The organism is Marinomonas sp. 63XJN7_9_ISO-PGPR-S23-217 (assembly GCF_056173515.1).
In genome coordinates this window covers 345,910-403,580 of sequence record NZ_CM149678.1, presented here as the reverse complement: position 1 = coordinate 403,580, position 57,671 = coordinate 345,910, and the positions used below count along the sequence as shown (strand labels likewise).

The 57,671-nt window shown below is 44.2% G+C and carries 53 protein-coding genes (2 of these 53 only partly in view); 15 read left to right on the top strand and 38 right to left on the bottom strand.

Going from position 1 to position 57,671, the window contains the following annotated elements:
• The 4 genes in view from AC0VYI_RS01855 to AC0VYI_RS01840 are tightly spaced (at most 43 nt apart) and all read right to left on the bottom strand, a layout consistent with a single transcriptional unit that may run on beyond the window.
• A protein-coding gene (locus AC0VYI_RS01855; RefSeq protein ID WP_475446942.1) for a succinylglutamate desuccinylase/aspartoacylase family protein crosses the window boundary here: on the bottom strand, nucleotides 1-179 show its 5' portion. Its footprint begins 937 nt before the window's first position; only the first 179 of its 1,116 coding nucleotides appear in the window; the start codon lies at nucleotides 177-179; the stop codon falls past the left edge of the window.
• On the bottom strand, nucleotides 176-946 hold the full coding sequence (gene hisM / locus AC0VYI_RS01850; protein ID WP_475446940.1) for a histidine ABC transporter permease HisM: 771 nt from the start codon (nucleotides 944-946) through the stop codon (nucleotides 176-178). The genes AC0VYI_RS01855 and hisM overlap by 4 nt, the downstream gene beginning before the upstream one ends.
• Complete coding sequence (locus AC0VYI_RS01845) at nucleotides 946-1,665, bottom strand: ABC transporter permease (RefSeq protein WP_475446938.1); 720 nt, start codon at nucleotides 1,663-1,665, stop codon at nucleotides 946-948. The genes hisM and AC0VYI_RS01845 overlap by 1 nt, the downstream gene beginning before the upstream one ends.
• Before the next feature lie 43 nt (nucleotides 1,666-1,708).
• Nucleotides 1,709-2,482 carry a transporter substrate-binding domain-containing protein gene (locus AC0VYI_RS01840; RefSeq protein ID WP_475446936.1) on the bottom strand — a complete coding sequence of 258 codons (774 nt, stop codon included), beginning with the start codon at nucleotides 2,480-2,482 and terminating at the stop codon, nucleotides 1,709-1,711.
• A 419-nt stretch (nucleotides 2,483-2,901) separates the two neighbouring features.
• Here AC0VYI_RS01840 and AC0VYI_RS01835 point away from each other — a divergent pair, with 419 nt between their 5' ends.
• Nucleotides 2,902-3,519 carry an FMN-binding negative transcriptional regulator gene (locus AC0VYI_RS01835; protein WP_475446934.1) on the top strand — a complete coding sequence of 206 codons (618 nt, stop codon included), beginning with the start codon at nucleotides 2,902-2,904 and terminating at the stop codon, nucleotides 3,517-3,519.
• A 125-nt stretch (nucleotides 3,520-3,644) separates the two neighbouring features.
• Here AC0VYI_RS01835 and ltrA read toward each other — a convergent pair whose 3' ends face one another.
• On the bottom strand, nucleotides 3,645-4,979 hold the full coding sequence (gene ltrA, locus AC0VYI_RS01830) for a group II intron reverse transcriptase/maturase (RefSeq protein WP_475446933.1): 1,335 nt from the start codon (nucleotides 4,977-4,979) through the stop codon (nucleotides 3,645-3,647).
• Between ltrA and AC0VYI_RS01825 the strand changes: the two genes are divergently transcribed.
• Both AC0VYI_RS01825 and AC0VYI_RS01820 read left to right on the top strand, forming a co-directional pair.
• On the top strand, nucleotides 4,965-5,750 hold the full coding sequence (locus AC0VYI_RS01825) for a methyl-accepting chemotaxis protein (protein ID WP_475446931.1): 786 nt from the start codon (nucleotides 4,965-4,967) through the stop codon (nucleotides 5,748-5,750). The genes ltrA and AC0VYI_RS01825 overlap by 15 nt on opposite strands.
• Nucleotides 5,728-5,970 (top strand): hypothetical protein, encoded by a 243-nt coding sequence (locus AC0VYI_RS01820; RefSeq protein WP_475446929.1) that lies wholly within the window; start codon nucleotides 5,728-5,730, stop codon nucleotides 5,968-5,970. The genes AC0VYI_RS01825 and AC0VYI_RS01820 overlap by 23 nt, the downstream gene beginning before the upstream one ends.
• Here AC0VYI_RS01820 and AC0VYI_RS01815 read toward each other — a convergent pair.
• Both AC0VYI_RS01815 and AC0VYI_RS01810 read right to left on the bottom strand, forming a co-directional pair.
• Nucleotides 5,945-7,252 carry a hypothetical protein gene (locus AC0VYI_RS01815; RefSeq protein WP_475446927.1) on the bottom strand — a complete coding sequence of 436 codons (1,308 nt, stop codon included), beginning with the start codon at nucleotides 7,250-7,252 and terminating at the stop codon, nucleotides 5,945-5,947. The two genes, AC0VYI_RS01820 and AC0VYI_RS01815, sit on opposite strands and share 26 nt — an antisense overlap.
• Before the next feature lie 31 nt (nucleotides 7,253-7,283).
• Nucleotides 7,284-8,522 (bottom strand): NAD(P)/FAD-dependent oxidoreductase, encoded by a 1,239-nt coding sequence (locus tag AC0VYI_RS01810; protein WP_475446925.1) that lies wholly within the window; start codon nucleotides 8,520-8,522, stop codon nucleotides 7,284-7,286.
• 50 nt (nucleotides 8,523-8,572) lie between these two features.
• On the opposite strand from AC0VYI_RS01810, the gene AC0VYI_RS01805 reads away from it, so the two are divergent.
• The gene (locus AC0VYI_RS01805) at nucleotides 8,573-9,268 is read left to right on the top strand and encodes an aspartate/glutamate racemase family protein (protein ID WP_475446924.1); all 696 of its coding nucleotides are present in this window, start codon (nucleotides 8,573-8,575) and stop codon (nucleotides 9,266-9,268) included.
• 33 nt (nucleotides 9,269-9,301) lie between these two features.
• Here AC0VYI_RS01805 and AC0VYI_RS01800 read toward each other — a convergent pair whose 3' ends face one another.
• From AC0VYI_RS01800 to AC0VYI_RS01785, 4 genes are all read right to left on the bottom strand, one after another.
• Nucleotides 9,302-10,597: a TRAP transporter large permease gene (locus tag AC0VYI_RS01800; protein WP_475446923.1), complete on the bottom strand. Its 1,296-nt coding sequence runs from the start codon at nucleotides 10,595-10,597 to the stop codon at nucleotides 9,302-9,304.
• Nucleotides 10,594-11,133: a TRAP transporter small permease gene (locus tag AC0VYI_RS01795; RefSeq protein WP_475446921.1), complete on the bottom strand. Its 540-nt coding sequence runs from the start codon at nucleotides 11,131-11,133 to the stop codon at nucleotides 10,594-10,596. The genes AC0VYI_RS01800 and AC0VYI_RS01795 overlap by 4 nt, the downstream gene beginning before the upstream one ends.
• 57 nt (nucleotides 11,134-11,190) lie before the next feature.
• Nucleotides 11,191-12,180, bottom strand: coding sequence for a TRAP transporter substrate-binding protein (locus AC0VYI_RS01790; RefSeq protein WP_475446920.1), 990 nt, complete (start codon nucleotides 12,178-12,180; stop codon nucleotides 11,191-11,193).
• A 248-nt stretch (nucleotides 12,181-12,428) separates the two neighbouring features.
• Nucleotides 12,429-12,926 (bottom strand): Lrp/AsnC family transcriptional regulator, encoded by a 498-nt coding sequence (locus AC0VYI_RS01785; RefSeq protein WP_475446918.1) that lies wholly within the window; start codon nucleotides 12,924-12,926, stop codon nucleotides 12,429-12,431.
• 221 nt (nucleotides 12,927-13,147) lie between these two features.
• Here AC0VYI_RS01785 and AC0VYI_RS01780 point away from each other — a divergent pair, with 221 nt between their 5' ends.
• Nucleotides 13,148-14,854, top strand: coding sequence for a thiamine pyrophosphate-binding protein (locus AC0VYI_RS01780; protein WP_475446916.1), 1,707 nt, complete (start codon nucleotides 13,148-13,150; stop codon nucleotides 14,852-14,854).
• A gap of 61 nt (nucleotides 14,855-14,915) precedes the next feature.
• Here the strand turns inward: AC0VYI_RS01780 and AC0VYI_RS01775 are convergent, their stop codons facing one another.
• From AC0VYI_RS01775 to AC0VYI_RS01720, 12 genes are all read right to left on the bottom strand, one after another.
• A complete protein-coding gene (locus AC0VYI_RS01775) occupies nucleotides 14,916-16,472 on the bottom strand; it encodes a hypothetical protein (protein WP_475446914.1) in 1,557 nt (518 codons plus the stop codon).
• Between the two features lie 23 nt (nucleotides 16,473-16,495).
• Nucleotides 16,496-16,969 (bottom strand): SWIM zinc finger family protein, encoded by a 474-nt coding sequence (locus AC0VYI_RS01770; protein WP_475446913.1) that lies wholly within the window; start codon nucleotides 16,967-16,969, stop codon nucleotides 16,496-16,498.
• Nucleotides 16,953-20,813, bottom strand: coding sequence for a type I restriction endonuclease subunit R, EcoR124 family (locus AC0VYI_RS01765; RefSeq protein ID WP_475446911.1), 3,861 nt, complete (start codon nucleotides 20,811-20,813; stop codon nucleotides 16,953-16,955). The genes AC0VYI_RS01770 and AC0VYI_RS01765 overlap by 17 nt, the downstream gene beginning before the upstream one ends.
• Before the next feature lie 2 nt (nucleotides 20,814-20,815).
• Nucleotides 20,816-21,232 carry a nucleotidyltransferase substrate binding protein gene (locus tag AC0VYI_RS01760; protein ID WP_475446909.1) on the bottom strand — a complete coding sequence of 139 codons (417 nt, stop codon included), beginning with the start codon at nucleotides 21,230-21,232 and terminating at the stop codon, nucleotides 20,816-20,818.
• Nucleotides 21,233-21,769: 537 nt separating this feature from the next.
• Nucleotides 21,770-22,126, bottom strand: a complete 357-nt coding sequence (locus AC0VYI_RS01755) for an endonuclease domain-containing protein (protein WP_475446908.1) — start codon at nucleotides 22,124-22,126, stop codon at nucleotides 21,770-21,772.
• A 335-nt stretch (nucleotides 22,127-22,461) separates the two neighbouring features.
• Nucleotides 22,462-23,916, bottom strand: coding sequence for a restriction endonuclease subunit S (locus tag AC0VYI_RS01750; protein ID WP_475446906.1), 1,455 nt, complete (start codon nucleotides 23,914-23,916; stop codon nucleotides 22,462-22,464).
• Nucleotides 23,913-24,329: an HI0074 family nucleotidyltransferase substrate-binding subunit gene (locus AC0VYI_RS01745; protein WP_475446905.1), complete on the bottom strand. Its 417-nt coding sequence runs from the start codon at nucleotides 24,327-24,329 to the stop codon at nucleotides 23,913-23,915. The genes AC0VYI_RS01750 and AC0VYI_RS01745 overlap by 4 nt, the downstream gene beginning before the upstream one ends.
• Before the next feature lie 4 nt (nucleotides 24,330-24,333).
• Nucleotides 24,334-25,965 (bottom strand): type I restriction-modification system subunit M, encoded by a 1,632-nt coding sequence (locus AC0VYI_RS01740; protein ID WP_475446903.1) that lies wholly within the window; start codon nucleotides 25,963-25,965, stop codon nucleotides 24,334-24,336.
• Between the two features lie 264 nt (nucleotides 25,966-26,229).
• Nucleotides 26,230-27,165, bottom strand: a complete 936-nt coding sequence (locus tag AC0VYI_RS01735; protein ID WP_475446901.1) for a GGDEF domain-containing response regulator — start codon at nucleotides 27,163-27,165, stop codon at nucleotides 26,230-26,232.
• 1 nt (nucleotide 27,166) lies between these two features.
• On the bottom strand, nucleotides 27,167-29,905 hold the full coding sequence (locus AC0VYI_RS01730; RefSeq protein ID WP_475446899.1) for a response regulator: 2,739 nt from the start codon (nucleotides 29,903-29,905) through the stop codon (nucleotides 27,167-27,169).
• A gap of 49 nt (nucleotides 29,906-29,954) precedes the next feature.
• The gene (locus tag AC0VYI_RS01725) at nucleotides 29,955-31,256 is read right to left on the bottom strand and encodes a DUF917 domain-containing protein (protein WP_475446898.1); all 1,302 of its coding nucleotides are present in this window, start codon (nucleotides 31,254-31,256) and stop codon (nucleotides 29,955-29,957) included.
• A 287-nt stretch (nucleotides 31,257-31,543) separates the two neighbouring features.
• On the bottom strand, nucleotides 31,544-32,719 hold the full coding sequence (locus tag AC0VYI_RS01720; protein ID WP_475446896.1) for an MFS transporter: 1,176 nt from the start codon (nucleotides 32,717-32,719) through the stop codon (nucleotides 31,544-31,546).
• Between the two features lie 99 nt (nucleotides 32,720-32,818).
• Between AC0VYI_RS01720 and AC0VYI_RS01715 the strand changes: the two genes are divergently transcribed.
• The gene (locus tag AC0VYI_RS01715; protein WP_475446895.1) at nucleotides 32,819-33,727 is read left to right on the top strand and encodes a LysR family transcriptional regulator; all 909 of its coding nucleotides are present in this window, start codon (nucleotides 32,819-32,821) and stop codon (nucleotides 33,725-33,727) included.
• 114 nt (nucleotides 33,728-33,841) lie between these two features.
• Nucleotides 33,842-34,318: a hypothetical protein gene (locus AC0VYI_RS01710; RefSeq protein WP_475446893.1), complete on the top strand. Its 477-nt coding sequence runs from the start codon at nucleotides 33,842-33,844 to the stop codon at nucleotides 34,316-34,318.
• Between the two features lie 16 nt (nucleotides 34,319-34,334).
• On the opposite strand, the gene AC0VYI_RS01705 is transcribed toward AC0VYI_RS01710, so the two are convergent.
• The 4 genes from AC0VYI_RS01705 to AC0VYI_RS01690 form a co-directional block, all read right to left on the bottom strand.
• Complete coding sequence (locus AC0VYI_RS01705; protein ID WP_475446892.1) at nucleotides 34,335-35,444, bottom strand: ABC transporter ATP-binding protein; 1,110 nt, start codon at nucleotides 35,442-35,444, stop codon at nucleotides 34,335-34,337.
• 90 nt (nucleotides 35,445-35,534) lie between these two features.
• Nucleotides 35,535-36,494: a carbohydrate ABC transporter permease gene (locus AC0VYI_RS01700; protein ID WP_475430595.1), complete on the bottom strand. Its 960-nt coding sequence runs from the start codon at nucleotides 36,492-36,494 to the stop codon at nucleotides 35,535-35,537.
• Between the two features lie 58 nt (nucleotides 36,495-36,552).
• Nucleotides 36,553-37,419 (bottom strand): carbohydrate ABC transporter permease, encoded by an 867-nt coding sequence (locus tag AC0VYI_RS01695; RefSeq protein ID WP_475446890.1) that lies wholly within the window; start codon nucleotides 37,417-37,419, stop codon nucleotides 36,553-36,555.
• 83 nt (nucleotides 37,420-37,502) lie between these two features.
• Nucleotides 37,503-38,858, bottom strand: a complete 1,356-nt coding sequence (locus tag AC0VYI_RS01690) for an ABC transporter substrate-binding protein (RefSeq protein ID WP_475446888.1) — start codon at nucleotides 38,856-38,858, stop codon at nucleotides 37,503-37,505.
• Nucleotides 38,859-39,427: 569 nt separating this feature from the next.
• Between AC0VYI_RS01690 and AC0VYI_RS01685 the strand changes: the two genes are divergently transcribed.
• Nucleotides 39,428-39,661 carry a hypothetical protein gene (locus AC0VYI_RS01685; protein ID WP_475446887.1) on the top strand — a complete coding sequence of 78 codons (234 nt, stop codon included), beginning with the start codon at nucleotides 39,428-39,430 and terminating at the stop codon, nucleotides 39,659-39,661.
• A gap of 63 nt (nucleotides 39,662-39,724) precedes the next feature.
• The gene (locus tag AC0VYI_RS01680; protein WP_475446884.1) at nucleotides 39,725-40,024 is read left to right on the top strand and encodes an addiction module antidote protein; all 300 of its coding nucleotides are present in this window, start codon (nucleotides 39,725-39,727) and stop codon (nucleotides 40,022-40,024) included.
• Between the two features lie 20 nt (nucleotides 40,025-40,044).
• Here AC0VYI_RS01680 and AC0VYI_RS01675 read toward each other — a convergent pair whose 3' ends face one another.
• The 4 genes from AC0VYI_RS01675 to dgt form a co-directional block, all read right to left on the bottom strand.
• Nucleotides 40,045-40,653, bottom strand: a complete 609-nt coding sequence (locus AC0VYI_RS01675; RefSeq protein ID WP_475446882.1) for a DNA-3-methyladenine glycosylase I — start codon at nucleotides 40,651-40,653, stop codon at nucleotides 40,045-40,047.
• A 69-nt stretch (nucleotides 40,654-40,722) separates the two neighbouring features.
• Entirely contained in the window at nucleotides 40,723-41,220 is a 498-nt protein-coding gene (locus tag AC0VYI_RS01670) for a hypothetical protein (RefSeq protein ID WP_475446880.1), read from the bottom strand.
• Between the two features lie 50 nt (nucleotides 41,221-41,270).
• Complete coding sequence (locus AC0VYI_RS01665; RefSeq protein WP_475446878.1) at nucleotides 41,271-41,675, bottom strand: GFA family protein; 405 nt, start codon at nucleotides 41,673-41,675, stop codon at nucleotides 41,271-41,273.
• Nucleotides 41,676-41,898: 223 nt separating this feature from the next.
• Complete coding sequence (gene dgt, locus AC0VYI_RS01660; RefSeq protein ID WP_475446877.1) at nucleotides 41,899-43,416, bottom strand: dGTPase; 1,518 nt, start codon at nucleotides 43,414-43,416, stop codon at nucleotides 41,899-41,901.
• Nucleotides 43,417-43,618: 202 nt separating this feature from the next.
• Between dgt and AC0VYI_RS01655 the strand changes: the two genes are divergently transcribed.
• The 5 genes from AC0VYI_RS01655 to AC0VYI_RS01635 all read left to right on the top strand — a co-directional run bounded on the left by AC0VYI_RS01655 (nucleotide 43,619) and on the right by AC0VYI_RS01635 (nucleotide 49,620).
• A complete protein-coding gene (locus AC0VYI_RS01655; RefSeq protein ID WP_475446875.1) occupies nucleotides 43,619-43,849 on the top strand; it encodes a type II toxin-antitoxin system Phd/YefM family antitoxin in 231 nt (76 codons plus the stop codon).
• 487 nt (nucleotides 43,850-44,336) lie between these two features.
• A complete protein-coding gene (locus AC0VYI_RS01650; RefSeq protein WP_475446873.1) occupies nucleotides 44,337-44,834 on the top strand; it encodes a formate dehydrogenase subunit gamma in 498 nt (165 codons plus the stop codon).
• On the top strand, nucleotides 44,834-46,402 hold the full coding sequence (locus AC0VYI_RS01645) for a formate dehydrogenase beta subunit (protein WP_475446871.1): 1,569 nt from the start codon (nucleotides 44,834-44,836) through the stop codon (nucleotides 46,400-46,402). Before AC0VYI_RS01650 ends, AC0VYI_RS01645 begins: the two co-directional genes overlap by 1 nt.
• A gap of 2 nt (nucleotides 46,403-46,404) precedes the next feature.
• A complete protein-coding gene (gene fdhF, locus AC0VYI_RS01640; RefSeq protein ID WP_475446869.1) occupies nucleotides 46,405-49,269 on the top strand; it encodes a formate dehydrogenase subunit alpha in 2,865 nt (954 codons plus the stop codon).
• A gap of 120 nt (nucleotides 49,270-49,389) precedes the next feature.
• On the top strand, nucleotides 49,390-49,620 hold the full coding sequence (locus tag AC0VYI_RS01635) for a formate dehydrogenase subunit delta (protein ID WP_067012291.1): 231 nt from the start codon (nucleotides 49,390-49,392) through the stop codon (nucleotides 49,618-49,620).
• 85 nt (nucleotides 49,621-49,705) lie between these two features.
• On the opposite strand, the gene AC0VYI_RS01630 is transcribed toward AC0VYI_RS01635, so the two are convergent.
• The 6 genes from AC0VYI_RS01630 to sstT form a co-directional block, all read right to left on the bottom strand.
• Nucleotides 49,706-50,344, bottom strand: coding sequence for a response regulator transcription factor (locus AC0VYI_RS01630; RefSeq protein WP_475446867.1), 639 nt, complete (start codon nucleotides 50,342-50,344; stop codon nucleotides 49,706-49,708).
• Between the two features lie 19 nt (nucleotides 50,345-50,363).
• Nucleotides 50,364-51,722 carry a cache domain-containing protein gene (locus tag AC0VYI_RS01625; RefSeq protein ID WP_475446866.1) on the bottom strand — a complete coding sequence of 453 codons (1,359 nt, stop codon included), beginning with the start codon at nucleotides 51,720-51,722 and terminating at the stop codon, nucleotides 50,364-50,366.
• A gap of 124 nt (nucleotides 51,723-51,846) precedes the next feature.
• A complete protein-coding gene (locus AC0VYI_RS01620) occupies nucleotides 51,847-53,136 on the bottom strand; it encodes a TRAP transporter large permease (RefSeq protein ID WP_475446864.1) in 1,290 nt (429 codons plus the stop codon).
• Nucleotides 53,137-53,209: 73 nt separating this feature from the next.
• Nucleotides 53,210-53,749 carry a TRAP transporter small permease subunit gene (locus tag AC0VYI_RS01615; protein ID WP_475446862.1) on the bottom strand — a complete coding sequence of 180 codons (540 nt, stop codon included), beginning with the start codon at nucleotides 53,747-53,749 and terminating at the stop codon, nucleotides 53,210-53,212.
• Nucleotides 53,750-53,873: 124 nt separating this feature from the next.
• Nucleotides 53,874-54,959: a TRAP transporter substrate-binding protein gene (locus AC0VYI_RS01610; protein ID WP_199478263.1), complete on the bottom strand. Its 1,086-nt coding sequence runs from the start codon at nucleotides 54,957-54,959 to the stop codon at nucleotides 53,874-53,876.
• A 228-nt stretch (nucleotides 54,960-55,187) separates the two neighbouring features.
• Nucleotides 55,188-56,399, bottom strand: coding sequence for a serine/threonine transporter SstT (sstT, locus tag AC0VYI_RS01605; protein WP_475446860.1), 1,212 nt, complete (start codon nucleotides 56,397-56,399; stop codon nucleotides 55,188-55,190).
• A 309-nt stretch (nucleotides 56,400-56,708) separates the two neighbouring features.
• Between sstT and AC0VYI_RS01600 the strand changes: the two genes are divergently transcribed.
• A complete protein-coding gene (locus tag AC0VYI_RS01600; protein ID WP_475446858.1) occupies nucleotides 56,709-57,347 on the top strand; it encodes an NAD(P)H-dependent oxidoreductase in 639 nt (212 codons plus the stop codon).
• 157 nt (nucleotides 57,348-57,504) lie between these two features.
• Here the strand turns inward: AC0VYI_RS01600 and AC0VYI_RS01595 are convergent, their stop codons facing one another.
• A protein-coding gene (locus tag AC0VYI_RS01595; RefSeq protein ID WP_475446856.1) for a hypothetical protein crosses the window boundary here: on the bottom strand, nucleotides 57,505-57,671 show its 3' portion. The gene runs 112 nt beyond the window's last position; 167 of the gene's 279 nt are visible here — the last part of the coding sequence; its start codon lies beyond the right edge, outside the window — the gene reads right to left on this strand; the stop codon is at nucleotides 57,505-57,507.

Below are 57,671 nucleotides of genomic sequence, written 5' to 3'. Positions count from 1 at the left end.
AACACAGCTAGCTGTTTTTTGAGCTTCCATGCGGCCAGCATGCCAGGGAGTTCATCCGCATGCAGTGACGCTTGAATATAGATTTTTTTACCTGTCTCAGGCTTGCCGAAATGAAAGCTATCAATAGCTCGCTGGGTGCCAATAGCCGGAGAGATTAATGGATGTTGATTGTGTTTCATTTGGTATTCGCTTCTTTTTTCTTTGCAGGGAAAAGCTCAGCAAACAGGCTTTTACCTCGCTGCGTTTGAGGTAGGTGTGCGGTGTAATAACACTCAAAGCGTCGGAATAAATAGAAAATAATAAACGACAATATAAGATACAAAATAGCCGCAATGCCGAACGATTGAAATGTCATATAGGTGGCTGAGTTCGCGTCTCTGGCGACCTTAAGAATATCCGGAACCGTCGCAGTAAAAGCAATCGTCGTGGAGTGCAGTACCAAAATCACTTCATTACTGTATTGCGGAAGTGACTGTTTGAACGCCGCCGGAAAAATAATATATCGATAGACTTTCCAGCGATTCATACCAAATGCTTTCGCGGCTTCAATTTCGCCTGAATTAACGTTTTTCAACGCACCAGCTAACATTTCACACATGTAGGCACAGGTATTAATCGTAAAAGCCAGCAAAGTACAATTTAGCCCGTTACGGAAGAAGTCATTCAAAAAGGTGTCATTTTGTACAAACGACAGACTGTAAATACCGGTGTAGCAAATTAATAACTGCAAATACAATGGCGTTCCACGAAACACGGTCGTAAAAGCGGCCACACTCCAGCTTAGCGCTCTGTATTGTGAATTTCTTGCCACGGCAAAAGGGATAGACAATAAAAACCCTACCACCACCGAAAAAATCACCAACCATAAAGTAACGACTACACCAGAATAGTTGTAGCCATCGGTGTACAAAAACGGCTTCCAATACATGCTAAGTAAGTCGAGCATCAGTTTGCCTCCTTAATACCAACATGAAAATGGCGCTTAAGAAATGCAAAAAAGACATTACTCAAAATGGAATAGACGAGAAAAATCACTGCAGACACCATCAAAAAGAAAAACACTTTGTTAGTGGATTTACCGGCTTGAACCGCAGCGCTAATCACATCGTTTAAACCAATAATGGAGATAAGAGCCGTCGACTTAATAATCACTTGCCACACATTGGATAACCCAGGAAGGGAAAGACGCATCATTTGAGGAAAGACAATATAACGAAAACTTTGCCCTTTCGATAAACCATAAGCCACTGCCGCTTCTTTTTGCCCTTCTGAAATAGACTGTAAGGCTCCCCGAAAGGTTTCAGAGAAATACGCCCCATAGATAAACCCAAGGGTAATCACACCCGCTGTAAAGGGGTCTATGTAGATAAATTTCCAGCCCAACAGAGTCGTTAATTCACCGACCCAATTTTGTACACCGTAGAAGATCAACAGCATTAGCACCAAATCAGGAATGCCACGAATCAAAGTGGTATAAAAGGTCGCTAAAAGGCGAGGTAAGACATGCTTGGCAGATTTGACCAGCGCAATGAACACGCCAATCACTATCGCGAGGCAGAATGACAGCAAAGAAAGCTTCACTGTCATCCATGTGCCTTGCCATAACAAATCACCGTACCCTTCTAAGTTCACAAAGGACTGTATGGTAGAGACAAGGTCTTGCATGGTTAATTCTCATCTATCATGGTTAGTAGTGCTCGATATACACTCATTTACTGTATAGATCTAAATCGCCAAAATATTTACGCTGAATAGTCACATACGTGTTATCGGCATGAATGGCTTTGATTCCTTTATTGATGAGATCCTTCATTTCAGTATTGCCTTTGCGAATCGCAATCGCTGTATCGGAAGGTAATAACTTATCTACGACTTTTTGATTAGAGAAATCGCTATGCTTTCCATCACGAATAAAACCGTTCTGAGCTTGAAACATATCCTGCATAGAGGCATCAATACGGCCATTTAGTAGATCCGCATAGACTTGGTCTTGGGTTTGATAAGATTGAACACGTACCCCTTGAGCGGCCAATTTTGTTTTGGCAAAGTTTTCTTGAATCGTACCTTGCTGAACACCTACCGTTTTTCCTTTTAAAGAGGCTACTGTTGGCTCTAAGTGCTTACTGGTTTTGCTCACCATAGAAGAAAAACCGGACCAAGTTCGATCTGAGAAATCGACTACTTTTTTACGCTTATCAGAAATACCGAGAGAAGAGAAAATCGCATCGATTTTGCCAACACGGAGACTTGGAATTAGGCCATCAAAACTGGTTGGAACCCAGACACACTTTTTATGAACCTTCTCACAAATCGCATTTCCCAAATCTATTTCAAAACCAGCCAGCGTTCCATCTGCTTGCTTGTATTCATAAGGAGGGTAAGTCGCATCCACACCAAAACGGATAGTGTCGCCTGAGGCAAATGCTGGTGCTTGCATAACAAGACCTGCTAACGCGAGCATAGAGTAAGCTATTTTTTTCATGTGCTGGGTTCCTTTGAGTATTTGTGTTTTATTACCGATTTATAGTTTTATATGTGACGGTTTTTTTACTCTACAGTAAGGGTGAAAAGTAAGTCTATGGTTGGCCTCCACATGACATAGCGCACCTAGCCGTCAACTAGCGTCTAGTCGCGTCAGACACTATTCTCTAATACTGTAGATTGCGATAAAAAAAGACCAAACCTTATACGAGGCGAAGGCAATACAGTCATTGCGAATCTGTTGATATTCCAGCTGGAAAAGAGAGAATTGATCCTATTAGAGCGGTGTACGAATTATGACGACAATCTAGTTGCAACGCTCAATTCGGCTCTTGTCAGCACAAAAATACAATCAACAAGAAAAAAAGGCATTTAAACTCAAGCTCTCTGTGACTCTTTAGCATTAGGTAAGGAAACATCATGTATTTACCAAAGCATTTCGAAGTAAACAATCAGGAAGAACAACTTGAATTTGTTAAAGCGTTTCCCTTCTCCACCTTAGTGACCAATAGCGAGGATGGTTTAAACGCTGAGCATATTCCGATGCTGGTTCACTTTGATGAAGAAAACAGAGTATTCCTGCGGGCTCACATCGCCAAGGCCAATCAGCTTTGGCAGAACGTAGCGAATCAAACGGATGTATTGGTTATTTTTCAAGGCGAAAACGCCTACATCACGCCCAACTGGTATCCATCGAAGAAACAAGATGGCAAGGCGGTTCCAACGTGGAATTATCGAGCCGTTCACATCAAAGGGTCGATTCAGTTTATTCACGAAGCAGAGTGGAAACTGTCTTTTTTAGAGCAACTAACAAATACTCACGAGCAAACCCAGACGTCACCTTGGGCCGTATCAGATGCACCACAAGATTATATAGAAAAGCGGCTTGCTGGCATTGTTGGTGTGGAAATCAAAGTCGACAACATACAAGGTAAGTTTAAACTCAGCCAAAACCAAACGACCGAGAACAAAAACGGCGTACGAGACGGCTTAGCCGAAAAACAAGATCCCATGGCTAAAATAATTAAACCCTCTTAGCTGAGTTTTTTAACGATGCTACTTTAGATTTCGAGCAAGCTAGGAGCGAATCAAACATCGAGTAGGGTGAGGCGTTGCCGCCTCATCCCTCTCACAGAACCGTACGTACGGATCTTGTATACGGCTCATGTAAACTTACATTCAGCATGCACACTGAACACATACCCCGTCTTCACTTCTTCAAGGTTTACCAATCCTAGTTCGTCGAACCATTTGTTTGGCATCGCGTGGCTGGCTAATGGACTCGCTGCATTTCTCCAACTGGTCATCGATATGTACTTAAACGGCGGCTTGTAGCCCAGTTGCTTGAGCCTTCGGTGCAGCCGTTTAGGCTTCTTCCATAATTTTAGTTGTATACTGCGCAGTCGTCTCCTTAACCATTGGGCAATTTTCTTGAATTCACCACTCGCATTGGCAATCCTGAAGTACTGACTAAACCCTCTTAATAGCAGGTTCAGCTGTTTGATAACCTCACTCAACGGTTTTCCACCATTGCGTTTGGTCAACTGCTTAAGCCTTTGTTTGAACAAGCACAGTTTCTTGGTTTGGATTCGGGTATATCGGTTTCCGATCTCCACGCCTAAAAACTTCACCCCCTCACGACTGTGCGTAAGGTGGGTCTTTTCTTCGTTCACTTTGAGCTTGAGCTGTTTCTCCAAGATTATCGCCGCCTGTACTCGTGCATTCTCTGCACCCGCTCGGCTACGACACAGAATCAGGATGTCATCCGCATAGCGTACGATTCGATGACCTCGTTGACGCATTTGTTGGTCAAATTCGTCCAAGTACACGTTCGCTATCAAGGGGCTGATCACCCCTCCTTGCGGACTGCCTTGCTCTGTTTCCTGCCAATCCGTACCAACCATTACGCCACTTTTTAGGAACTGTTCTATCAGCTTCAACACACTGCCGTCTGCGATTCGTTTTCTCAGGCTTTTTAAAATTAAGCCATGATCCAGACGATCAAAGCACTTTGATAGATCCATATCCACCACATGGTTTAAACCGTAACGGCGCATAAACATCGTGGCTTTGTTGATCGCATCATGACAGCTTCGTTTGGGTCGATAACCAAAACTCGAGGGATGGAACTGTTCTTCAAAGATGGGCGTAAGGACGTCGGTTAGGGTTTGTTGAACGACTCGATCCCGTATCGTCGGGATCCCTAGCAATCGCACTCCTCCGTCCGCTTTGGGGATCTCTACCCGTCTGACCGGTTGGGGGTGATATTGCTTGGTTTTCAGTTCAAGAAGAAGTTGATCCAGTTCATCACTCAACTTCGAGGCGAAGTCACTCAGGCTCTGCTTATCTATGCCTGCCGCGCCTTTTGCTTTCCACACCTTTTTGAAGCCTTTGTACAGTCTCTCCTTGCTCAGCAAGTGACCATACACGCTGTAATAAACTCGACGCTTCTTCTCTTGGGTTGTGCGCTGTGTGGGGGCTAAATGTTTCTTGTTCATGTCGGTTTATTTCGCTCCGCTCAATTCCAAGACACTCAAGTCGCTATAGACTCTATGAACCAACTCGTAGAAGGAGTTCATCATATCGCACGGGGCACGAATAAAGCTTCTGAAGCGTCCAATAAAATTGAAAATGAAACGGCTCAGGGCATTCAACAACTTAAAGAAATGACCGAAAAAATAAAAATTTTAGCGCAAATTATCAACAGCTCCTCCGATTCAATTCAGAAAGTGGCTAAAGAAACAACCGCTATCACACAAATACTTGACGTCATAAATGGCATTGCAGACAGAACGAATCTATTGGCACTTAACGCCGCTATTGAAGCCGCTAGAGCAGGCGAACAAGGAAGAGGGTTTGCCGTCGTTGCGGACGAAGTCAGAGGCCTAGCTAAAAAAGTCCAAGAATCAACGGAAAAAATTGAACAGAGCATTCACACCCTTCAGCATCAAGTAAATGACTCTGTCAGATTTATGAATAACACACAAAATCACATGGAACAAAGTACCCAAACCAATGCCAAACTTGAGGAGTCCTTTAGCCTCATTACTCTTTCGCTTCGACAGTTAGTCGATATTAACACCACCATTGCTTCTACCGCTGAGGAACAAGCCAACGAAGCGCAAACTGTCGAAGAGACCATCTCAAATATTGGCAAGTCTAGCAAAGAGACCAATGATTTAGCCCAACAAGCAGAAAACAATTGTAACGATTTAAACGACTACACTACGAGTCTAAAATCGGTTGTTGCGGCGTTTAAAGCGCCCTAAGCAAAAGACAGAGGTATTCATTACCAATAAAAAACGTAATAATGAGGAACCGCTACTTGCTGGCATCGTCGGTGTGGAAATCAAAGTCGATAGCATACTAGGTAAATTTACGCTCAGTCAAAACCAAACCACGGAGAACAAAAACGGCGTTCGAGATGGTTTAAGGAAAAAGCATCTCTTGGTTGGGATTCAAGTCAGCGTTGAAATTGCACCAAAGTAAACATGGCAATGCCAACCACCAAGATCATTGCCGCCCCATACCACCAATTTTCTCGGGCGAGTTGAAAATTATCCACACCATACTTTCCAGAGACAGACAGATTGATGCCTGATAATGGGCCTATCGCCGTACCGACGCCCCATGAACACAAGGAGACAAAAGCTAGCAGCGTGTTATTCACTGTATCAGCGGGTATAAAGGAGCTCATTAAAGAAATGCCTACAATAGGGTGAAGACCTAACAGTGCAATGCAACAAATTCCCAAGAAGCAACCAAAGGCTTCAACAAAGCCAAACTCATGAAATAAAGACCAATTCGTACCCAGCGTGCAGCTCAAGGCAAGACTGACCATCTTGGTCAGAAAGCCCGCCGATAAAAAAAGTGAGACTTCATTCGCCATATTGGGTAAACGAATTTGCGAATGCTCGGCTAAACGCTGCTTGGTGTAACTGGGCCCTTTTTTCACTAATAGCAAAGCAATCACAGAAACCGGACTGAGTAAGGTAACGATGGATAAAATCGGTACCCCTCTCATCACAAAATAGTGAAAAACAAGCACCAGTGCAGCCAAACACACGGGAAACACCAGCGATGCAACAGACAAGGGGTAACCGGAAAACGTCGCCAATTCTCCTTGAGCACGAAACTGCCAGAGTGTAATCAGCGCCGCACTGATCGCCATAGGTACCCCTAAAATGGCGAGTTGATGGAACTCGGCATTTGGCGCAATCGATAATGCCACCGCAACGGAGGCAAAAAAAGGTGACCATAAACCAGCACTGGTAAGCGCCCGTGTAAGAACGGAATATTGGGACTTGGTCAGTGTCTGAGATTGCTGTAATAGCTTGTCCGCGACAATAAAAATCGCAGACATATTGATCACGGCCCCCAACAGCTGAACACTGGCCCACGTACTAAGCAGCCCTTTCGTACCGACAATAGGCTTATGTTGTTTGGCATTATTAGGCAACAAACCTAACACTGACACACCCGACAACATGGCAACAATGCCTAAATTCCCTTCTATTAGGGAAAAAGACAACGTCATCTTTCCTGACGCCCAAGCAACCAGAAAGGCAATAACGCCGCCCCCCATCAGAAAACGAATTTGTCGTTTATTACGAGGGTTTAGACGCGGCCAAGCCGACACAAATACAACCCAGTAGGATAAAGCTGATAAAACTAATAGACCGCTTAGCGAAGGGATAAGTGACAACAAGAAAAATCCACAGCCGACTATCACACCATACCCAGAAAAACGGTTTTTATTGAGTCTCAGCACGCTTGTTTCATCCTTGTTTATCATATCAATCCTAGTTAAACCGAGCTGGAGAAAAGGGAGTAGGATCAATAAAGGTGTCTTTCCCTAGCATCATTTCCGCTAACAAACGCCCCGTTGCTGGTCCGGTACTAAAACCCACATGCTGATGCCCAAAGGCTAACCAAACCCCTTCCACATGAGGACAAGCCCCAATAGCGGGCAATGAGTCTGGTAAAGTTGGGCGGTTCCCTAGCCAAAGGCTATTAGGTACTAACTTTCCTAACTTAAGCATCTGTTGGGCGGCTTTCGCCACTTCATTCAGTTGATCCGGTGAGGCAGGTGCGTCTTTATCCTTTAATTCAGAACCACTGGTAAGACGATAGCCATGAGTCATGGGTGTCAACACAAAAGCACCATCGACATCATAGACAGGTCGCGTTAGCGTTGGCCCTTCAGGTATTTCATAATGCTCGTGATAGCCGCGTTCAAATCCCATCGGTAGCGGTTTCGCGATGGTTTTTAGTACATCGTTTGACCAAGGGCCCGCAGCGAGCACAACTTGATCCGCAAGATAATTTGCCCCTTTTGCCTGAATAGCAATTTGCGTATCTTGCTTGGCCAAAGACATCACTTCGTCTCGAACCAGCGTTCCTCCCAAAGAGAGAAAATGATCAAGGTAGCCTTGTGTGACGTTACTGGGACTGTCCACCGAGGCCGCAGATTTAATGAGCATCGCGCTGCCATAAATAGGCGCTATTGCAGGTTCTAACGCCTGTAACTGTTGAGCATTGAGTAATTCAAATTCAATACCCAATTGCTGGTAAATCGTTTGTTCATAATGAGCGGCTTGTGCCCCATCTGGCGAGCGATAAATTTTTAACCAACCGGTATCTCGTAAACGATGCATCTGACCAGATGCCGTCAACCACTTTGTATGTTCGGATAACGCTACTCGAATAATAGAGTCCAGACTTTTAATATTTTTTTCAGACGTTTCTTGCAGAGAATTATAAAGAAAACAAGATGCCCATTTAATGTTTTTTAATAAATAGGGATAGCTCATCCGAACGGCGGGATGTTTATTAAAGACATATTTCTTTAAACTTGGAACTAAGTTCTTATTATTTATCAAATACGCAGAACTACGCGCAATCACTCCCGCATTTCCAAAAGAGGTTTCTAAAACACTCTCATTTTTTTCAATTAAAGTAACATCAAATCCTTTTTCGATCAGGTTAAGTGCGCAACTGACACCAACAACACCCGCCCCAATCACATAAACATTGCCCATTTAAAAAACCTCTGATTAAATTGAGATATTCGTTTTAGGGAGTACATAAAATGGCACATAAAGAGAAAACCTTTTCTCTCGGCGTTATCATGCTTAATACCCATTTTCCTCGCGTCTTGGGTGACATCGGCAACCCCAATTCTTTCTCGTTTGATGTCATCTACGAGCGCGTCAATTCTGCCGCCGTCAGCGCTATTGTTACAGCAGAAGGTGTCAATAAAGAAGTCAAGAAAGACATCTTTAACAGTATAAAAACTCTAGAAGATAAAAACGTTGACTTGATCGTCACCACCTGTGGTTTTTTAGGTGAAATGCAAAGCGAATTAAAGGCCTTTGCACACACACCGATCATAACCAGCTCTCTCCTTACTTTGCCTTTTGTTCGAACGTTTCTAAATAAGCAAGAGGATAAAGTTGGAGTGCTCACATTTGACGCGAACAAACTTAACGAAAAACATTTCGGCGGTTTTTATTCCAACGATATTATTGTAAGCGACATTCCAAAAAATGGTGTTCTCTACCAAACAATAAAAGAGGACCTATTAACTCTGGATATAAATCAAGCGCAACAAGAAGTGGTTGCCGCTGCCAATAAGTTAATAGCGCTAAATCCATCCATTAAAGCCATTATTCTAGAATGTACAAATCTATCCCCTTATATTCAAGCCATTAGGGAAGCCACCAAACGACCTGTATTCGATATTATTCAAGCCATCAACTGGTTTAAGGAGACCAAATCGACTTAAACCAGCCGAAAACATATGAAGTAAGCAGATTGCTTACTTCATTGCACTTGGTAATATCGTGGCAATTTCGGGTTGCCATACTAAGATAAATACCGCCAAAATCATAATCAAAAACATGGGGAAGGCAGCACGCGCAATAAACGCCATATTGTGCCCAGTCATGGATTGTAAGACAAACAGGTTAAAGCCAACTGGTGGCGTTATCTGTGCCATCTCCACCACAATCATTAGGTAAATCCCAAACCAAATCATGTCAAAGCCAGCTTGGCGTACCAAAGGCTCAATCACCGCCATGGTGAGCACGATGGAAGAAAGACCGTCTAAAAAACACCCCAAAATAATATAAAATACAGTCAAAATGACAATCAGCATGAGCGGCGATAAATGCATCGCAGCAATACCTTGGGCCAAGTTGCTGGGTAGACCTGTAAAGCCCATCGCCAAGGATAAGAAATGTGCGCCCATTAAAATAAAGGCAATCATACTTGACGTTTTCATTGCCCCCATAAGGGATTCAATAAAGCACTTCCAGTTCAAACTTTTCTGCACGGCGGCAATAATCAAAGAGCCAATAACCCCCAAAACAGCCGCTTCAGTCGCAGTAGCAATGCCTGAATAGATGGAGCCAATAACACAGACTATTAGCGCCAAAACCGGCGTTAAACTCACCAAGGCTTTGAACTTATCACGCCAAGTAAAGGACAGATCATCTGTTTCGCCCGTCTTTTTAAATAAGGATGTGAGTGCGACATATCCCATAAACAATGCGGCTAGCATAATCCCCGGTAAAATCCCTGCGATAAAGAGCTTTACGATCGACTCATTCACCGTTACGCCGTAAATAATCAAGGATACAGAGGGTGGAATTAATAAGCCTAATGTTCCTGCACCAGCCAATGTCCCAACAATCATTCGTTCGGGATACTTACGCTTTTGCAACTCAGGGATCGACATTTTACCAACGGTGGCTACAGTGGCTGCAGAAGAGCCCGATATGGCGGCAAATACTGCTGATCCAGTAATATTGACATGCAGTAAACCACCAGGCAGCCGATACATCCACGGGGTTAGCCCCCGGAATAGGGTTTCCGATATTTTCGTTCGAAAGAGAATTTCCCCCATCCAAATAAAGAGGGGCAAAGAAGTCAGTGTCCAAGATGAAATAGAACTCCATATTGTGATGGCCATGGAATCGCCCACCGGACGACTAGTAAATAATTCCATCGCGACCACAGCACAACCAATTAGACTGGCACCAACCCAAACACCTGAGCCTAAAAAGAAAAATAAGACGATTAGTAAGACGCCTATTAACCACATATCACTCATACTACTTCCTCTGTTTCTTGTCTCATAAGAGGACTGACTTCGCGTCCTGTCACAGTGAACCAGAGACACTCAAAAAAGGAGTGCACCACGCTCACTGCGAAAAAAATACAACCTAAAGAAACAACGGACTGTGGAATCCACATGAGAATGGCAACAGAGCCACCACTAACATCACCATATTGCCAAGAAAAATACACCAAACGACACATGTAGTAGGCCAAATAAACGCTAACAACAGAGGTCACTAGCAGAGCAAACAGCGCCCACCACTGCTGCTTTCTTACGCCCATTTTTTCGATAAAAAGCGTCACTTGAATATGTGCTTTACCACGAAAGGTGTAAGCAAGTGCAAGACAATTTGCTGCCGCCATCAAGAAACCCGCAATTTCCGTTAACCCTGGTACATACACGCCTACCAAACGGCTAACAATGCTGGTCACGACACACAGCGCCATAGAAACAAGGCATAATGCAGCCAACGCTCCAGATAACTTATATAAGTAATCCAGACCTTTACCAATATTACATAGAAACATATACGTGGTCCGTAGAGGTAAAAAAACACGGAGAGTTTTTGCTCTCCGTGTTAGCGATCATTTGCTTTGCTGATAAGTATTGATGATATGTTGACCTTCTGGGCCTGCTTTTTTCAACCATTCCATTGTCATTTTCACACCAATTGCTTGTAGCTGCTCTGTCAATTTATCACTAGGGTATTGAACAATCATACCGTGTTTCGCTAACTGAGTTTTATACCAGCCCGCCAACTCTTCGGATTTTGCCCAACCTTTCTTTTCAGCATCTGCTGCGGCTTTCAAGACGATTTTTTGCGTCGCTGGAGACAATGCATTCCAAGCACGTAAATTTACAAATACCATATTTTTAGGTAGCCAAGCTCTGATGTCATACCAGTATTTTACGTTTTCCCACAATTTCTGGTCATAACCAGTAGAACCCGAAGAGATCATACTGTCAGCCACGCCAGTCGCAAACGCTTGAGCCACACCAGCGGCTTCGATCTTAGTTGGAATCGCCCCCATTAACTCTGCTACTTCTGACGTTGCTGGATTATAGGCGCGAAATTTAAGACCTTTCATGTCGGCAATCGAATTGATCGGCTTGTTGGCGTAAAGACCTTGTGGCGGCCATGGAATGGAATACAGTAACTTCATACCATTTTTCTTAAGCTCTTTTTCAAGAGCAGGTTTTGATGCTTGGTATAGCTTCCAAGCCGATGGGTAATCCGTTGCCAAAAATGGAATGGCATCCACTGTATAAATTGGACTTTCATTGCCTAAAGCAGAAATTAAGCGCTCACCGATGGGGGCTAGACCACGACGTACCGCATTGTAAATTTCACCCCCTGGAAATAAAGACCCACCCGGATGGGTAACGATTTTAATTTCATTCTGCGCGGCTGACACTTGGTCAGCAAACTGTTTATCGATGACAGAATTGTAATTCGAGGCAGAATACGCCAACGGCATATCCCAAGTGTCTGCAGCAAAAGTAAAGCCTGATAAGCCCAAAGCTAACCCGGCAATCAGAGCCTTTGCACCCTGTTTAATCGTGTTTTTTTTCATTTAGGTTTCCTTGTTTGTGACGTTTTTTTAATATTGTTTATAAATATAACCATCTAATTATGCCTATTGCACTATGCAAAACGCCTAATTTTTCCATTTTTCAGGCAAAATGACGATAAAATCTATCACTTTGATCATGACACATTCTAATTTGCTTTAACCATCCGCTCAAAAGCTCTGGTGATAAACCAGACAAAAAACTGGCTAAACAAGAAAGCAAAGTCATCGATTCAGGCACGAAAAAACAGCTACTCATTGGCTATTTCACTCATCTGTGTTTTCACCATATCAAGCACTTCTTTATAGCGTCTATCAAATTTACGAGACAAAACAATCCATGAAGTGGAGCGTTCGACTCCGGGGATATCACCAATCGCATCCAACAATTCATCCAACTCTTCCAGAGTCGGCTGCTCAACGCTTAGAAAATAATCAAAACTCCCGTTAATCGCAAAGCACACCTTCACTGCAGGGAAGCTATTTAGTCTAGCGACTACCTGCTTACCACGCTTTTGCTCAACCGCTAGCATCACCATCGCTTGCACATTACCCTCGGATGGATTGCGACTCAGCACAGCCGAATACCCAGTAATCACACCAGACTTTTCTAAACGGGAAATCCGTTCATGAACCGTAGAACGCGCCACCCCTAATTTTTTCGCAAGGCTGCTCGTTGACTCACGCGCATTCACTTGCAGCAAAGCCACTAATTTGCGATCCAGTTCGTTCTTAAACCACTTAGACATAATTACACCCTCAAAATACCGGAATTTCATAAAAATCCGGTATTTTGTCTGCTTATATTCGACTTCATTGCATAGGAGACTGAAGTAAAGACGATCAACAAACATGCCAACTTGAGTCAAGAAAGTACGCTAGAGCGATCAAGCCAAGAACTCTAACCGTTTTCAAATTCGTCTTTTTTTGAATCAAAGTCAACTTTATCTACGAATATGAAGGAAATGCCATGTCAGAACAGTCAAAGAAGATTACCGGTGCCGACGCGTTGGTCATGATGCTAGATAAAATGGGCGTAAAGCATATTTTCGGAGTATGCGGCGACACAAGCTTGCCCTTCTACGATAGCTTAACGAAATTGAACCATGATATTACGCATATCCTGACACGAGACGAGCGCTCTGCGGCTTACATGGCGGATGTTTATGCTCGCCTCACCAATAAGGTAGGTGTGGTTGAAGGACCAAGTGGTGCGGGCGCTACCTATATGGTGCCCGGTATTGCCGAAGCAAACGGCACCACGATTCCTGTATTAGCCATTACCTCCGATATCCCTGTCGCAGGCCGTGACCGTTTTGTTTTAACGGAGTGTGATCAAGAAGCTTTGTTTAAGCCGTTTACAAAATACACTCGTGTTGCCGAGACTCCCGAAGTGGTGCCCACTGCCGTACGAGCAGCATTTAATGCTATGACATCTGGCGCACCGGGTGCAGCCCACATTGGCTTACCTTACGATGTTCTCAAAGGCCAACTTGATATCAATGAAGTTTGGGGAGATAACTCATTTGGCCAATATCCATGTCGACGAACGATTCCAGCAAAAGAGGATTTTACAAAAGCCGCATACCTTCTTCTCGAAGCAGAAAAAGTGGCCATCATCTGTGGTGGTGGCGTAATGCACTCTGGAGCCGTTGAGGAATTTATTGCGTTTGCAGAATGTCTTGGCGCGCCAATTGGCACCACGATTTCAGCCAAAGGAACAGTAGCAGAAAGTCATCCTCTTGCCATGGGGACAATCGGCACCAATGGCTCAACAGCGGGTGCTCGTGAGGTATTACGTGAAGCAGATACTCTCGTTTATGTTGGCTGTCGTATCGGTTCCGTCACCAGTGAGAAACGTACAAATCCATATAATGGCGAGAAAAAAATTCTGCATATTGATATCGATCCAAAATCAATTGGTGCCAACTATCTAACGGATGTTTCTCTGGTCGGTGATGCGAAAGCTATCCTGACAGAGGTGCTGCTCCTGATAAAATCCAGTGCATCAAAATGCCGAGAATCTGAATGGGGGCCGAAGGCAGTTACCGCCTCAAGAGAGCAAAAGAAAGAACGTTTTGATCGATACTCTCACTCAGATGCGATGCCGATCTATGGAGAACGCTTTGTCACTGAGTTACAAAAATCCTTACCAGACGACGCAATTGTGGTTTCTGACCCAGGCACGCCGACCCCTTTTTTGTGCGCTTTCTTTGAGCCCAAGCGTTCTGGTCGTTCATTTATTTTTCACCGGTTCCACGGTGGATTAGGCTTCGCCTTGCCTGGCGTCGTGGGAGCACATTTTGCCAATACAGGGCGCAAAGTCGTTGGCATTATGGGCGATGGTAGCTTTGGCTTTTCTTCTGGAGAACTTGAGACTATTGTGCGCTACAACCTACCTGTGACACTTATTGTACTCAATAACTCCAGCTTTGGCTGGATTCGTGCAGGGCAAGACCGCTCATTTGGTAAGCGCTATTTTTCAACACAATTCTCAACAACAGATCATAAAAAAGTGGCCGAAGCATATGGTCTTAAAGCATGGAGCGTTAGGGACCCTAACGACTTAGCAGCCACCTTAGCGAAAGCCTTTGCCACCGAAGGCCCAACTTTAGTGGATGTTTATACACGACCGCTTGAAGACAGTGAAGTCCCTGTCACCGCATTCTTAGGATAACCCCTATAGAAATGTCCACTTAGGCAGCTTCGGCTGCCTTTAAAACTTAACAAATATCAGTCTAATCAACTAATTTTTTACTGGGTATTAGAAGATGCTCCAGTACTTCCATCAAACGGATTTTTCGTTTGTGTTCTTTTTGCAGTTTAGCAATACATTGTCGCCACTCAGGAAGTCGGCCATGACTTTCAAGCACAGTACGCATTTTACGTAGCTGTTTACCCGCCGCTTGGTAGGCCTTTTGATTAGCTTTGTTAATCTCTTGCTCTGTCCATTCTAGGTAAAGCTTAGCGGCAATATCTGGGTAGTCTGGCGCGACTTTACGAGCAAACTCTTCATCCACATAAAGACTATCTGAGTAGCGCTGATAAAGCGCTACGGCCTCGCTAACACGCTCTTCGTATAACGCTATCTCTAGCATTAGGGTCTTTTTACTCATACGAGCATAGTTAGACAGTCTATCTGAAACGGGCTTTTTCTTTATATTGCTGTTGTAATTAAGCTGGGTAAGACGCGGCACAGGCAAAGGCCACAGATCAGTATCAAAATCAGGGTCTGGTAACTTATCAGACTCAAGAAAAACCAGTAGCGCTAAGCGAACCTGTGGCCAAATATCCAGTGGCTGACAGGCTTGTTCAACCTTTTTGTAGTCATCAAGCCTTGGTGTTGCAAAGAAGTCATCTGCGATTAAAGCAGCAACCGCAAGGTAATCTCCATCCGCCATCAACATATCGCAAAGTCGATCCTTTAGCGCGCTTGCCGTTCCTCGCTCCTGACCTACTACTTGCTGGTAGCCCATCACTAACCATTGCTCCGCTTCCTCTCGTCGACCTAGTTTGAGCAAGCTATCCACTAGCTTGGTGTAGTCGCGCGTTTGGGCAATATATGCCATTTGCACTCGAATCATCGCGTCCACATCACCCTGTTTTTCTAGGGCAAGCATCAATTGGCTTACCTCGCGGTTATAAGCGAAGCGTTCGCTCCAATCAAGGGAAGCCTTGCCAAGATACTGATTCTTCAGGCGATTTTCTAACACGGTACTAACATCACGCCAAACCGATGCAACATAGCATGCATCGTTATAGACAAGGTCAGTACCTTGCAATATGTGATAATCGTCTTCTAACGCCAGATCCATCAACCAAAGTATCTGGATTGCGGGTTTCATCGAGCTTTTTGGTAAGGCCGCCATCACAGGTATCATGGCTTGGCTTACCTCAAAAATCAGCTCTCCTTCATCATCACTGTGGCTAATTTGCTCTAAAGCAAGCGGCCACATTTCTTTAGACAACTCAATGACTTCATCAAACTGCCCATGTTCGATTAACTGATTAAAACCGCGCACAATAGGGCTGTAATCCGGAGTATGACCTGTACGGCGCCAATGGTCTTGCCAACTTTCTTCTGCGGTGATTTTCTTGATCCGACGACGCAATGCGCTGATTTGGCTTTTGGAGGCAGGTGTCTTGCGAGACAACAAACTCGCCCTTTCCAATAGGTCATAGAGCAGAGTCTCTGGATTGTCCCTAGCTAATTCCATTAACAGCTGTACCAATTTCGCTTTTGATAAAGCATTAAAGGCGGTCGAAAGTCGTTTGTTGAGCTCGGCTTCCGTCATGTCACCAAGGTACTCGTCAGGGTCTACTCAATGGGTTGTTCTGTTTTAGCGCTGGTAAGTGCGTCAACCTGCTCTAGGCTTAATCCTGCTTCAGCCATTTTTTGCTGAATCTGCTCAAGCATCTGCCTTTTGGTCTTATCCAGACTGGAAAACTCCGCCAATGGCTCAGTAGACGACGTATTATTAGGCTCCGCAAGCGGAATACCTTGCTCCGCTTTAATGGCTTTTGCCGTCGCTAACACAACCGCAACCACATGCTTACAACGGTCGTAATAGGGGCAGGTGCAATCAGACTCTAATTCCCCATCCTCCAGCACAACTGAACAGTCATACAGCTCTGTACCTTTCACTTGAGCGATTAACTCATTCTCACCTCGGCGTTCCAGCTGCCGCACTTTATTGACGAGGTTTTTACCTCGGGTGAAGATTTTACCCCCGGCCCAATCTTCAAGCTCGTTATAGGTGAGAGTGCTTATATAGCTAATGATGTTGGTCACGTTCTTCTCGCAGTTTTCTGAGCTCTTGTTCAACTTCATCGACGATGATCATTGGCATCAAATTGCCTGGCTGCTTCTCTGGTAGCCAGCTTTTAACATCTTCTTTCAGACGTTTGAAGCCGTCAGACATTTTCGGGTACGCCGCTAAGAAGGCGCCAATACCACCACCAGTCAGCATGGCATTATCCCAATATTGCAAAACAAACTCTAAAATCGTACTGCCTTCTCGCGCTTCCGAAAGGCTCCAAAATAAACCGTTTTCGTCAGTCTCTGACTGAATTAAAGGCAGCTCATATTCATCTAACAAAGCCTCTAAACGACTGACAATATTAAGATATTCGCTCAATATGTCATCACTCACCACCCCATGAGCCAGTAACGGATTGCCTAACGCATAAGCTTTTAGAGAGGACAGTTCTTTTGAGTATGGCAAATCAAGAGACAGATTAAACGTAGCAAGACGGCAGGCTTTTTGACTGCGTTGCGTCTCATCGGTAAAGAAAATAAGTCGATCTTTTATCGAATGGGAAAGGGACGTCAGCGTGGAAACATCATAGTCGGCTTCGGTACTGCTTACGCCGACGATTAAACCTGTGTGATCTTCAAAAGTTTCGATCAAGTCTTGGAATTTAGCCAATAAACGCTCAAAGACCTTTTTCCGCTCCAGTAATTTAGGCTTGTACTGTAAAGCATCAAAAAATTGTTCCCGTAGCGGCGGCTTAGCGGTAAAGGCGTATTCATCCACCAGTCGATAAAACTTAGCCTTATCAAGTTGTTCTTCTTGACACAACTGATGGATAGCGAGGCGTCTTTGTTGTTGCCAATAGGCGGCAAAGGTTTGCTCGATACTTTGTTCAGGGGACAGACTGGGCATATAGTCATTGATAAAACGCTCGATAAGTTCCCGTTTACCCCGCAGTTGTATTTCACTGCCTAGTAACTTCATCACCTCACCAAGACGTTTGTCAGTAGAGGGGCTGCGTCCATAGGTGGCTTCTGCATCTTTTATCTCACCCAATAAACGTAAGATATAGGCCACATTAATTTCATCGTGCTGAATCAACTCTAACTCGAAATCTATGGTATTAAGCTCATCCTGAGCGTCTTCTTTCGGTTGGCGATGGCGGTCATAAAGATCCTTGTAAGCCCCAGCAAAATCCGCAAAGGTCTGGGCGTTAAGGTCTAGATCTTCCCAATCAAATTCGGTAAAGGATTTGAGCTTGTTGGCATCACGCATGAGTTCACGGAAGGCTTTAACAAAAGCGAGTTGCGCGTCTTCGCTGATCAACTTGCTAACATCGTCCGGCGTTGCCACCAGCTTGAGTAACTTGGCCACATTGTCATTAAACTCATCCACATAAAAGCCATAAGGTTCCAACAAGACCCGTTCGCTGGCATCCCCATCGCAATACATGGCGATGGCTTCATCCACATTGGCTTTTAGGTTGCGAAAGCAAACAATATTGCCCTGTGCTTTTTGCTCACCGAAGGTACGATTGGTACGAGAAAACGCCTGAATCAAGCCGTGGTGTTTGAGGTTTTTGTCTACATACAGAGTGTTGAGCTTCTTGGCATCAAAACCTGTTAAGAACATATTCACCACCAACAAAATATCCACGCGGTCTTTGTCTTCAAAGTCGTCCCTTTCGCGCTCTTTCATACGCTTAGCGATGTCTTTGTAGTAGGTATAGAACTTCACGCTGTCGCTAATACTGTGGGCGGTTTTATAACGTGTGTTGTAGTCTTTTACGTATTGCTCTAGCTTGTCGCGGCTGACTTCATGCTTGCCATTGCTGTCGGCAACTTCAAAGCTTGGATTACCCGCATCCCCATTTTGCTCTTCTTCCGCTTCGTTATCGGCAAAGGAGAAAATGGTAGCGATGCGCAAATCATGTTTACCTGCTTGGCGTTTCGCTTCAAAGGTATCGTAGTACTTTATCAGCGCCTCTTTACTACCCACACACATCATCGCCGAGTAAGCTCGACTGTAGGTCTTACGATCATGATGTTTGATGATCCAGTCGGTGACCCGGTCAATACGCTGGTCACTTTCCCAGTCTTCTTTTCTTAGCTCACTTTCGTCAATGGGATTGCCATTTACATCTTTGATCCCAGACCAGTATTCCACCGAGAACTTCAGCACGTTGTCATCATGAATCGCATTAGTAATCAGATACTTATGTAGATGCTTACCGAATAGATCCTCTGTTATACGGAAATAATTATGGTTTTTATTTTTGATCGGTGTCCCCGTAAAACCAAACAACTGGGTTTTATTGCCAAAGAAACGTTTGATATTGGCGTGAGACTCACCAAACTGGGAGCGATGGCATTCATCAAAAATCAGCACCACGCGCTTACCTTTTAGGCTTTCCAGCGCAGCTTCATGTTTGATCTTAGTCACAGCCACATTGAGCTTTTGAATAGTCGTGACAATCAGCTTGTTTTTGCCAGATAATTGACTAACCAACTCTTTGGTGCTGTCGGTACTGTCCACACAACCATCACTAAAGTGGTTAAACTCTTTGGAGGTTTGGTAATCCAGATCGGCACGATCCACCACAAACAAGACTTTGTCCACATGGCCTTTACCACCGAGTTCACAAATAAGCTGAGCGGCTTTAAAACTGGTTAGCGTCTTACCTGACCCCGTAGTGTGCCAAATATAACCATTGTTGGCATCGCCTTTTTCCGGCGTGAAATGACGGACTTTTTTCATCAAGTTTTCAACGGCATACACCTGGTAAGGCCGCATCACCATCAGTAATTTATTGGACTGATGCAGCACCAGATATTTGCTGATCATCTTAGACACATGACATTTTTCTAAAAACGCATCGGCGAAAGGCTCTAAGCGGGTAATCAGATTATTGTCTTCGTCTGCCCAAAAGAAGGTCTGCTTAAAATCCAGCTTACGATTATTGGCAAAGTATTTTGTGTGCACACCATTGGAGATAACAAACAGCTGCACATAGTTAAACAAGCCATCTTCCGACCAAAAGCTATCGCGCTGGTAACGGTTGATCTGGTGAAACGCTTCTTTTAACTCGACGCCTCGGCGCTTTAGCTCGATTTGTACCAAGGGTAAACCATTCACCAATAACGTCACATCGTAGCGATTGACGCGGCCACCTTCTTGGCGCACTTGGCTCGTCACTTGGTATTGGTTTTGGCACCAAAAATCCGTGTTGAAAAATTGTAGATAAAGATCTTGCTGACCATCCCGTGGAACATGGCAGCGTTTACGCAGGGTTTCCGCCCGCTGGAAAATATTGCCCTTATTTAAATGATTAATTACAAAGTAAAATTCGCTCTCCGTTAAGGTCACCTTGTTTTGAATCTCTAACTGGCGTTTTAGATTGGCCTTTAACTCCGTGCCATTACGGATGGTGACCCGCTCATAGCCCAGTTGCGTTAAACGCGAGATAAGCGACTCTTCCATCTGCGCTTCGGATTGCACTTGCGCGGGGTCATCGACAATGCCATCAAACTCTTGATTCAGTTGCTCGACTAATTTGGCTTGCTGCGCACTGTAGATTTCAACGCCGACCCGCTGGATATGATCAATTAGAGATGGATTATCAATATGCTGATGCAGGGAGACATCAAAGCCATAAATCAGATCCAGATCATCCAGTCTATCCATGACTTGAAACAAGAGATTTTTAGGCGGGTTGTCCGTGGTAAAGAGGGTAATATCAATATCTGAGCCTGAATGATAATTGCCCTTGGCCCGAGAGCCATAGAGCACAACGGAAGTGATAGAGGGAAAGTGTTGGAACACCGCTATAATCCGACTTAGGTCTTCCTTTTTCAAACCATACATCACATCCGTACTCGTCATGTTTATTTCTCTTCTAATTGTCTTGCTAACGCTGCTTTTAACGCCTCAAAAGCGTGGTAATAGTCATCAATAATAGCGTTTAAGATTGCTTCGCTGGTTTCACGATTGTAGGTATGAACCGTCAACTGACGCTTTTTAATCATATCCATCCACACCTCACCATTGTCGATCAAACCGCGCTTAGCCGCTAGGCGAAACGCATCGCGGCTGCCTTGAATATCCGCCACACCTTGATACTGGTAGAAATCTTTAATCGTATTCCACGCCAACTCGTAGTTGTATTCAAAGGCCTGAATCACGCCTTGCTGTTCCAACTCATTCAACTCACGCTCCTCCATCAAAGCAAACGCCATCTCAAGCTGCTTAAAGGAGCGTTTAAAATTATCAAAGCGCTGTACCCAGCGGATATCTTGTGTCATATCAAATTCTCATCTACTCAAATTTTTTGCACCTCCCCCTTGCCAAGGGGGAGGTTGGGAGGGGGTTGTAATACTCGCATTAACCCCTCCCTAACCCTCCCCTTAAATAAGGGGAGGGAACGCGATATTCCTCAGCCCAGCCCTTTTCTACTAAAGGAGGTGGGAGGGAGCTTTTTTCCCCTCCCCCTTGCCAAGGGGGAGGCTGGGAGGGGGTTGCAAACCTTGTGTCTACCCAACCAACTTAACCCCACCCTAACCCTCCCCTTAAATAAGGGGAGGGAACACGATATTCCTCAGCCCAGCCCTTTTCTACTAAAAGAGGTGGGAGGGAGCTTTTTTCCCCTCCCCCTTGCCAAGGGGGAGGATGGGAGGGGGTTGCAAACCTTGTGTCTACCCAACCAACTTAACCCCTCCCTAACCCTCCCCTTAAATAAGGGGAGGGAACACGATATTCCTCAGCCCAGCCCTTTTCTACTAAAAGAGGTGGGAGGGAGCTTTTTTCCCCTCCCCCTTGCCAAGGGGGAGGCTGGGAGGGGGTTACTTCGCTAACTCATATCGAATACTATCAACAACTGCGTCCATCTCTTGCATCACTTGAAGATTCGTAAAACGTAATACGCGTATCCCAAGCGATGCCATATATTGATCTCGCATTTGATCGTACGACAGCCCTTCCTCAGTGTAGTGACTGTCACCATCTAATTCGATAACCAGCCGTTTTGCAGGACAATAAAAATCAACAATATAGCGGCCAATACCAAACTGCCGCCTAAATTTAAGTCCCAATTGCCCTTTACGCAGACATTGCCATAAACGCCTTTCGGGTTCTGTCATATTCGTTCTTAACTTCGCACGTAAATCCTTTGTCGTGCTGACATTAAATACCTTCGTCATTCCATGACTCCTTTTTATTAACCCCACCCCTCCCCTTAAATAAAGGGAGGGAACTGTCGGCTCCTCCCCCTTGCCAAGGGGGAGGCTGGGAGGGGGTTGCAGAACTTGCCGCTACCCAACCAATTTAACCCCTCCCTAACCCTCCCCTTAAATAAGGGGAGGGGACTGTCGGCTCCTCCCCCTTATCAAGGGGGAGGCTGGGAGGGGGTTGCAAACCTTGCGTCTACCCAACCAACTTAACCCCACCCTAACCCTCCCCTTAAATAAGGGGAGGGAACTGTCGGCTCCTCCCCCTTGCCAAGGGGGAGGCTGGGAGGGGGTTACAATACTCGCAGCTACACAAACAGCTTCTGTAACAGCCCTTTTTTAAAGACCTCTAACTGCTTAATCTGCTTTGCCACAAAATCAATTTTTTGGTCAATAGAAGAAAGAAAATCGGCGATTTTTTGTTGTTCTATTTCACAAGGTACGCTAACAGGGAATCTAGTAAATGACTCTATCCTCAAAGAAGGCATTGTAGAACCGACTGAGAACTTCAAAAAGTGACTTCTGTGGAAATGTAGCCAGCGATAAATATACTCAGGTATACATCCCTTAAATTTCATTATGGCATATGCTCTTTGATGTAAATCGAATTTCCCAGAGAAAATTCTCGGTACAAAATCTTTTCCTTCACCGGCAACAATAATAGCAGTACAGTCATATAGATATTTGTCACTTCTTCGTACATCTACTGAACGATCAAAGAATGTATATTGTGCAAAGTCAGAGGAGTCTTCTCTATTTGAGCTTCCTGTAGTTATTTTAGCTAGATTTCCTAACACCGTTTCATCCCACTCAGGAAACGCACTTCCATCGTCCTGTTTAAAACGCAGTTTCTGGCTAAAAATCTGCTGCATCAGGCCGCGTTTATAGTCTTCCAACAACGTTTTTTTACGGCTTAGCTTGGCAAGCTTCGCATCCACTGAGGATAGAAAATCCGCGATTTTTTGTTGTTCGCTCTTAGATTTAGGGTATGAAAAAGCACATTCCTTTATATCTCCCAAGTTTATCTTTTTTGGAAAGGCTACATGAATGATACGTTTATATAATTCATGTTTAAAAAAACCAGTATTAATTCTGAAATCCATAAAAGGAGCGAATAAAAGTTTGGGACGTACTAAGGCAAGACTTACATAATAAGCTAGAGGAGTATCACTTTTAATTAAAGCAGTACTACCTATGATACCAGCAGTTATCCTAGTCATCAGAATGTCATTTTTTCTTGGCTTAACTTTAAATCCGTTTTCATAGTCTTTGATGGATATAAACTTTTTTGTGGTTTCTATATCTTCAATATTCTCTACACTAACAAAAGGTACTCCATCATCTGTATATTTAGGCGTTTGGTGTGTTCCATCGTATATTTCTGCCACTGCCGACAGTTTTTCATAACACCACTCGCCCTCAAACTCCGGAAACCGTAGCTCTGGCACGTTCCCCCATCCAGGCAGTGGTTTCTTTTGTTGGTCAATAATCTCCTTAAAGTAAGGTTCGACGGTTTGCATATCCACGGTGTCTACTGTGTAGGGTAAGTGAGCCTCTTCAAAGCCCATTTGTAGGGCCATGCGGGCGGTATTATCCAGTGGCTGACCAGCATCTATGGCAAGGTCTAGATCGGAGTTGTGGCGGGCGCTGTGTTTGGCTCGGCTACCAAAGGCCCACACTTTGCTGTCTTTCGGCAAAGCGGGTTTGAGCACTTGAAGCACAATGCTCAGTTCGTGTGGTGTAATGTCGATGGTCTGGCTCATAGCTCGGTGTCGTTTTGATGTTGTAACGCGTTAAGTAGGTAAACTAGCTCAAGGTAAAAGTCATCGAGACTTTGCATAATGTCGAGCACCACATTGAGGTTGTAGCTGTGGGAGGTTTTATTACGATTATCCCGATAGACCCACCAAGAATCCCAGCTGCTTTGAACCAGTTTGCGGTTATAGGCTTCACGAATTTTATCTTGGAAGCTCATTTCTTTAATCGCGCTAGGATTATCGGCGACCATGCTGAGGTAGCGAGAAATCATCTTTGTGGCTAAGTCGTAGCAATATTCGAAACGTTGGACACAGGCATCCCGCACAAACTCGTTGCTGGTGTCTTTTTGGTATTCATCTAAGGCAACTTTAAAGGTATGTATCGCTTTAGTTATAGCAGTAAGATCCAGTTTTTCCATGACGTTAAACCTCCCCTACGGATGGGGTTTTAGGTAATGGCGCTTCGATACCTAGCTCTTGGCAGTAGCGGCGAATCTGTTCGTCAATCGGTGCCATCTCTTGTTCAATCGCTTGTAACTCAGTGACTACCGCGCTTAGGTCAACAAGTTCTTCTTCCTCAAAGGTATCCACATAGCGCGGGATGTTGAGGTTGTAGTCGTTGTCTGCAATCTCGGCGAGGCAGGCAACGTGGGCGTATTTGTCGATGTCTAAGCGGTTATCGTAGGCGGCGATAATGTCTTCAATATGTTCCGCTTTTAGCTCGTTTTGGTTTTTGGCTTTGTCGAAGCTTTGGCTGGCATCGATAAAGAGTATGTTGTCTGGGTTCTCGCGGCATTTTTTAAACACCAAGATGCAGGTCGGAATGCTAGTGCCGTAGAAAATATTCGCTGGCAGGCCGATCACGGCATCGAGCCAATTACATTCTTCAATCAGATAACGGCGAATATGGCCTTCGGCGGCGCCACGGAAGAGCACACCATGAGGCAAGACGACCGCTAAGGTGCCGTTATCATTAAGGTGATGTAACATATGTTGCACAAAAGCAAAGTCCGCTTTGGAGCTAGGAGCCAGTTTGCCATAGGACGCAAAACGATCATCGGTTTCAAAGTGTTTTTTCGCGCTCCATTTGGCAGAAAATGGCGGATTGGCGACGATGGCATCGAACTTTTTATGCAGGTGCTGCGGGCTTTCTAAGGTGTCGTCTTGCTTGAGGTCAAAGTTACGATAGCTCACTCCGTGCAAGATCATGTTCATGCGCGCCAAGTTGAAAGTGGTACGGTTCATTTCTTGGCCGTAGAAGTGGTTTACATAGTCCACTTCTTTTTGAACGCGCAATAATAAAGAGCCTGAGCCACAAGTTGGATCATAGACAGACTGCAAGCGCTGTTTATTGTGTGTGACCAGTTTGGCCAAAATGGTTGAAACACTTTGTGGCGTATAAAATTCACCGGCTTTTTTGCCCGCTCCTGCAGCGAACTGGCCGATCAGATATTCGTAAGCATCTCCCAATACATCGCTTTCGCTATCGGACAATTTAAAGTCGATGCTGTTGAGGTGAAACATGATTTTAGCGATCAGGGCATTACGGGCATCGGGATCACGACCAAGGCGGGAGGCATTGAGGTCCAACTCTTCAAACAGGTGATCGAAATCGTCCTCGCTTTCCGTGCCCATGGTGGAGCGCTCGATATTATTCAGCACTTCTTGTAAATCACCAATGATGAAGGAATCAATCACCACGTCATCTTGGTTGTTCTCCTCGTCCTTTTGCTGGTGAGCACCACGATGGGCAAGAGTGCTAAAGAGTTCAGAAGGCTTTAAAAAATAGCCTAAACTTTCGGTGATCTCCTCTTTGAGGTATTCCACCATTTCAAGATGCGACCCATTGGATTCGTCCAAGTCTTCGTAGCGTGGTGCGTCTTCTTCGTCTTTTAAAATATCGTTACAGGTATTCACCAAACGTTCAGACAGGTATTTGTAGAAAATAAAACCCAAACAGTAGTCGCGAAATTCGTCCGCGTTCATCTTACCACGCAGTTCATCGGCAATGTTCCACAGCTTCTGTTTTAGCTGACGTTTATGGTCTTCGGTCATTGTTAGCCCTTACTTCTAAGCCTAAATTGGCTCGTTTATTAATAGCATTATTAATCATTAAATAATGAGATTAATTGAATAAAATACATTAAGGCTATTGTAGGGCTTTTGGGAGGCAAAAGGCCATGCCTGTTGGCCTCTATAGATGATTCCTTATCTTGGCATTGTTTGATCAATCTAACACCAAGACGATGGGACCGAATCAAGCCTTTATGAAAAGGCACTGCGCCGGAGAGTTGGCTCAAATTGCCCAATAAGAAGCACTTAATCGCCGCTTCCTTGAGGCGTCTCACTGATAGTCACATGTTCCCATTTCACTTGGTTTTTTCCGCTTGTTTTTGCCATATATAAGGCCTTATCTGCGGCAGCAAATAAGTCTTCAAATTTAGCATGTCGCGTAGGGGCTATGGAGGCTACCCCTGCACTGATGGTCACCACATTTTTATCTTTTATATTGCATGCAATGGCCATAGCCTGAACCTCAGCGATACATTTATTAATACGCTGTAGCGCTTCTTCTTTTAAGGTATTTGGCATAATTGCGACAAACTCTTCTCCGCCATACCGTGCCACTAGATCTCTATTTTTAATAAAATTATCAGCTAAAACAGTGGCTACTCTTTGTAACACGACGTCACCAGCAGCATGACCATAAAAGTCGTTATATTGTTTAAAATTATCAATATCGATAACCACTAAGGATAAAGTTTGATTAAGCTCTTCCATTAATGTCCATTCGGATCGAATCGTTTCTTCATACTTACGACGATTTGCCAAAGAAGTTAATGGGTCTATAGTACTTAAACGCTCTAATATACGGTGCTGGTTTATTAATTTAAGATGTAAAGCAACTCTGGCTTTTATTATCGAAGCATGTATTGGCTTTTGAATATAGTCACTTGCCCCAAGTAATAGCCCTTTTTCTTCATTATCTATGTCATTCAGTGCCGTTATAAAAATGACTGGGATATCGCATGTGCGAGCATCCTGTCTAAGCTTTTTCATTGTCTCAAAGCCATCCATATCAGGCATAATAACATCGAGCAAAATTAAGTCTGGTGAAAACTCTAATGCTTTACGAACTCCCTGCTCACCGCTTTTTGCCATTATAATGTCTACTTCGTCACATAAAATATCGCTGATAATTTGTAAGTTTATCACTTCATCATCGATAACAAGAACACTAAATGAATGGGACATTCTAGCTGCCTGATAATTCAATTAAAAGTTGGCGAACAAGATTAGAAGCTTGCTCATATTCAAGGTCGGTTATACTCTGAATAATTTTATTTATATCATCTCTATATTCAGTATTTTTAAATCTCTGATGTAACGTATAAAAATAACTCTCTACTTTAAAATCGTTTTTCTTCAGTAATGCCAACACTTTTTCAAGTATGACATTAAGGGGAAGAGCTAAATCATTATCATCTTGCTCAATTAAACCAAATACAGGATTAAGCTCGGTTAAAAGGCTTCGCATTTTAATGATAATACCGTCTAACTGAGAGCTATCAATGGCTTCATGATTGAGAAGTTTTCGCTCTATCACTTCGCAATCTTGAGAAATCGCTTCAGCGCCAATATACGATGCATTGGATTTTAAAGAGTGTATGTCATTTAGTAGACTATGATTATCTAGGGTTAGAGATAGGGCTTTAGAGTTTGACAACATTGCTTTATATTGCGACCAAAAAGAATGAACTATTTTCAAATAAAGAGATGTATCACTTTTTAGAGAGTAAATCGCCTTTTTCGCTCTTAAACTACTTATTTTGTAAAGCATAGATAACCGATCATTTAAAGTTAACTCTTCAGACAATGAATCAGAGATTTCATTTTTATCTGTTCTGCTCTGTATTAAGTATTTATTCAGTATTCGATAAAGCAAGTCCGATGGAATAGGTTTAGGGATATGGTCATTCATTCCCACAGCAAGACTCTTTTCTATGTCTTCAGAAGATGTGTGCGCGGTCATGGCAATAATAGGAAGCTCATAATCAAGCCTCATATCACGAATGAATGAGGTGGTGGTTAATCCATCCATAACAGGCATTTGAATATCCATCAGGACAAGGTCATACTTCGTCTCTTGAATCTTCTCAATGGCAACTTGTCCATTTTCAGCGCAATCTACTTGAACACCAGTGCCTTTTAAATAACCCAATGCGACTTGCTGATTAATAAGGTTATCTTCCACCAGTAAAATATGAAACTTCGATAGTTGAGGTATAAATTCTATTTCTTCATTCGCCACCGCCATTTTTTCAATACTAAAAAACTGATTAATAGCATCAAACAAGGTGGATTTTCGAATAGGTTTTTCTATAAATTGTCGAATGATACCTGTATCTAGGTAAGACTGAATATAATGCTTTTCATAGGCGGATATCATCAGAATAGGTGGTGCTAACTCCTTGAATAACTCTTTTATTTTTTTCGATGCTTCGATTCCATTCATATCTGGCATCTGCCAATCCATAAAAACCACATCGAACGCCATACCGGATTGATCTGATTGCCGAATAGTATCTATAGCTTCCCAACCACTCCCTACACAGGTACTTTCTATACCAAAACCACCTAATAATTTGGCTAGAATCTCTCGAGATAGAGCATGGTCATCGACGACAAGTACTTTGAGCGCATTCTCAGAATCAATGACCTCAAACTTGGGTTGCTCGGTAGGGGTTTTTAACGGTAATAAGACAGTGAAGGTTGAACCTTTGCCCAGTTCACTTTCGACTTTGATTTCCCCATTCATTAGCTCACATAACTGACGACTTATCGTTAACCCTAAGCCCGTGCCGCCATAAACACGAGTGACACTGTTATCTGCCTGAGTGAAGGGAGAGAATAGTTGTTCGAGTTGTGCGGGTGACATACCGATCCCTGAATCAACAACGTCGAACTGTAATAGAGTCCTATCTGCATCCAATTTAGTACAACTTAAGCGAATAATAATGGTTCCACTCTCGGTGAACTTAATCGCATTACTCACTAAGTTGACTAATATTTGTTGAATACGCAGAGGATCCCCTAACAAATACTCGGGGATGTCATCAGAGATATCCGTTACCAATTCTAGTTTTTTCGCATGCGCGCCAAACGCATTCATATTAACAGTGGTTCGGATCAATTTTTCAGTTGAAAACCGTACGGATTCTGCCGTTAACTTACCGGCTTCTATTTTTGAAAAATCCAGTACATTATTGACCAAACTAAGCAGGATTTCGCCAGAATCTCGTATCTTTTGTAAGTAGTCTTGCTGTTCATTATTATTCGGTGAGTTATTAAGAGCGAGATCGCTTAAACCGATAACCGCGTTAATAGGTGTACGAATTTCATGGCTCATTCTAGCGACGAACGACGACTTCGCTTCTAGTGCTTCCTCAAGCTCTGTTTTCGCAAGTTCCAACGCTGCGGTTCGCTCTCTTACTTTCGCATCTAGACTCTCATTGATCTGCTTTAGGCCAACGTTGTATTCCTTTAGCTTTACACTTGCTTCAACGGCCATTTTTTCGGCGGCCCTGATTTTGGTCGTTTCATGGCTGATACCGCAAATAAATATCGGATTACCTTGCTTATCAAAAATAGGTACTAACAATGTATTGTAAAATATATTTTCTCCATTTTTTACGTTATATTGCTCCATTGAGATAGGTTTTCTGCTGGTGATAGGAGTACGATAAGTACGATAAAAACCTTCAACAAGTTCCTCGGGAAACATATCACGAAGACTATTACGATGATAAATTTGATTCAGTTCAATTCCCATTGCCTCTCGAGAGGCTGCATTATTATCATAAAGCGAAAATTCACCATCCTCTTCCACAGCAACGATAAACATAGGATCATTGGAGTGATTCCATAACTGAAAAAGACACTCTTTAATGATAAAGTTATGTTCTTCTTGGTCAAAATGTTCGCTAAGCTTCATGCAACCTCTCTATTAATGGGAAAAACTAACCGTAATCAGTTATTGAACTTTAGATTTTTTCTTTCGTCAGTAGCTTATCTAGAGGCTCATACGATCCGAAGTAACCAAACTGCTTGGCCAAAGCAGAAAACACTTCTTTATTATCATTTTTTAACGCCTCAGGGGATGGTAGACTAAACAAATACATTTCTTGCCCAACAACAACATCTTCTACCGAAAGACCATGCCATCCCCCAAGGGACTTCTCAGCCTCTCGTCTTTCTTTATAGTTAAGTGATTTTAATTCAGATAAAATACTATCTTTTATCATTTTGTCTAATTTGCCCAACATACAAATTGAATCAGGGCATATCGTCAGAGGGTGATCTTTAGCACTATCCCAAAGAAGTAAATTTTCATTTTGATTGATAACAATAAGCTCTTTTTCATCTTCATTAATACTTTGCGTAAACACCAGCATATTAAAATCAAAACCGCCTCGGGAAATACTCTCTTTACTTTTAAGGATAAAAGGAGTGTTGTTATCAGATAAACTGTAGAGCGATATGTTTAATGTTTCTAAAAATCTGGCAAACCGAGGGATGATATTTTTATCTTCAGCATTGTATTCACTCAGTTGCTCTCCAATGCGCTGAGACATAGAAATCGTCCCTGGCACCAACGCGGACTTTGCTTGTTTACCATCCATCAGCCAGCCGGAAATGGCACCTATCCCATCAAAACTGTCTTTAGAAGATAAGATGGGCCTAACCATGTTTTCAATAATACTGGCTTGCGCTTTTTTCTTCGCAGACTCGTCTGGGTCTTCGTCACTAATGAGGGGTAAATTTAAAACAATATCACCTTCCACTGGATCTTTGTCTTTACTATGCGGGGCATTGAGAACAGCAAAAGGCGTAATGTTTATTTTTGAGCTATAACTTAAGCAAGATAAGGTCGGAACAGAACGCCCCGCCCCATCTGCATCCACCACAATAGCAGAGTCTAGCGTTTTGGCTGCGGCGAGCATTGCGACAAAAATATTTGAGCCCGTTTCAACGGAAATGGTAAAGTTGATTTTCTTCGGCTTGCAGAGATCCTGCATAACCTTAACAGCTCTTTCCTCTGCTCCTTTTAAACCTATTTTTTCAAAGCTTTCAGGCGATCCCATCGCCCCTACCACCACACCATAATAATTGCTATTCATATCATCTAGTGATAGCAAATTAATCGTTTTACCCGTGCCAGCAATCTGGTCAACAAATGAATAGGCCGTTTTAATCGAGCCACCACCGCCACTGGCTAACAAGGTTGAACCGTTGACGATATTGAAAAGCGCTTGTGTTGTTAAAGGGGTCTTTGAATCTATCATGCAGGCACATCCTAAAAAGTAAACTGACGTAATGAATAGTTGACTTATTTTTTTTATTGCGGTTAGAAAAGTTATTACAAATTGCTACTCAACTTATACAGTAAAGACAATCGTATGTTCTACAGACGACTTGTTAGCTTCTCACGCTTTAAAGTTATTTTTTGTATGTGTTTCATAAAAAAACTAAAAAAAAGAACACAACTTAGCCTCATATCGAAGAACTAAGTAATGCAAAGATTGGCGCGGGGATGCTTTGGTGAACGCCTAAAACAGTCCCCACTTGTTGGTTAGGAAGAGGCAACTTGTTCATTACCTTGGTTTGAAGGGCTTCGTTTTAACACCAGTACCATAAGTAACCCAAGCGCTGCGGTTCCCGCACCGGCTAACGCGACTGCAGGCAAACCCAACCCCATGCTTATGACACCGCCACCTAAGGCAGCCCCAATCGCATTGCCGAGATTAAAGGCACCAATGTTCATGGCAGATGCCAAGTTCGGTGCTTCGTTGGCTTCGTGAACCACCAAGGATTGCAAGGGTGGAACCACCGCAAAGCTGGCTATTCCCCAGAGAAAGATAAGGGGTACCACCATAACCGGAGAAGACATCACCATTGCAAAAATAACCAATAGCAAAATCGCCGCGATTAACGACGCAATCAAGGTCCCATAGAGAGAATGATCCGCATAACGTCCACCAAGGATATTCCCCACGGCAAGCCCAGCACCATAAAGCACTAACATAGCGGTCACAAAGGCTGTGGACTCATGGGTTTCTTGTTGCAAGATAGGCACAATGTAAGTGAATACAGTAAACATCGAACTGGCTCCCACCACCGTTAGCAGTAGCGCGGCCAAAACAGGCCCTTTGCTTAACACCGTTAACTCATTGCGAATGTTCGCCTTCTCTTGATTGACTAATGGCGGCAAGCTGACTCGTAACGCTATCATCACCATTACACCAATCGCGGCGATTCCCCAAAACGCACTGCGCCAACCGAATGTGGTGCCAATAAAACTGGCGAATGGCACCCCACCAATGGTGGCAATGGTAAGACCCGAAAACATCGCGGCAACGGCGCCCGCCCGTTTATTCGGCGGTACTATATTCGTGGCAACGACAGCACCAATGCCAAAAAACATACCGTGATTCAACGATGTGATAATACGCCCAACCATCAACGCACTGTAGCTGTCAGCCATGGCGCTGATGGCATTCCCCACGGTAAAAATTCCCATGGACAACACCAACAAACGACGTCGTGACATATTTGCACACAGTAAAGTCATAACAGGTGCCCCAATTAATACACCAAACGCGTAAGCGCTAATAAGCATGCCAGCTGTCGGAATAGAAACACCTAAATCCCCGGCAATCACTGGCAACATCCCCATGGGAGAAAATTCCGTGACGCCAATTCCAAAAGCGCCCATGGCCAACGCCATTAATGGAAAGTTAATCTTCATATTAATCCCCGTTTATTTATGATATTAGGGAATATAACGAGACGACCCAAACCTGAATAGTGGGTAAAAAAGCGATTCTGTTTTGCATTGGATTCACAAATGAAGCAAGTAAAAGTTGATAAAACTACCGAGATGGAAACATTCTTAGCCGTTGCCATGACGGGAAGTTTAAGTGGCGCCGCAAGAGCACAGGGGCTCACACCCTCGGCAGTGAGCCGCATGATGACAAGAATAGAGAAACGTTTAGGGGTTCGTCTGCTTGTTCGCTCTACCCGCAAGCTTTACTTAACCAGTGAGGGCGAATCCTATGCCCTTGCTGCTCGGCGTATTTTAAAAGATCTAGAAGAAACTGAGCGCACAATCGCTGATAGAGCAAATCCAAGCGGATTAATCAAAGTCAGCACCCCAACAGCTTATAGCCGTTTGACCATGATTCCCTTATATAAAGAGTTTTTGCAGCGTTATCCCAATATTAAAATCGAAGTCGAAGTGAGCGATAAGATTAGCAATGTGGCAGATGGTCATATTGACGTCGCAATTCGTTTTGGTCCGCTACCCGACAGCAATTTAACCGCAAGACGCCTTGGGGAAACCGGTAGAACGGTTATTGCCACACCAAACTATTTAGCACAAGCAGGAATCCCTAAAACGCCAGCGGATTTGCAACATTTTAATTGTCTGGATTTTAGTTTTCAGCGGCTAGAACCCGGCTGGCCATTTCGTGAAAACGGCGAAGACTATATTTTACCCATCAAAGGCAATATGACCTCCAACAATGGGGAAACGCTGGTCGAGCTGGTGATGGAGGACATTGGCATTACCCGAGTGGGGAACTTTCATATTGAAAAAGCCCTCGCATCGGGTCAACTCGTCCCTTTATTGGAAGACTTCAACCCGCAGGACAAGGAAGTTATCCATGCAGTGTTTATTGGCGGACAACATATGCCAGCACGAGTCAGAGTCTTTGTGGATTATCTGGTGGAGAAAATGCATTCCCGAACAGAATGACACAGAAATTTGTTACTAATTTAGTAGAATTGTGGTACAGGAAATCAGTGGGGGAAGCAACACCACTAATCTATGCTAGTTACTTATTAATAATAGCAAAGGGAGGTCATCGAAATGACAGAAACTTTAAAATTGTCAGAAGATAAGCAAAGTCATATAGAAACCAAAAGGTTTATTATTAGCTTGTTAAAGCACCAAATCGCATCCAATTTTGGCCAAGAAAAAGTCCTATTTTTTATGTCACCAGAGCCTGCTCGTAATATTGATCTTCTCTGCAATGAAATCAATAATTTAAGCTCTATTAACATTAATACAAAAAATAAAATAGAGGCAATTCGTTTTGGTTACAAAGATCGAGCTTGGGGAATCATTTTTCAAGATGCCGATTTACTAGACGCTCTGATACCCTTGCTATTCAACCATGGTTCGGAACTACTCGCAATTGCAGCGATAAAAGAATCAGAGAAAACACTGCCAGAGACACTACCACTTATTCTCAATAGCATCATGTTTAATGAAAATACGGATCAGTTTCAATCCGAATACACAGGGTTATATTTTGAATGTGGCCAGCTAGTTGAAAAACTTTAGAATGGAATGGGCTTCATCAAACTTCCCCTTTGTTAATTAACCCCCCTTCTTTACTTGTTTCAAACAAGAGCACGCGGTTTAAATCCACCGACAATGAAATGCTTTCTTGGCGTTTGACATGGGAGCGTAGATCGAGCCTCGCTTTGGCATCTTCACCGCCGAGTTTGAACATGATTTCTTTGTCAAAGCCGAGGTTTTCCACCAGCTCAACATTAATATCATTAAATTCAAATAGGTTATCACTGGGGGATGATAAAGCACTGTCTTCAAAAAAGTCTGGACGAATACCAATCAACACCGAGTCGTGAGATTTGAGAGCGTGTAAATCCACATTCGCGATTTTCGACGCTGGAAGTCGATACTGATCGATTAACAGATCGTCACCGTCCCGTTTCGCTTCGATCAAGTTCATCGCAGGAGAGCCAATAAAGGTGGCAACAAAGGTATTTGTCGGTTGCAGATAGATGTCCATTGGCGAGCCAACCTGCTCGACAATGCCATCACGCATCACCACCACGCGCTCCCCCAACGTCATGGCTTCGATCTGATCATGCGTGACATAAATGGCCGTCATGCTGTATTGGTGTTGTATGCGCGCAATTTCCGTACGCATATGATGGCGCAGCTTGGCATCTAGATTCGATAACGGTTCATCGAACAAATACACATCCGCATCCCGTGCCAGGGCTCGCCCCATGGCAACCCGTTGTCGCTGGCCACCGGATAGATCCGCCGGTTTGCGATCCAAATAGTCGTCCAGCTTGAGCATAGTCGATACATCGGCAAGTTTTTGTTGAATGGTCTCGGCATCTGCCCCTGATTTTTTCAAACCAAAAACGATGTTTTCTCGCACTGACATATGCGGATACAATGCGTAATTTTGAAACACCATGGCGATGTTGCGTTTGTTTGGAGGTAAATCATTGATGGTTCGAGTACCGATTTGAATGTCCCCTGCGGTAATGTCCTCAAGACCCGCCACCATGCGTAGAGTGGTACTTTTGCCGCAGCCACTTGGCCCAACTAAAACAACGAACTCGCCGTCTTTCACCTCAAGATTGAGGTTCTTCACAATAGGCATGTCGCCGTAGGACTTATTGACATTCCTTAATATCACTGAGCTCATAAATGTCTTCCTTTTATTGAATAGAACGTAATGAGCTAAACAAAGACAAATCCATTTTTAACAAAGTATTTGCCAGCCCAATCGTCATCTTTAGCCTTTTACTCCCCCTTCCGTTAACCCGCCAGAAAGCTGACGATTAGCGAGCATAAAACAGATCACGACGGGCAATAAGGTCAATATGGACGCCGCCATAATACGATCCCATATGGCATTTTTTGAGGTAAATAAGGTTTGCAGCGCTAAGGGTAAGGTTTGGAAATCTTGGTATTGCTTAAGAAACACAGAGGCGAATAAGTATTCATTCCAAGCGATAACAAAACAGTAAATGAAGACGGTGAATAACATGGGTTTCGACAGAGGGAGAACGATTCGCCAAAAGGCTTCCACTCTTGAGCAACCATCCATCATCGCGGCCTCTTCAAGGGAAAAAGGAATACCACGGAAATAGTTACCCAGCATGTACATGGCAACGGGTAAAGTTTGAATTAAATAGATCAAAAACAGACTAAGAATCGTGCCCCATATACTACCCGCTAACCCAAGGTTCACACTCATTTGATACAATGGCACCATGAGCAACACGCCACCGACCATATAGACAAACAAGACACCGTTCGCCATGGCGGATTGACCCGGAAAGCGTAAACGAGCGATGGCATAAGCCGCAAGTGAGGCCAGTAAAGTCGAACAAATCCCTGTCACAAAAGAGATAACAAAAGTATTAAGCATGTAACGACCAAAGTTAAATACATCCCCACCGGAACTGAACTTTTCTAGCAACATCTGACGCTTGGCTTCCGATAACGCTGGGTTACTCAGTAAACGTTGGATACTTGCGGGGACTTCGACGGTTTTAGGAGGCATAAGACCAAGCAGTTCTTTGTAAGCCTCCAAATGAAGCACTCGAGGAATCAAGGAGGGGTTCCCCCAATCAATGGGATCTTTTAACGATGTGGATAAAATCTGTACAAACGGAAACACGCAAAAGATCACTAGGGCAAGTACCATAGAATACAAAATGATGGACTGAATCAATGTACGTTTATTCATCTTCTCACCTGCTTCTCTGCATGTGTTTATAATAATTTATTGATACTTATATAACTCTTTACCATTTCAACACCTTACGAACATACAGCCAGATTAAGCCGACCAGCACGAGCAATTGAATCACCGAGATGGTCGCAGCAATACCTTGATCAACAATCCCAGCAAAGGCTTGGTAATAGGTAAAAATGGGCAAGGTTTCCACGTTCGGAGCAAGTAAATAAACATCTTCAAAACGGTTAAGGTTCCATATAACACGCAATAAAATAACAGTGGCAATAACAAACCTGAGTTCCGGTAAGGTCACATGCCAAAATCGTCCCCAAGCATTTTGTCCATCGATTGCAGCGGCTTCATACAAATCTTTGGGAACGCTTTGCAATTTAGCGAGAAACAAAAGATAGGCAATGGGAAAATGCTTCCAAATATCAAACACAATCACCACAAAAAGGGCTGTATCAGGGTTGCCAATCAGGTTGCGGCGCGTATCCGTTAGATGTAGAACATCCACCACCACATGGTTATAAATGCCATTCACTGGGTCGAAAATAAACTGCCAGCCAAACACCACGCTGATCACAGGCGCAAAATACGGTAATAAGATCAAACCTCGGGCTAGGTTGCGAAAATGAAACGTTTGATTCATTAACACTGCGGCCGCTAAACCAAGAAGGGTCGTGCCTGCAACGGTACCAAGCAGATATATCACCGACACACCGACGGAATGGTAATAACGAGGATTGCTCAGCAAATCGCTATAGTTTGTTAGCCCCACAAAGTGTTTATCACCATTGAGCTGAACGTCAAAAAAACTCAGATAGATATTAAACCCAATGGGATAAACAACCAGTAACGCAATAATCCCTACTGCGGGAGCCACCAGTTTAAGGCCAAGCTGTGCTTCTTTTCTGACTAATACAGAAGACATATCGACTTCCCTTCTTTACATTAAGCCCACCCTAATCCTCCCCTTGCCCTCTATTTGCAAGTAAGCGGGAGGCTAGGTGGATCTTATTCAGCAATAATGGCCTTCATTTCAGCCGTCGCTTGATCCAATGCTTTTTGCGGATCTTCTCCTTTGATGGTTACGTCATAGACCATGCGAGGAATCACAGACTTTGCAAAAATAGCGCCCGAAGCAGGAAAGGTTTTGCCTTTTACAACAGCAAAAGAACGGATGTCATCAAAGCCTGAGGCTATTTGCTCCATCTTCTTCGGCCCATAGAGTTTAAACACCCCATTGGGATCATCTAAGTAAGCGGGATCCTCGGCAATGCCTTTGATCATGGGGTTCATACCACCTGGTGCCATGTGTAAAAAGGTGATGTAAGAGTCCGGTTCATACATGAACTCGATGAATTTTTTGGTGGCGTTGGCTTGCTCTGTATTATTCGTTTTTAACGCCACCAACCCGGAAAGGGTGCCATAGGAGGCGGAACTTTTATGGGTGATGATGGGCACGAATCCGGTATTTTTCACCAGATTAGGATCAAAGGTTCCCCCGGTGAGTTCCTTAAAGTGATCGGCAGAAAGAGAACTTTGAGCCACTTTGGCTAATGCCAAATCGTCCATAATATAAGTGGAGTAGAAGAACATGCCCATTTTACCTTGCAGGTAATAATCTCGAGCACGCCAGTTTTGCGGCCCTGGCGGATTGTATTGAGCGAGTTTTTTGTAGAATTTAAGGGTTTCTAAGGTGGCGGGGCTATTGAAGACAAGATTGCCTTTGGCATCAAATTCGCTGGCATTATTAGATAAGGCCAATTGTGTGAAGACTTGCTCCGTATAACTATCCTGTTTCGTGCCCACTAAAATGCCGTATTGATTATGGGCTTTATCGGTCAATGCCTTGGCGGCTTTTTCAATGTTCTCCCAAGTATTCGGCGTAGCAAGCCCTTTTTTATCAAACCAATCTTTACGATACCAAATGCCTTGAATCCAACCATGGTATGGCAATCCATAATACTCACCATCGGGAGACGTTAACATGGTTAATGCCCCTTGATTAAACTTACCTTTCCCAATGTCATTGACCACCGCTTTATGGGTTTTGGTATCGACAATGCCCTCTTCTCCCAAAGACATTATGATTTCAGAATTGACTTCTATAAGCTGCGGCGTGGTACCCGCCGCTACGGCAGCTGCCATTTGCGTGGCCATTTCATTTTCATCTACTGGCACCACTTTCACGATAATACCATCGTTGAGGGCTTCGAAAGTGCTCGCAAGCAATTCAATCGTCTGCATGCGATCAGACTGAGTCTGCGCCGTCCAAAATTCCACCGTCGAGGCGTGAACAAGCTGACTGATTAGAAGCCCATTAACCAGCAATCCACTGGCGACGAAAAGCGATTTGCGATCTTGCATGTCGTCTTCCTCTTTTTATTTTATTCTTGTGAGAGTCTTGCGATATAACCTATCTGTCTACTTTTTAACCATTCAAAAACAATGCCAACCAAATGGTCAAGCAAAATAGAACGAAATGAGAAAAGGGAAAAATAGGGCCCTCTCATAAAAAGTCCCAGAAAAAGCCTGACTATTCAGCAATAAGTGTCAATATTGAGTAAACGATAAAATTGTTTTTAAGAACATTTTACAAAAATAAAAACGAACCAAGTTGAAACATCACTTCATATAATGCACGTTATTTGTGCATTTTTTACTCAAAAATGAGAGTTTATATTAACCTACAAATAGATCCATCTAGTCTTTAGGGTATTTAATCAAAAAAGGGATATTGAACAGTAAATCGTTCATAAAGCAGAGCAAATTAGGGGCGACGAAATACCTTTCTCGCTCGATCTACCCTCTCCCGCATAAAACAGTGTTCTGCATGGCCGTTGATGAGTCCCATGGCTTGCATGAATGTAAAAAACATTGAGATTAGGTTAAAAAACAACCATACTGTATTCAAATGGATACAGTATGGTTGTTTTATGTATGATATTAAACTCACGGATGAGTTCAACCTTTGGCTGCGTCGGCTAAAAGATCACTCGACTAGAATTCGTTTAGCCCGCCGCCTAGAAAAGGCATCACGTGGATTACTTGGCGATGTTAAGCCTATAGGTGATGGCTTGTATGAAATGAGAGCATTATGGACCAGGCTGGAGAATGTATTACGTCCAACGAGGGACGACTTTGATCATAACGTTGGCTGGTGGCAATAAATCGACGCAAAGCAGAGACATAGAATTGGCTAAACAGCGAGCTATAAAACTGAATGAAACGACATGACTTCAATAAAAGAATTGACCGACTTTGATATGGCTGAACAACTTCGTACAGACGAAGATATTGCTGCTTATTTATCTATGGTGCTTGAGGATGGTGATACCGATGAGCTCATTCATGCTCTTGGCCATATTGCCAAAGCGCGAGGCATGACGCAGATAGCTAAAGACAGCGGGTTAGGACGCGAAAGTCTTTACAAAGCCCTGCGATCCGGTTCTCGGCCGCAATTCGATACCATAGTAAAGGTGCTTAAATCCCTTAACTTTGGCTTAAAAGCCGTGATTCATACTCAAAAATGATCACATCGCATGGATGTTTTTCATGGCCTCACAAACCCTTTCCTCGCTCGATCAACTTCTTCTCGCATAAAACAGTGTTCTGCATGGTCATTGATGAGTCCCATGGATTGCATAAAGGCGTACAGGGTGGTTGGGCCGACAAATTGCCAGCCGCGTTTTTTGAGCTCTTTGGAAAGCGCAATGGATTCTGCGCAGGTGGTTTGAGTTTCGGATGGAGGAAGGGAGTTTTCATCGGGTTCATAACGCCAGATAAACGTAGCTAAAGAACCTTCTTGATCGACCATTTCTAGGGCACGTTTGGCGTTGTTGATGACCGCGAGGATTTTTCGTTTATTACGAACGATGCCTTCATTGTTAAGCAACTCGGCGATTTCTTGCTCGCCAAACTGCGCCATTTTATGGAAGTCGAATTGCGCAAAGGCTGAACGAAAATTCTCTCGTTTACTCAGAATGGTTCGCCAACTCAGGCCGGATTGAAAGGTTTCCAGACAGAGCTTTTCAAACAAACGCCGATCATCTGCGACGGGGAAACCCCACTCGTTATCATGATAATGGGGGAAATCCGGCGCGGAGTCGGCCCATGCACAACGATGTGGACACTCATGATCTGGTAAAGTATTTTGACTCACTCGTTACCTCTATTAGCTAGGAGATTAACGCTACTGTTTACCATAACCTCACTAAGATCATAGGGGAAATCAGTCTTCGACCTTAATTTCTTCCAGTGGTTTACCATCACACAATTTATACATAACACGAATATGGTGTTTTCGATAAGTGACAAAGCCAAAGTATGTCTCAGAGTAAAGTATAAAAAGCGCAATAATACTGACTGATACAGATATTAATCTCACATATTGCTCGTTAGATATCTCTGCTATTGTTGTAAAGTTAACGCCTGTATTGATCAGGGTTAACAATAAAGTAATACCATAAAAAAGCTTTAATATTATTATATAAGAGTGGTGTCCCCAAGCAATTTTCAGATTGACAAACATAAAACAGAGAAGCCCTATCAACATACTTCCTATAAAAGAAATGTCTGAATCTATGTTTAAGCTCTCTCCAATATCGGCAAAACTAATGGATATTGTAAAAATACTTAAGATAGTCGTGATTAAAAAACACATTACATACTGAAATGGTGGGTATGGGTTAATGAAGTCTGAATCATGGACTATTATGTCATTTTTCATTAGTACCTTCCCTGTACTGAGTTACTGTAACGCTTAGGAAGCTTTCCAGATTAGACTTTATCATCAGCCGGATGGTTCACACCATCGTTTACTACGACGTCACCAAGATCATAAGGATTAACACCTTCTAAGCAGCCGATATTGTAGCCATATTGTGTAGGGGCGGATCGACGTTGATGGTGGGTGTAAATACCACAGTTTGAACAGAAAAAATGTTTAGCGGTGTGGGTATTAAATTGGTAAAGCTTTAATACATCATGGCCTTTGACGATACGCAGGTTATCCAATGTGACGGAAGCCACAATGGCACCCTTACGACGACAAATAGAACAATCACAACGTCTGGGGTTTTCAATGCCATTAGGCAGAGTTAATTCCAATTCAATCGCACCACAATGACAGCTGGCTTTGTGCTTGGGTTGTATTTTGGTTGGGCCGACTTGCTTGATCATCATGATATTTATCCTCTCAAAGGCTTGAGCAAACAGACTACACGATCTATTTCGCTAAAACCAAGTTGTTTATGTAGACTTTAGTCTAACGGTTATTGTCGAGATAAATCTCGACCTACCTGACCTCAGCTCCACGAACTTTTGTGGGTAGGATTTATCCCAACGACAAACCCAAGTCGCGCTAAAGCGCGGCCTCTCCGATACCTTGTACTACCTTGCCTCCTTTCTAACCAATCACATGTAAAGCGCGATATTCGTCGTAGGCGAATTGGTCTGTCATGCCGCTGATGTAGTCTTGAATGAGACGACAACGGAAGTAGAACTCCCACACATCATCACTGATGGATTCAAGTTGGCTGCCTGTGAAATGGGCTTTGAAGTCAGTCAGAGTTTTGTCTTCTATGGCGGATCGGTAGGCGCGAATGTGTTTTTGTGAGAGTTTTCTAAATACTCTCGCTTCGTAAGCTGGCGCTTTTTTATCGTTGTCTAGAACCTTGTTAAAGCTGGCTCTGTCTAGTTTGAGCAATGGGGCATAAATATCCAGTAAACCATTGATGATTCGATAGCCTTGTAGCTCTTGCCCTTCTACTTCTGGCGTGCTGAAGGCGTATTTTCGAGCGACGGTTTTGAGTGTTTCAACCACGGCGTGATGATAGCTACCATCTTCAATCCGTGCGTTATTAAAGGAGCCATGGAAGATGGTATCGATATTGTCGATAAAACGTTTACAAGCGTATTTAGGCAGTTCTTTATTGATACCTACACGCAGCCCAACGAAGAACATACTGTCGATTTTGTTTTGTCGATACATTGATTTGGCAGAGTCAATAATGTCTTCCATTATCTGATTGACTGGCAGTTTGAAATCATCAGATTGGCAAGTATTGATAAACTCTTCACGCAAAATATTTGGCAAATCGGCAATGGATAAAATGCCTTTCTCTTCGGCATCTTCGATGTCTGCCACACCATAAGAAATATCATCAGCGGCTTCCATGATGTAGGCAAAGGGAGAGCGCCTTCCTTCTTGAATGTTTAACGCTTCTCTTAATACCTTGATAAAGGGCGCTTCACTCAAATAAAAGCCGACCTTTTTCTGTAGGTAATCTTTGTCTGGTTTGGGCGTATCACCACGACGAGTGTATTTCATAATGCCAGACAATTGGCTGTAGGTAAGGTTGAGCGCAAGTAAACTGTGAACCAAACGAATCGCTTGAGCGTTACCTTCAAAGTTACATATGTCACGTTTTAGCGCGGTTAGTTCGTCGTTGAGTTTGATGTCTGAGTCGTTAGTATCTGGCATAAAACGCTTAAGAAATTGGCTTGTATGTTTCTCAAACCATTTGATCATGGTGTCTTCGCCAAAGTGACCGAAGGGTGGGTTACCCACATCATGCATCAGACAAGACATCTCGACGATGGATTCAAATTGGCGGTCTAATCCTGCTAGTCCATATTCTTCTAGTTTTCCCTTGTCTTTCGATAAACTCTGAAACACCAACTGACTAATGTACCGTCCCACCTGTTGCACTTCCATTGAGTGGGTCAAACGACTGCGTACAGCAGCATTACGCTCTAAAGGAAACACTTGGGTTTTCTGCTGCAAACGGCGAATCGCGGCCGAATTGATAATACGCCCCCGATCACTTTCAAAATGCCATAAAGCGGCTATTTCTTGATCGCTTGAATCCTGGCTGTTATGCAAGCGATTGGAACGAACTTTTTCTCTAAAGTTAATGCCCATTCTTCGTATCCTTACCTTTCTATGATCATTGTTGCTAACGCTATCTGCTTAAAAGAAGTGACGTAGGGTGAGTCCACATAGATCTAAACATACCATTCAATTTTGTACAAAAATACATCAAAACTCTTATGCGCTTCATTGATAAATAAGCAATCGTCTTCCATTCTTATGAATAACAAACAGCATAGTTACGGAGACACAGATGGAGTTAGTTACTGCTTCAGCACTACAGACCAATTTAGACACCATGATGAAAAAGGTGTGCGATAGCCAAACACCCATCATGATAGACAGAGGGAACGAACCAGCCGTTGTGATGATGTCAGTAGACTGTTTTAAAGCATTGGAAGAAGCCACAACCTTATTCGACAACTATGCTAATTCAAAAGATATTTTGCAAAATATCGCCAATAAAGACGGCGACACGGATTAAAAACACGGTGGCGTTACCCAGTAACGCCATACTTTCCTTCACACCTACCATTGATACCCACTACCTACATCATTTAGTGGATTTGAGCGTTTAATAATGAGGTTAAACCGTGCAAACGCTCATGAACCAAGATCGTCATTTGCCAAATTTAGCAATTGAGTCCAATATTAGAAACGCGACATTCACGTAAAAATGGTGGACACATGATTTGTCTGTTTCTCCCTTTAGATGGCCGCCATTTCGTCAAATATGTCGTAATAAGATAAGAGAAAGATCAGTGAATGTGCGATCCTGAGCGCCGTAATTGGTCTAATAAAGGCTGCCTGAGTAGCGATCATTCCCAGTTATGTGCAGGTTGCCGCGCTGGTGAAAGCACCATGTTGATCCAAGCGCTAACATGTGTCTACGTCTTGATGGGCACTATATTAAAGTAACGCTTCTGCCTAACGATGATTTCCGTGTTTAGGCGGTAGGAGGAATTATAATAATGACTACACCGAGAGTTGTAACTTGGGATCCTGCCATCGCGCAAACCATTATTGAAGAGTTTAAGTCCAAACCAGGCGCTCTTTTACCCCTTCTTCATGCTATTCAAGAGCGCTTTTCTTATATTCCTGAAGAGGCCGTCGGCTTAATCGCCAGCGCCCTCAAGCAAACCCGAGCGGAAATACATGGTGTGATCAGTTTCTACCATCACTTTCGCACGAAACAACCGGGACGCCATGTAGTCGAGCTCTGCCGTGCAGAAGCGTGCCAAGCGCTTGGGGCACGTCGCTTAGAAGCCTACGCTAAAAGTATGTTGGGCGTGGACTACCATCAAACCACCCCCGACAACAACATTACCCTTGAACCGGTTTATTGCTTAGGCAATTGCAGCTGTGGTCCATCTGTTCGGGTGGGCGATGAAATCTACGCCGATGTCGACACTCAGCGTTTTGATGAATTGGTCGACAATCTGAAAACCGATCGCTTGGAGGTGCAATAATGACTTTTTGTATTCATGTACCTTCCGACACCACCGCAAAAGCGCTAGGGGCAGATCGTCTTACCAAATTGCTGGCCGCAACTGCCAATGAGCGCAAAGTGGATTTGTCGATCAAACGTAACGGCACCCGCGCCTTGTATTGGCTAGAGCCGCTTATTGAAGTAGAAACTAAGCAAGGTCGCTTTGGTTTTGGCCCTGTAAAAGAAGCGGATATTGACTCTTTGTTTGACGCCGAATTCTGGCGCGGTGATGTGGTGCATCCTCTGGCACTTGGTCTAGTGGAAGATATTCCTTATCTAAAACAACAGCAGCGCTTAACCTTTGCTCGCGCGGGAGTTATTGACCCACTTTCTCTAGCTGATTACCAAGCAAAAGAAGGCTATCGCGGCCTGAAGAATGCCTTAGCGATGGATGCTCAACCCCTTGTTGATGAGATCAAAGCATCCGGCTTGCGTGGTCGAGGTGGTGCAGCTTTTCCAACGGGTATCAAATGGCAAACCGTTTTAGACGCTCCTGCTGAACAAAAATACGTTGTTTGTAACGCCGACGAAGGCGATTCTGGCACCTTTGCCGACCGCTTAGTGATGGAATGCGATCCCTTTATGCTGATTGAAGGCATGACCATCGCTGGCTTGGCCGTTGGCGCAACGCAGGGGTACATCTATCTACGTTCGGAATACCCATTGGCGTTCAAGACGCTCCATGACGCCATTGCCATCGCCTATGAGAACAGTTTACTCGGCGCAGGCATTCTAGGCAGCGACAAACACTTTGATCTTGAAGTGCGTTTGGGCGCTGGCGCTTACATTTGTGGTGAAGAAACCTCCCTGCTCGAAAGTTTGGAAGGCAAGCGCGGTCTGGTACGTGCGAAACCACCATTGCCAGCCATTGTCGGTTTATTCGGTCAGCCAACCGTAGTAAACAACGTCCTGTCCCTTGCGGCGGTGCCTTTTATTTTAGACAAAGGCGCACAAGCCTATGCCGACTATGGCATGGGGCGCTCGCTCGGTACCTTACCCTTCCAATTAGCGGGCAACGTCAAACAAGGCGGTCTTGTCGAGCTGGCCTTTGGCCCTACCTTGCGTGAACTCATGTTCGACTTCGGCGGTGGTACTCGTAATGGACGCCCACTAAAAGCCGTGCAAGTCGGCGGTCCGTTGGGAGCGTATCTTCCTGAGTCACAATGGGACACCCCATTAGACTATGAAGCCTTTGCCAAAGAAGGCGCGGTATTAGGCCACGGTGGCGTGGTCATGTTTGACGACAGCGTCGATATGAGCGAGCAAGCGCGCTTCTCGATGGAGTTCTGTGTGGCTGAATCCTGCGGTAAATGTACCCCATGCCGTATCGGTTCCACCCGAGGTGTGGAAGTCATTGACCGTATTCGTTCTGGTGAAAATGTGGATGGCAATATGACATTGTTATCTGACCTATGTGAAACCATGGTAGACGGTTCGTTGTGTGCGATGGGAGGTATGACGCCATTCCCAGTGCAAAGTGCGATGAAGCACTTCAAGGACGATTTCATTAAGCGCGCCGCGTCAACAACGAATGCCGAGGAGATCTAGTCATGTTACAGCACTTTGATCCTAATAAAGATTATGGTACGCCAGCTTCTTTAAGTGAGAAACAGGTCACGTTGGAAATTGACGGGTTAGAAATCAGCGTCCCAGAAGGCACCTCAGTGATGCGTGCGGCAGCACTTGCCGACATCAATATTCCCAAATTATGCGCCACAGACAATCTAGAAGCCTTTGGCTCTTGTCGCCTTTGTGCCGTGCAAATTGAAGGCCGTCGCGGTACGCCAGCCTCTTGTACGACACCTGCTGAGCAAGGCATGAAGGTGTCTACTCAGAATGAAAAATTGGCCAAATTGCGTCGCAATATTATGGAATTGTACATTTCCGATCACCCACTGGACTGTTTGACTTGTCCTGCCAATGGCGATTGTGAATTGCAGGACATGGCAGGGGCAGTAGGACTTCGTGAAGTCCGTTATGGCTTTGATGGCGCCAACCATTTGGACGCCCCAAAAGATACTTCCAACCCTTATTTCACCTTCGACGCCAGCAAATGTATCGTCTGTTCTCGTTGTGTACGTGCTTGTGAAGAAGTCCAAGGTACCTTTGCCCTGACCATTGATGGCCGTGGCTTTGATTCCAAAGTCGCTGCGGGACAAAATGAAAACTTCTTAGATTCAGAGTGTGTGTCTTGTGGTGCCTGTGTGCAAGCCTGCCCAACCGCCACCCTGTCTGAAAATTCATTGATTCAAATGGGCCAACCAGAACACAGTATTTCCACCACCTGCGCGTACTGTGGTGTCGGTTGTTCCTTTAAAGCCGAAATGAAAGGCGATCAACTGGTGCGCATGGTGCCAGACAAAGCTGGGGATGCAAACCACGGTCACTCTTGTGTCAAAGGTCGTTTCGCTTTCGGTTATGCGACCCATAAAGACCGCATCCGCACCCCCATGATTCGTGACGCTATCGATCAACCTTGGAAAGAAGTGAGCTGGGAAGAAGCCATTGGCTTTGCTGCAAATCGCTTGAAATCTATCCAATACGAATACGGTCGTGAAAGCATCGGCGGTATTACCTCTTCCCGTTGTACCAACGAAGAAACCTACTTGGTGCAAAAACTGATTCGTGCCGCCTTTGGTAATAACAACACAGATACTTGTGCCCGTGTTTGTCACAGCCCAACCGGTTACGGCCTCAAACAAACCCTTGGGGAATCCGCCGGGACACAAACGTTTGATTCAGTGATGAAGTCCGACTGTGTCCTCGTCATTGGTGCCAACCCAACGGATGCTCACCCAGTATTTGGCTCTTTGATGCGCCGCCGTCTTCGCCAAGGCGCAAGCTTGATCGTTGCCGACCCACGAGAAATCGATATTCTTAAGACACCGCATCTAGGCGACTCTGTACACTTACCATTGCGTCCAGGAACCAATGTGGCGCTTATCAATGCGTTGGCCCATGTGGTCATCACAGAAGGCTTGGAGGATACCGACTTTATTGCCAAACGCTGTGAGCCAGAAGCCTACGCCAAATGGCGAGCCTTTATTGCCGAATCTCGCAATGCCCCAGAGGCAGTTGAGGATGTGACGGGGGTACCTGCAGAGTCAATTCGTCAAGCTGCCCGTACTTTTGCTAACGCCCCCAATGCAGCGATTTACTACGGTCTCGGTGTCACCGAACACAGCCAAGGCTCCACCATGGTAATGGGGATCGCCAACCTTGCGTTAGCAACAGGCAACATTGGCCGCGAAGGCGTTGGTGTCAACCCACTTCGTGGTCAAAATAACGTACAGGGCTCCTGTGACATGGGGTCATTCCCACACGAGTTACCAGGTTACCAGCACGTTTCCGACCCGATGGTTCGTAGTCGCTTTGAAAAAGTCTGGGGCGTAACACTGGACGATGAGCCAGGCCTGCGTATTCCAAATATGTTTGATGCGGCCATTGCTGGCCACTTCCGAGGCTTATACGTACAAGGGGAAGACATCGCCCAGTCGGACCCAAATACCCAACACGTGGAAGCCGCGTTGCGTGCATTAGACTGCTTGATCGTGCAGGACATCTTCCTAAACGAAACCGCAAAATTTGCCCATGTTCTGCTACCAGGCTCCACCTTCCTTGAGAAGAACGGTACCTTCACCAACGCCGAGCGTCGTATTAACCGCGTTCGTAAGGTGATGCCACCGCTATCCGGTAAAGAAGATTGGGAAGTGACGGTCGACTTAGCCAATGCCCTAGGTTACCCAATGAGCTACTCTCATCCCTCGGAAATCATGGATGAGATAGCCCTATTGACGCCAACCTTCACAGGGGTGAACTACGAGAAACTAGACAAACACGGCAGTTTGCAATGGCCATGTAATGATGAGTTCCCTATTGGCTCACCGATCATGCACGTGGAGAGCTTTCCTACATTGGAAGGCAAAGGCCACTTTGCTGTCACAGAATTCGTTCCAACGTCCGAACGTGCCAGCCGTCGTTTCCCACTCTTGCTTACAACGGGGCGTATTTTGAGCCAATACAACGTTGGCGCTCAAACCCGTCGTACTGAAAACCAAGTGTGGCATCACGAGGATAAATTAGAAATCCATCCCCATGATGCGGAAGAACGCGGTATTAACGAAGGAGACTGGCTAGGCATCAGCAGCCGTGCTGGACAAACAGTGTTACGTGCTCATATCAGTAAACGCATGCAACCTGGGGTGGTGTACACCACCTTCCACCATCCGGGCAGTGGCGCCAACGTGATCACAACAGACAACTCGGATTGGGCAACGAACTGTCCTGAATACAAGGTTACAGCGGTACAGGTAGAGAAGGTGTCTCAACCGTCCGAATGGCAGAAAGATTTCGCGGCGAACCATCAACGCCAACAAAAACTTTTGTCCGAAGCCAGTGCCTCTAGTGGCGAATAAACAATAGCCTCAGACGCTTCGGCACACGGTCATTACCCTGTGCTGAGGCGGTTGGCTAGGTCTGGTCAAGTGATCATCGATCAAGCCTCGTATGAGAGTTCAGTCTAGCGAGAATTAACTATGCATAACGAACAAGAACGTATCATCTCTATGATTAACCAAATCGCAGAGAATAATATTAGCGCGGGCGATGAAAGTGCTGTGGCAACAATTGTCGCAGGTCATGTGAAGAAGTTTTGGCCACGACGCATGAAAAACATGCTGAAAGACTATATTGAACAAGGTGGGCCAGCATTGCATCCGGCCGCACTACAAGCAGGTAAGCAGCTTTTTGAGGAAAGCAAAGCCTAAAACCGTAATCCAGTTCGCTATATCGACCCTCTAAAGAATAACTTCCTGTTAGATCGTCGATATAGCCGTCCTCTTTTTCGCAAGATCAAATTAAATTGTGTTCAATGGCGTATTTCACCAGACCTGCAGACGAGTGAATATCCAACTTACGCTTAATATTTTGTCGATGGGTTTCTACCGTTCTCACGCTAATATTAAGTTGTTGGGCGATTTCTTTGTTAGATAACCCGTTCGCTACTTCAGCGAGTACCGCACTTTCCCTTGGTGTCAGTGACTCCTCTTCTTGTGGCGCTGAAGAGAATTGACCAAATAACAAATCGGTCGCTTTTGAACTAAAGTATGTGCCCCCTTGATATACTGTATTGATGGCTTGTATCAACTCTTCCGACGAGACGTCTTTGAGCACATAGCCATTGGCCCCCGCTTGAATCACAGACAGAATATACTCTTTATCATAATGCATGCTAAGCATCAGAATTTTGATATTCGGCTGTTCATTGCGAAAACGTTTTGTGGCTTCTAAACCATTTAAAATAGGCATGGACACGTCCATTAGCACCAAATCTGGAGATAAGACTTTAGCTTTTTCCAAGGCTTCCAAACCATTCGCAGCCGTCCCAACAATATTAATATCCGCTTCCAATTCTAAACGAGCCTGAAGACCGTCTAATACCAACATATGGTCGTCCACCAGCAACACTCGAATGCTTGTGCTTATTGTCATGACTTGTCTCTTATTGTTTTTAATCCATTTTAGGCGCTATCGGTAAAATAGCACGGACTTTTGTGCCTTTGCCTTTCTGGGACGCTAAAAAAAAGTCCCCACCAATAAGTGCCACTCGCTCACGCATATTGATCAACCCAATCCCTTTTGACAAAGCCGATTCCTGAGAACAACCAAGACCATCGTCTAGACATTCGAACACCAAATCCTGATGTGACTGCTTGATATGCAGCGAAACATGGCTGGCTTGGGCATGTTTGTCGATATTGGTTAAGGCTTCTTGAGATAGCCGATATAAGGCAATTTCTATTTCATCAGGAATACCACAAGACACATCAAAGCAGTAGTTCACAGACACCTTGGTGCGCTCGCTAAATTGGTCGACCAACGCGCTAAGTGCCGTATCTAACCCCAAATCGTCCAGCAATGTTGGCCTAAGATCATGGGAGATCTGACGAATTTCTTGGATAGTGAGGTTTATCAGTTCACCCGCTTTAAGTAATTCACCTTCAATAGCCTCTTTACCTTGGTCACGGTTGAGTTTGTTGCTAGCCAATTCAATACGAAACTTACAGGACACCAGTAACTGATTGATGCCATCGTGCAATTCGCGGGAAAAGCGCCGCCGCTCACTCACTTGCAAGCGCATAAAACGCTGTACCAAGACTTTGAGTTTGGAATCCGCTAATTTGTGCTCATGAAGGTTAATCGCCAAGCCCAATAGAATCACAAAAATCACAGTGATAGTCACCACCACACTGACGGAAAAAAAGCTTCGGCGGATGTTGGCGTCCATATTAGCTTTAGCCTTGGATAATTCGAGAAAGACATCACCAAGATACAAGCCCGTTCCCAGCATCCAATGCCAGCGATCAATCATCACGGCGTAACCAATCTTCTCCTCCACATCCATATAAGGCGGCTTTTCCCAAAAGTAACGATGAAATCCCCCTCCCGTTTTGGCAACCGCCAAGAGGTGCTGGATCAAATAGTTACCCGACTTATCCTGAAAGTCCCAAAGATCTTTCCCTACCAATTCCGGCTGCGTCGGATGAACGAGATTCTTCCCTGTACTGCTGTAAATATAAAAGTAACCATCCTCACCATAACGCAGGCGGCTAATCACTTTTTTTACTTCCGCCTTGGCCTCTTCATCACTTAGCGTATCACTGTCTAAAATCGGTTGAATCGCTGAAAGTGCAATACTGATATGGCTTTTAAGCGCTTCTTTTTTGGCATGAATCAAATTGAATTCATAGATAGACAATTCCTCGTCGGCAAGTTCCCTAGCAGATTGCAAACTGAGGTAGATAATGATGACCGTCGAAGCAATCAAAGGGACGACTGCTAAAAGGATAATCTTACTTTTTAAGCCCACAAAGACGTCCTTCTTATTCTTTTTATATCATGCCGATCCGTAAAAAAACGGGCTAGTGACAACAACCTAGCCCGTTTGCTGGTTTGAAGCTCATAGACAACGTTTTACGCTATCTAAAGGGAGCTTAAGCCATTCCATACCATTCAGGAAAGACCATTATGCTGGCCAACACTAGCACTTGGATCAAAATAAAGGGAATTACCCCACGATAAATATCCATCGTCCGAATGGAGCTCGGTGCCACGCCTTTTAAATAGAATAGACTAAAGCCAAAAGGTGGTGTTAAGAACGATGTCTGCAAATTCATCGCAATCAAAATCGCAAACCACAACATATTGATTCCCAGCGCTTCAGCCACTGGTGCCAAGATCGGCACAATGATAAAGGCAATTTCCACAAAATCGATGAAAAATCCAAGGATCATAATCGCAACCATGGCGAGAATAATAAAGCCCCATTTTTCACCCGGTAGATTGAGCAATACCTCTTCCACTATTTGATCACCACCAGTGTAGCTAAAAGCCATCGAGAAGGCGGTTGCCCCCATCAAAATAGCAAACACCATGGCGGTGACTTTAACCGTTTCTAAACTACTGTCGTAAAGCATCTTCCAAGTAAACTGACGATACAGCAACGCCAATACAATCGCCCCCATACCACCTAACGCTGACGACTCTGTCGGTGTCGCAATCCCCGTAAAGATAGAGCCCAATACCACCAGCACCAACGCCAAAGGAGGAATGATGGCTTTTAACGCACTAACAATTTGTTGAGAACGCGTTTCCCCATCGTCTTCTTCTGGCATGGCTGGCGCCATATCAGGCTTGAGAAAAGTCAGAATCAGAATATAGACAATATAACAACCAATCAGAACCACCCCCGGCAACATTGCCGAATGGAATAAATCCCCTACAGGAATACCTAAAACATCTCCTAAGATAATCAAAATAATTGAGGGAGGAATGATCTGGCCCAGCGTACCTGAGGCGCAAATCGTGCCGCAGGCAAGGGATTTGCTGTATTTGTATTTCAGCATAACAGGCAAAGAGATCAACCCCATCGCCACGACACTGGCCCCCACCACACCGGTTGAGGCGGCCAATAATGCGCCCACCAAAATAGTCGAAATCGCCAAGCCACCACGCACTCGACCAAACAGTTTCCCCATGGCTTCTAATAATTGTTCTGCCAACTGTGTTTTTTGCAACACAATGCCCATAAAAACAAACAAGGGCACCGCCATCATGGTGGTGTTTTCCATGTAGCTTTGTATGCGAAAGGGCATAAAGGCAAACATGTCAAAGCCTTCGGCAAACACACCAAATATTAAGGCGACCCCACCAAAGGTGAAAGCGACAGGGAACCCCAGCATCAGCATTGCTAGGGCAACGAAAAACATGATAATACCAATCATAAACGACCTATTAATCCGTCAGAACAAGAGAGCAAGCACTGCAAGACATCGCTGCAGAAAACAGGACTCAAGATCAATGTTGAATAGGAGGGTTTGAAAAGCCCTCTTCACTCACGCCACGAATGGCATTAATCGAACGCAGCATCATGCCCACCCCACTGATCGCCATGGAGAAAAAAGCAAAAGGGATAACCGCTTTAATAACCCAGCGATAAGGCAAACCACCTGGGTCGCCACTGGTTTCTCCTAGAGCAAAGGATTCTTGGGCAAAACCAATACCGTAGTAGCCAACCAGCAAGGTGAAAGGTAATAAGAAAAAGATACAGCCAAACAAATCGATCCATGCTTTACGTTTGATCGGTTGGTTTTCATAGATCAAATCGACTCGCACATGACCACCCTGTTGAATCCCATAAGGAATCCCCAACAAGAAAATAGCCGCATACAAATGCCATTCTAATTCTTGCATGGCAATGGACACATCATTGAACAAATAACGCATTAATACGTCATAAAAAACGTTACATAACAAGGCGATAAACAATAAGGTCGAAATAGCGCCAAGTAGATTTGAAAAACGAGCGATGCCTCGCTCTAAATTGATGAGAAACATGGAAATGACTCCTAGAAAACACCTAATGGCACGCTAACTCCTAACAATCAACGTCCTTAGTAAGCATTAACTCGCTTACAAAGAGCGAAGTAGCGGAGGACGCCCCCCGCTACGCGATCAAGATTTATTCGGCAATTTTGTCTAAGCTTTCTAGGTAAGCTCGATCAGAAATGTTGGTCCATACACGGGCCACTTTCATATAAGCTTCTTGGGAATCGATAATTTCTTTCGTTAACGGATCTTTCGCAGCCGCTTCCGCCAATAACTCTTCGTTGGCTTTTTTCATGGCGCTTAGAACTGGTGTAGGGAAAGTCTTAACCTGAATATCTGGGTATTCAGATTTCATTTTCGCCCAGTTCACACCGCTTTCATGGTAAGACTGAATGTACATATCATAAGCGGCCAGTTTCATAGAGACACGCAGAATTTCACGCAGGTCGTCCGGTAGTTTTTTCCATGTCCGCTCATTTACTAGGAACTGAAGCTCAGTTGCTGGTTCATGCCAACCTGTGTAGTAGTAAGGCGCAATTTTGTGGAAACCCATGCGCAAATCAAGAGACGGTCCTACCCACTCCAAGGCATCAATCGTGTTACGCTCAAGAGCCGTATATAACTCACCAGGTGGAATGTTCGTTGGTTTGGCACCTAGCTTCGCTAACACTTCACCAGCAAACCCTGGAATACGCATTTTTAGACCTTTCAAGTCATCCAATGAGTTGATTTCCTTACGAAACCATCCTCCCATCTGCACACCGGTATTGCCCCCAGGGAAAGACAACAAGCCAAAGGGCTTATAAACTTTCTCCATCAGCTTCATGCCATCACCATAGTAAAACCAACCATACTGCTCCGGTGCCGTCATACCAAACGGCATGGTGGTGAAATACATGGTGTTGGGCACCTTACCTTTCCAATAATAAGAAGCAGAATGACCAATGTCGTACTGACCCGCACGCACCATATCAAACACACCTAATGGCGCTTTGTGTTTGTTTGCTGAGTCGATGGTGATTTTTAAGCGGCCTTTAGACATTTCTTCCGCCATACGTACCATGTTACGAGGCGCATCACCAAAGATAGGGAAGTTGGTAGTCCAAGATTCTGCCATTTTGAGTTTATAAACACGCTCTGCTGCCATAGAAGGCATAGACAGTGTACCGAGGGTAACAGCCGCAGCCGCTACAAAAGAAGTCATCTTAAGAGAGATCATTGATTATCATCCTGCTTGTTTATTATTGTTTAATTGGATAAAGCAGGTTTCATCATCTTCTGAAAACAATCTGTAAACAATTCGCATAAATACCGAAAACAGATCGTGATTAGTACGTAATAAGACTCAGTATTTCTACTTAGATGATCTTCACGCCGCATAAAAAAACCGCGAGCGCGGTTTTTTTATCAGCCTATTTCATATCACTGTGACGGTCTCAATCGTCCCTCACGAATGATGCTTAACGGAACGACAAGCCGCTGCGGTAAAGAGTACATCGGTCGAACTGTTCAATGCCGTTTCTGACGAGTCTTGTAGTACCCCGATAATGAAGCCCACAGCCACCACTTGCATCGCCACTTCATTGGGGATATTGAATAAGCTACAAGCCAAAGGAATCAGTAATAAAGATCCCCCAGCCACACCAGAGCTACCACAAGCCGATATAGCGGCAATAATACTGAGCAGAATCGCAGTGGCAAAATCCACTGGAATGCCTAATGTGTTCACCGCTGCAAGCGTTAGGACGGTAATCGTAATCGCCGCACCTGCCATATTAATGGTTGCCCCTAAGGGAATAGACACTGAATAGGTATCTTCATCCAATTGAAGGCGTTTACAAAGATCCATATTAACGGGAATATTGGCAGCGGAACTGCGCGTAAAAAAAGCCGTTACACCACTTTCTTTTAAGCATTGAAAAACTAAAGGGTAGGGATTTTTTCGCGTCGCTAAAAAGACCAACAAAGGGTTGGTGACCAAGGCAATAAATAGCATGGAACCAATCAACACCGCCAGCAGATGGGAGTAACCTAACAGTGCACCAAAACCTGTGGTTGCAATGGTGTTCGATACTAAACCAAACACACCAAATGGCGCTAAGCGAATAACAAAGCCCACGACTCGAGTAACACTGTCAGCTAAATTTTGCAGCAACGCTTTCGTTGTATCCGACCCATGGCGCAGGCCGATACCAAAACACACAGACCAGGTTAATATACCTATGTAATTGCCTGTCACTAACGCATTAACAGGGTTATCCACCATATTAAAAAATAACGTATGCAAGACATCATGTATGCCTTGTGGAGCAGATTGACTAATATCGCCAGCCACTAGGTTTAACTTAGTCGGAAACAAATAACTGAAAAAGACCGCACTAATGGCAGCAATCAAGGTACCCACGGCATACAGTACTAAAACAGGTCGAATATAGGTTTGCTGATTATGCTTATGGTTGGCAATGGAAGCGATGACTAAGATAAACACGAGAATCGGCGCGATCCCTTTCAAGGCTTTGACAAAAAAGCCGCCTAACACACCCGCAGATTGGGCCGCATCAGGTGAAACGTACGCTAAGACAACACCACACAGAATACCAACAACAATTTGCAATACGAGACTGCCATTCATATAACGCTGAAACAACGTTGATTTCATATTTGAAGTCATAGGGGAGATCCATCAAATTTTTCGAGGGAGCACCATAAAACATCACGAGGGATAAATGAACCATTTTGGCGCATAATTATGAGAATTTTATTTGTTCAAATGGTTAAGCTTATCCTTACCTCACTAAGCCTCTCAGGGATACATAGCGTTCATCGTCAACAGAATGTTGCCAAGAACCGAACTATTTTATTCATGCTTTTTCAAAACTATCGTTAAAATTCGCCTTCATATTCGACTTGAAGTTCGTCATTATAGACCTCATATTGTGGGTAAACTTATATATCGAGGAATTCCGAAATGTCGAATTTGTTAGAACAGTTATCATGGCGCTACGCAACTAAGAAAATGAATCCTGAAAAATCGGTACCGCAGGAGAAGGTGGAGCGTATTCTTGAGGCAATTCGTCTAACAGCAACCTCAAGCGGCCTCCAGCCTTATGAAGTGTTTGTTGTCACCAATAAAGAATTGCGTGAAAAAATGCTGCCCCATGCTTGGAATCAGGCACAGTTAACAGATTGCTCTCATTTGCTGGTCTTTGCAGCTTGGGACAACTATACAGAAGAACGTATTAACAAAATGTTCGACCTAGTTAACGAGGAACGTGGGTTCGTCAACGAAGGTTGGGAAAACTACCGCCAGCTGATACTAAGCAGTTACCCTCCTCGTGACAAAAAAGTGAATTATGAGCACGCTGCTCGCCAAGCCTATATTGGCCTTGGTACTGCGTTGATAGCAGCGGCGGAAGAAAAAGTCGATTGCACACCAATGGAAGGCTTCGTTCCCGAAGAGATCGATGCCCTATTAGGCCTACAAGACCGTGGCCTACGCTCTGTTGTTCTGCTTCCTCTGGGTTACCGCGCAGAAGAAGGAGACTGGTTGGTAAACTTGAAAAAAGTACGTCGTCCAAAAGAAGAGTTCATTACTGAAATAAAATAAGTTTTTATTCAAAAAAGACCGTCTGATAAAATATCGAATAATTAATAAATATCTATCAAATTTATTAATGTTTTAAATACACATAAAAAAAAAGCCAGCTTATGCTGGCTTTTTTTATTTTACAAACGAACTATTTAAATTATAAATCGTTAGAAAATTATGAGTTTTGAGATTTAAGCTCATTCAGTTTCAATTGCAGGTCTTGTGCTTTTGCATTTAATACCGCTGCTTTATCTTGAAACGTGTGAACAGTACTCATATCAATGCTGGTATTAACGTTAACACCCCTGCTTTCAAGCTGTTGCTCAAGATTGTTGACTTTCT

Coding starts and splice junctions, on each gene's coding strand:
- AC0VYI_RS01785 (WP_475446918.1), bottom strand. CDS start 12,926: ATGTCTAAGTGGTTTAAGAACGAACTGGATCGCAAATTAGTGGCTTTG.
- AC0VYI_RS01735 (WP_475446901.1), bottom strand. CDS start 27,165: ATGTCCCATTCATTTAGTGTTCTTGTTATCGATGATGAAGTGATAAAC.
- AC0VYI_RS01710 (WP_475446893.1), top strand. CDS start 33,842: ATGACAGAAACTTTAAAATTGTCAGAAGATAAGCAAAGTCATATAGAA.
- AC0VYI_RS01685 (WP_475446887.1), top strand. CDS start 39,428: ATGTATGATATTAAACTCACGGATGAGTTCAACCTTTGGCTGCGTCGG.
- AC0VYI_RS01680 (WP_475446884.1), top strand. CDS start 39,725: ATGACTTCAATAAAAGAATTGACCGACTTTGATATGGCTGAACAACTT.
- AC0VYI_RS01630 (WP_475446867.1), bottom strand. CDS start 50,344: ATGACAATAAGCACAAGCATTCGAGTGTTGCTGGTGGACGACCATATG.
- AC0VYI_RS01750 (WP_475446906.1), bottom strand. CDS start 23,916: ATGAGCCAGACCATCGACATTACACCACACGAACTGAGCATTGTGCTT.
- AC0VYI_RS01695 (WP_475446890.1), bottom strand. CDS start 37,419: ATGTCTTCTGTATTAGTCAGAAAAGAAGCACAGCTTGGCCTTAAACTG.
- AC0VYI_RS01780 (WP_475446916.1), top strand. CDS start 13,148: ATGTCAGAACAGTCAAAGAAGATTACCGGTGCCGACGCGTTGGTCATG.
- AC0VYI_RS01700 (WP_475430595.1), bottom strand. CDS start 36,494: ATGAATAAACGTACATTGATTCAGTCCATCATTTTGTATTCTATGGTA.
- AC0VYI_RS01620 (WP_475446864.1), bottom strand. CDS start 53,136: ATGATTGGTATTATCATGTTTTTCGTTGCCCTAGCAATGCTGATGCTG.
- AC0VYI_RS01755 (WP_475446908.1), bottom strand. CDS start 22,126: ATGACGAAGGTATTTAATGTCAGCACGACAAAGGATTTACGTGCGAAG.
- AC0VYI_RS01765 (WP_475446911.1), bottom strand. CDS start 20,813: ATGACGAGTACGGATGTGATGTATGGTTTGAAAAAGGAAGACCTAAGT.
- AC0VYI_RS01730 (WP_475446899.1), bottom strand. CDS start 29,905: ATGAAGCTTAGCGAACATTTTGACCAAGAAGAACATAACTTTATCATT.
- ltrA (WP_475446933.1), bottom strand. CDS start 4,979: ATGAACAAGAAACATTTAGCCCCCACACAGCGCACAACCCAAGAGAAG.
- hisM (WP_475446940.1), bottom strand. CDS start 946: ATGCTCGACTTACTTAGCATGTATTGGAAGCCGTTTTTGTACACCGAT.
- AC0VYI_RS01725 (WP_475446898.1), bottom strand. CDS start 31,256: ATGATAGATTCAAAGACCCCTTTAACAACACAAGCGCTTTTCAATATC.
- AC0VYI_RS01600 (WP_475446858.1), top strand. CDS start 56,709: ATGTCGAATTTGTTAGAACAGTTATCATGGCGCTACGCAACTAAGAAA.
- AC0VYI_RS01825 (WP_475446931.1), top strand. CDS start 4,965: ATGTTTCTTGTTCATGTCGGTTTATTTCGCTCCGCTCAATTCCAAGAC.
- AC0VYI_RS01805 (WP_475446924.1), top strand. CDS start 8,573: ATGGCACATAAAGAGAAAACCTTTTCTCTCGGCGTTATCATGCTTAAT.
- AC0VYI_RS01705 (WP_475446892.1), bottom strand. CDS start 35,444: ATGAGCTCAGTGATATTAAGGAATGTCAATAAGTCCTACGGCGACATG.
- AC0VYI_RS01745 (WP_475446905.1), bottom strand. CDS start 24,329: ATGGAAAAACTGGATCTTACTGCTATAACTAAAGCGATACATACCTTT.
- AC0VYI_RS01670 (WP_475446880.1), bottom strand. CDS start 41,220: ATGAAAAATGACATAATAGTCCATGATTCAGACTTCATTAACCCATAC.
- AC0VYI_RS01615 (WP_475446862.1), bottom strand. CDS start 53,749: ATGTTTCTCATCAATTTAGAGCGAGGCATCGCTCGTTTTTCAAATCTA.
- AC0VYI_RS01720 (WP_475446896.1), bottom strand. CDS start 32,719: ATGAAGATTAACTTTCCATTAATGGCGTTGGCCATGGGCGCTTTTGGA.
- AC0VYI_RS01810 (WP_475446925.1), bottom strand. CDS start 8,522: ATGGGCAATGTTTATGTGATTGGGGCGGGTGTTGTTGGTGTCAGTTGC.
- AC0VYI_RS01645 (WP_475446871.1), top strand. CDS start 44,834: ATGACTTTTTGTATTCATGTACCTTCCGACACCACCGCAAAAGCGCTA.
- AC0VYI_RS01800 (WP_475446923.1), bottom strand. CDS start 10,597: ATGAGTGATATGTGGTTAATAGGCGTCTTACTAATCGTCTTATTTTTC.
- AC0VYI_RS01845 (WP_475446938.1), bottom strand. CDS start 1,665: ATGCAAGACCTTGTCTCTACCATACAGTCCTTTGTGAACTTAGAAGGG.
- AC0VYI_RS01610 (WP_199478263.1), bottom strand. CDS start 54,959: ATGATCTCTCTTAAGATGACTTCTTTTGTAGCGGCTGCGGCTGTTACC.
- AC0VYI_RS01840 (WP_475446936.1), bottom strand. CDS start 2,482: ATGAAAAAAATAGCTTACTCTATGCTCGCGTTAGCAGGTCTTGTTATG.
- AC0VYI_RS01760 (WP_475446909.1), bottom strand. CDS start 21,232: ATGACACAAGATATCCGCTGGGTACAGCGCTTTGATAATTTTAAACGC.
- fdhF (WP_475446869.1), top strand. CDS start 46,405: ATGTTACAGCACTTTGATCCTAATAAAGATTATGGTACGCCAGCTTCT.
- AC0VYI_RS01665 (WP_475446878.1), bottom strand. CDS start 41,675: ATGATGATCAAGCAAGTCGGCCCAACCAAAATACAACCCAAGCACAAA.
- AC0VYI_RS01655 (WP_475446875.1), top strand. CDS start 43,619: ATGGAGTTAGTTACTGCTTCAGCACTACAGACCAATTTAGACACCATG.
- AC0VYI_RS01650 (WP_475446873.1), top strand. CDS start 44,337: ATGACTACACCGAGAGTTGTAACTTGGGATCCTGCCATCGCGCAAACC.
- AC0VYI_RS01835 (WP_475446934.1), top strand. CDS start 2,902: ATGTATTTACCAAAGCATTTCGAAGTAAACAATCAGGAAGAACAACTT.
- AC0VYI_RS01790 (WP_475446920.1), bottom strand. CDS start 12,180: ATGAAAAAAAACACGATTAAACAGGGTGCAAAGGCTCTGATTGCCGGG.
- AC0VYI_RS01690 (WP_475446888.1), bottom strand. CDS start 38,858: ATGCAAGATCGCAAATCGCTTTTCGTCGCCAGTGGATTGCTGGTTAAT.
- AC0VYI_RS01795 (WP_475446921.1), bottom strand. CDS start 11,133: ATGTTTCTATGTAATATTGGTAAAGGTCTGGATTACTTATATAAGTTA.
- AC0VYI_RS01635 (WP_067012291.1), top strand. CDS start 49,390: ATGCATAACGAACAAGAACGTATCATCTCTATGATTAACCAAATCGCA.
- dgt (WP_475446877.1), bottom strand. CDS start 43,416: ATGGGCATTAACTTTAGAGAAAAAGTTCGTTCCAATCGCTTGCATAAC.
- AC0VYI_RS01775 (WP_475446914.1), bottom strand. CDS start 16,472: ATGACGGAAGCCGAGCTCAACAAACGACTTTCGACCGCCTTTAATGCT.
- AC0VYI_RS01740 (WP_475446903.1), bottom strand. CDS start 25,965: ATGACCGAAGACCATAAACGTCAGCTAAAACAGAAGCTGTGGAACATT.
- AC0VYI_RS01715 (WP_475446895.1), top strand. CDS start 32,819: ATGAAGCAAGTAAAAGTTGATAAAACTACCGAGATGGAAACATTCTTA.
- sstT (WP_475446860.1), bottom strand. CDS start 56,399: ATGAAATCAACGTTGTTTCAGCGTTATATGAATGGCAGTCTCGTATTG.